51 protein-coding genes and 1 pseudogene (2 of these 52 cut by a window edge) are annotated in these 57671 nt (G+C 40.2%); 21 read left to right on the top strand and 31 right to left on the bottom strand.

What is annotated here, in order from left to right; genetic code table 11:
* From cyoB to alr, 9 genes are all read left to right on the top strand, one after another.
* A protein-coding gene (gene cyoB / locus FTV27_RS02640) for a cytochrome o ubiquinol oxidase subunit I (protein ID WP_078193968.1) crosses the window boundary here: on the top strand, positions 1-1187 show its 3' portion. 802 nt of this gene lie to the left of the window's left edge; the window shows 1187 of its 1989 coding nt (coding positions 803-1989); its start codon lies off the left edge, out of view; its stop codon occupies positions 1185-1187.
* 4 nt (positions 1188-1191) lie between these two features.
* Positions 1192-1812, top strand: coding sequence for a cytochrome o ubiquinol oxidase subunit III (cyoC, locus tag FTV27_RS02635; protein ID WP_078188581.1), 621 nt, complete (start codon positions 1192-1194; stop codon positions 1810-1812).
* Entirely contained in the window at positions 1812-2138 is a 327-nt protein-coding gene (locus FTV27_RS02630) for a cytochrome o ubiquinol oxidase subunit IV (RefSeq protein WP_078188582.1), read from the top strand. Before cyoC ends, FTV27_RS02630 begins: the two co-directional genes overlap by 1 nt.
* A gap of 10 nt (positions 2139-2148) precedes the next feature.
* Positions 2149-3027, top strand: coding sequence for a heme o synthase (gene cyoE / locus FTV27_RS02625; RefSeq protein WP_180023503.1), 879 nt, complete (start codon positions 2149-2151; stop codon positions 3025-3027).
* A gap of 519 nt (positions 3028-3546) precedes the next feature.
* The gene (rpsF, locus tag FTV27_RS02620; protein ID WP_004696436.1) at positions 3547-3933 is read left to right on the top strand and encodes a 30S ribosomal protein S6; all 387 of its coding nucleotides are present in this window, start codon (positions 3547-3549) and stop codon (positions 3931-3933) included.
* Positions 3934-3945: 12 nt separating this feature from the next.
* Complete coding sequence (gene rpsR, locus FTV27_RS02615; RefSeq protein ID WP_004278792.1) at positions 3946-4173, top strand: 30S ribosomal protein S18; 228 nt, start codon at positions 3946-3948, stop codon at positions 4171-4173.
* A gap of 9 nt (positions 4174-4182) precedes the next feature.
* Positions 4183-4629 carry a 50S ribosomal protein L9 gene (gene rplI / locus FTV27_RS02610; protein WP_078188585.1) on the top strand — a complete coding sequence of 149 codons (447 nt, stop codon included), beginning with the start codon at positions 4183-4185 and terminating at the stop codon, positions 4627-4629.
* 238 nt (positions 4630-4867) lie between these two features.
* Positions 4868-6307: a replicative DNA helicase gene (gene dnaB, locus FTV27_RS02605; protein WP_111884293.1), complete on the top strand. Its 1440-nt coding sequence runs from the start codon at positions 4868-4870 to the stop codon at positions 6305-6307.
* A 48-nt stretch (positions 6308-6355) separates the two neighbouring features.
* Complete coding sequence (gene alr / locus FTV27_RS02600) at positions 6356-7429, top strand: alanine racemase (protein WP_180076998.1); 1074 nt, start codon at positions 6356-6358, stop codon at positions 7427-7429.
* 94 nt (positions 7430-7523) lie between these two features.
* Here alr and FTV27_RS02595 read toward each other — a convergent pair whose 3' ends face one another.
* The 4 genes and pseudogenes from FTV27_RS02595 to FTV27_RS02580 form a co-directional block, all read right to left on the bottom strand.
* Positions 7524-8258 (bottom strand): proteasome-type protease, encoded by a 735-nt coding sequence (locus FTV27_RS02595; RefSeq protein ID WP_180076997.1) that lies wholly within the window; start codon positions 8256-8258, stop codon positions 7524-7526.
* Positions 8259-8275: 17 nt separating this feature from the next.
* Positions 8276-9055, bottom strand: a complete 780-nt coding sequence (locus FTV27_RS02590) for a transglutaminase family protein (RefSeq protein WP_180076996.1) — start codon at positions 9053-9055, stop codon at positions 8276-8278.
* Positions 9052-9654 carry an alpha-E domain-containing protein gene (locus tag FTV27_RS02585; protein ID WP_180076995.1) on the bottom strand — a complete coding sequence of 201 codons (603 nt, stop codon included), beginning with the start codon at positions 9652-9654 and terminating at the stop codon, positions 9052-9054. Before FTV27_RS02585 ends, FTV27_RS02590 begins: the two co-directional genes overlap by 4 nt.
* 24 nt (positions 9655-9678) lie before the next feature.
* Positions 9679-11112, bottom strand: a pseudogene (locus FTV27_RS02580) (circularly permuted type 2 ATP-grasp protein); the annotation flags it as partial.
* A 374-nt stretch (positions 11113-11486) separates the two neighbouring features.
* Between FTV27_RS02580 and FTV27_RS02575 the strand changes: the two are divergent.
* Together FTV27_RS02575 and FTV27_RS02570 are read left to right on the top strand one after the other, a co-directional pair.
* Positions 11487-12485, top strand: a complete 999-nt coding sequence (locus FTV27_RS02575; RefSeq protein WP_180076993.1) for a YafY family protein — start codon at positions 11487-11489, stop codon at positions 12483-12485.
* 577 nt (positions 12486-13062) lie between these two features.
* Positions 13063-14733, top strand: a complete 1671-nt coding sequence (locus tag FTV27_RS02570) for an FMN-binding glutamate synthase family protein (protein WP_180076992.1) — start codon at positions 13063-13065, stop codon at positions 14731-14733.
* Positions 14734-15185: 452 nt separating this feature from the next.
* Here the strand turns inward: FTV27_RS02570 and FTV27_RS02565 are convergent, their stop codons facing one another.
* The 4 genes from FTV27_RS02565 to FTV27_RS02550 are packed head-to-tail and all read right to left on the bottom strand — an operon-like array spanning position 15186 to position 18952.
* Positions 15186-16229 (bottom strand): alpha/beta hydrolase, encoded by a 1044-nt coding sequence (locus FTV27_RS02565; RefSeq protein WP_180007903.1) that lies wholly within the window; start codon positions 16227-16229, stop codon positions 15186-15188.
* Positions 16229-17368: a YdcF family protein gene (locus FTV27_RS02560; RefSeq protein WP_180076991.1), complete on the bottom strand. Its 1140-nt coding sequence runs from the start codon at positions 17366-17368 to the stop codon at positions 16229-16231. The genes FTV27_RS02565 and FTV27_RS02560 overlap by 1 nt, the downstream gene beginning before the upstream one ends.
* A 21-nt stretch (positions 17369-17389) precedes the next feature.
* On the bottom strand, positions 17390-18427 hold the full coding sequence (murB, locus tag FTV27_RS02555; RefSeq protein ID WP_180076990.1) for a UDP-N-acetylmuramate dehydrogenase: 1038 nt from the start codon (positions 18425-18427) through the stop codon (positions 17390-17392).
* 9 nt (positions 18428-18436) lie between these two features.
* A complete protein-coding gene (locus FTV27_RS02550) occupies positions 18437-18952 on the bottom strand; it encodes a low molecular weight protein-tyrosine-phosphatase (protein WP_180076989.1) in 516 nt (171 codons plus the stop codon).
* Between the two features lie 118 nt (positions 18953-19070).
* Between FTV27_RS02550 and FTV27_RS02545 the strand changes: the two genes are divergently transcribed.
* Positions 19071-20231, top strand: coding sequence for an iron-containing alcohol dehydrogenase (locus FTV27_RS02545; protein WP_180076988.1), 1161 nt, complete (start codon positions 19071-19073; stop codon positions 20229-20231).
* 36 nt (positions 20232-20267) lie between these two features.
* Complete coding sequence (locus tag FTV27_RS02540) at positions 20268-20699, top strand: thioesterase family protein (RefSeq protein ID WP_180076987.1); 432 nt, start codon at positions 20268-20270, stop codon at positions 20697-20699.
* 21 nt (positions 20700-20720) lie between these two features.
* On the opposite strand, the gene dnaX is transcribed toward FTV27_RS02540, so the two are convergent.
* From dnaX to FTV27_RS02515, 5 genes are all read right to left on the bottom strand, one after another.
* Positions 20721-22940, bottom strand: coding sequence for a DNA polymerase III subunit gamma/tau (gene dnaX / locus FTV27_RS02535; RefSeq protein ID WP_180076986.1), 2220 nt, complete (start codon positions 22938-22940; stop codon positions 20721-20723).
* 134 nt (positions 22941-23074) lie between these two features.
* Complete coding sequence (locus FTV27_RS02530) at positions 23075-23524, bottom strand: copper resistance protein NlpE N-terminal domain-containing protein (RefSeq protein WP_180076985.1); 450 nt, start codon at positions 23522-23524, stop codon at positions 23075-23077.
* Positions 23525-23608: 84 nt separating this feature from the next.
* A complete protein-coding gene (locus tag FTV27_RS02525; protein ID WP_180076984.1) occupies positions 23609-24895 on the bottom strand; it encodes a serine hydrolase in 1287 nt (428 codons plus the stop codon).
* Positions 24896-24970: 75 nt separating this feature from the next.
* Positions 24971-25825, bottom strand: coding sequence for a MaoC/PaaZ C-terminal domain-containing protein (locus tag FTV27_RS02520; RefSeq protein WP_180076983.1), 855 nt, complete (start codon positions 25823-25825; stop codon positions 24971-24973).
* Between the two features lie 168 nt (positions 25826-25993).
* A complete protein-coding gene (locus FTV27_RS02515) occupies positions 25994-27385 on the bottom strand; it encodes a 3-oxoacyl-ACP reductase (RefSeq protein WP_180007894.1) in 1392 nt (463 codons plus the stop codon).
* 241 nt (positions 27386-27626) lie between these two features.
* On the opposite strand from FTV27_RS02515, the gene FTV27_RS02510 reads away from it, so the two are divergent.
* Positions 27627-29147 (top strand): acetyl-CoA C-acetyltransferase, encoded by a 1521-nt coding sequence (locus FTV27_RS02510; protein ID WP_180076982.1) that lies wholly within the window; start codon positions 27627-27629, stop codon positions 29145-29147.
* A 55-nt stretch (positions 29148-29202) separates the two neighbouring features.
* Here the strand turns inward: FTV27_RS02510 and FTV27_RS02505 are convergent, their stop codons facing one another.
* Both FTV27_RS02505 and aceI read right to left on the bottom strand, forming a co-directional pair.
* Positions 29203-30348: an OmpW family protein gene (locus tag FTV27_RS02505; protein ID WP_180076981.1), complete on the bottom strand. Its 1146-nt coding sequence runs from the start codon at positions 30346-30348 to the stop codon at positions 29203-29205.
* Between the two features lie 204 nt (positions 30349-30552).
* Entirely contained in the window at positions 30553-30978 is a 426-nt protein-coding gene (aceI, locus tag FTV27_RS02500; protein WP_078191799.1) for a chlorhexidine efflux PACE transporter AceI, read from the bottom strand.
* A 117-nt stretch (positions 30979-31095) separates the two neighbouring features.
* On the opposite strand from aceI, the gene FTV27_RS02495 reads away from it, so the two are divergent.
* From FTV27_RS02495 to FTV27_RS02480, 4 genes are all read left to right on the top strand, one after another.
* Complete coding sequence (locus tag FTV27_RS02495) at positions 31096-31986, top strand: LysR family transcriptional regulator (RefSeq protein WP_180076980.1); 891 nt, start codon at positions 31096-31098, stop codon at positions 31984-31986.
* 89 nt (positions 31987-32075) lie between these two features.
* On the top strand, positions 32076-33065 hold the full coding sequence (gene tal, locus FTV27_RS02490) for a transaldolase (protein WP_180076979.1): 990 nt from the start codon (positions 32076-32078) through the stop codon (positions 33063-33065).
* A 72-nt stretch (positions 33066-33137) separates the two neighbouring features.
* Entirely contained in the window at positions 33138-33788 is a 651-nt protein-coding gene (leuE, locus tag FTV27_RS02485; protein ID WP_180076978.1) for a leucine efflux protein LeuE, read from the top strand.
* A gap of 254 nt (positions 33789-34042) precedes the next feature.
* A complete protein-coding gene (locus tag FTV27_RS02480; protein WP_180076977.1) occupies positions 34043-35212 on the top strand; it encodes a benzoate/H(+) symporter BenE family transporter in 1170 nt (389 codons plus the stop codon).
* 330 nt (positions 35213-35542) lie between these two features.
* On the opposite strand, the gene FTV27_RS02475 is transcribed toward FTV27_RS02480, so the two are convergent.
* The 3 genes from FTV27_RS02475 to FTV27_RS02465 all read right to left on the bottom strand — a co-directional run bounded on the left by FTV27_RS02475 (position 35543) and on the right by FTV27_RS02465 (position 37538).
* The gene (locus tag FTV27_RS02475; RefSeq protein WP_180007888.1) at positions 35543-36103 is read right to left on the bottom strand and encodes a TetR/AcrR family transcriptional regulator; all 561 of its coding nucleotides are present in this window, start codon (positions 36101-36103) and stop codon (positions 35543-35545) included.
* 1 nt (position 36104) lies between these two features.
* Positions 36105-36449 carry an SMR family transporter gene (locus FTV27_RS02470; protein ID WP_078188613.1) on the bottom strand — a complete coding sequence of 115 codons (345 nt, stop codon included), beginning with the start codon at positions 36447-36449 and terminating at the stop codon, positions 36105-36107.
* 81 nt (positions 36450-36530) lie between these two features.
* Entirely contained in the window at positions 36531-37538 is a 1008-nt protein-coding gene (locus FTV27_RS02465; RefSeq protein WP_180076976.1) for an alpha/beta hydrolase, read from the bottom strand.
* Positions 37539-37849: 311 nt separating this feature from the next.
* Between FTV27_RS02465 and FTV27_RS02460 the strand changes: the two genes are divergently transcribed.
* Both FTV27_RS02460 and FTV27_RS02455 read left to right on the top strand, forming a co-directional pair.
* Positions 37850-38293 carry a universal stress protein gene (locus FTV27_RS02460; RefSeq protein WP_078191806.1) on the top strand — a complete coding sequence of 148 codons (444 nt, stop codon included), beginning with the start codon at positions 37850-37852 and terminating at the stop codon, positions 38291-38293.
* Between the two features lie 141 nt (positions 38294-38434).
* Positions 38435-38881, top strand: coding sequence for a universal stress protein (locus tag FTV27_RS02455; protein WP_078188616.1), 447 nt, complete (start codon positions 38435-38437; stop codon positions 38879-38881).
* Positions 38882-38929: 48 nt separating this feature from the next.
* Here FTV27_RS02455 and FTV27_RS02450 read toward each other — a convergent pair whose 3' ends face one another.
* The 5 genes from FTV27_RS02450 to FTV27_RS02430 form a co-directional block, all read right to left on the bottom strand.
* Positions 38930-39958, bottom strand: a complete 1029-nt coding sequence (locus tag FTV27_RS02450) for a DUF1311 domain-containing protein (protein WP_180076975.1) — start codon at positions 39956-39958, stop codon at positions 38930-38932.
* A 121-nt stretch (positions 39959-40079) separates the two neighbouring features.
* Positions 40080-41555 carry an OmpA family protein gene (locus tag FTV27_RS02445; RefSeq protein ID WP_180076974.1) on the bottom strand — a complete coding sequence of 492 codons (1476 nt, stop codon included), beginning with the start codon at positions 41553-41555 and terminating at the stop codon, positions 40080-40082.
* Positions 41556-41776: 221 nt separating this feature from the next.
* On the bottom strand, positions 41777-43012 hold the full coding sequence (locus FTV27_RS02440; RefSeq protein WP_111884257.1) for a dihydroorotase: 1236 nt from the start codon (positions 43010-43012) through the stop codon (positions 41777-41779).
* A 9-nt stretch (positions 43013-43021) separates the two neighbouring features.
* A complete protein-coding gene (locus tag FTV27_RS02435; RefSeq protein ID WP_078188620.1) occupies positions 43022-44038 on the bottom strand; it encodes an aspartate carbamoyltransferase catalytic subunit in 1017 nt (338 codons plus the stop codon).
* A gap of 370 nt (positions 44039-44408) precedes the next feature.
* Positions 44409-44765, bottom strand: a complete 357-nt coding sequence (locus FTV27_RS02430) for a hypothetical protein (RefSeq protein ID WP_180076973.1) — start codon at positions 44763-44765, stop codon at positions 44409-44411.
* Between the two features lie 221 nt (positions 44766-44986).
* Between FTV27_RS02430 and rlmKL the strand changes: the two genes are divergently transcribed.
* Complete coding sequence (gene rlmKL / locus FTV27_RS02425; RefSeq protein WP_180076972.1) at positions 44987-47191, top strand: bifunctional 23S rRNA (guanine(2069)-N(7))-methyltransferase RlmK/23S rRNA (guanine(2445)-N(2))-methyltransferase RlmL; 2205 nt, start codon at positions 44987-44989, stop codon at positions 47189-47191.
* Between the two features lie 41 nt (positions 47192-47232).
* Here the strand turns inward: rlmKL and FTV27_RS02420 are convergent, their stop codons facing one another.
* The 8 genes from FTV27_RS02420 to crp form a co-directional block, all read right to left on the bottom strand.
* Positions 47233-47700 (bottom strand): hypothetical protein, encoded by a 468-nt coding sequence (locus tag FTV27_RS02420; protein ID WP_180076971.1) that lies wholly within the window; start codon positions 47698-47700, stop codon positions 47233-47235.
* A 189-nt stretch (positions 47701-47889) separates the two neighbouring features.
* The gene (locus FTV27_RS02415) at positions 47890-49191 is read right to left on the bottom strand and encodes a DUF945 family protein (RefSeq protein WP_180076970.1); all 1302 of its coding nucleotides are present in this window, start codon (positions 49189-49191) and stop codon (positions 47890-47892) included.
* Positions 49192-49319: 128 nt separating this feature from the next.
* Positions 49320-50486: a GNAT family N-acetyltransferase gene (locus FTV27_RS02410; protein WP_180076969.1), complete on the bottom strand. Its 1167-nt coding sequence runs from the start codon at positions 50484-50486 to the stop codon at positions 49320-49322.
* 1 nt (position 50487) lies between these two features.
* Positions 50488-52038, bottom strand: coding sequence for a GH3 auxin-responsive promoter family protein (locus FTV27_RS02405; RefSeq protein WP_180076968.1), 1551 nt, complete (start codon positions 52036-52038; stop codon positions 50488-50490).
* A complete protein-coding gene (locus tag FTV27_RS02400; RefSeq protein WP_306423179.1) occupies positions 52038-52874 on the bottom strand; it encodes a hypothetical protein in 837 nt (278 codons plus the stop codon). The genes FTV27_RS02405 and FTV27_RS02400 overlap by 1 nt, the downstream gene beginning before the upstream one ends.
* A gap of 225 nt (positions 52875-53099) precedes the next feature.
* Complete coding sequence (gene clpB / locus FTV27_RS02395) at positions 53100-55679, bottom strand: ATP-dependent chaperone ClpB (RefSeq protein WP_180076966.1); 2580 nt, start codon at positions 55677-55679, stop codon at positions 53100-53102.
* Between the two features lie 347 nt (positions 55680-56026).
* On the bottom strand, positions 56027-57076 hold the full coding sequence (locus FTV27_RS02390) for an NADP(H)-dependent aldo-keto reductase (RefSeq protein ID WP_111884249.1): 1050 nt from the start codon (positions 57074-57076) through the stop codon (positions 56027-56029).
* Between the two features lie 203 nt (positions 57077-57279).
* Positions 57280-57671, bottom strand: partial view of a cAMP-activated global transcriptional regulator CRP gene (crp, locus tag FTV27_RS02385; protein ID WP_078191819.1) — the 3' portion only. It continues 319 nt past the right edge of the window; the window shows 392 of its 711 coding nt (coding positions 320-711); its start codon lies beyond the right edge, outside the window; its stop codon occupies positions 57280-57282.

Raw genomic sequence — 57671 nt, 5'->3', positions numbered from 1 at the left:
ACATGGGTGGTAGCCCAATGTTATATGTAAACTTGATTTGGACTTGGGGTCACCCAGAAGTTTACATCTTGGTATTACCTGCTTTTGGTATTTACTCAGAAGTTACTGCTGTGTTCTCACGCAAAGCGTTGTTCGGCTACAAATCTATGGTGTACGCAACTGTAGCAATTGGTGTTCTTTCACTGGTTGTTTGGGTTCACCACTTCTTTACAATGGGTGCTGGTGCCAACGTTAACGCGTTCTTCGGTATCATGACCATGATCATTGCGATCCCAACTGGTGTGAAAATCTTCTCTTGGTTATTCACCATGTACAAGGGCCGCATCACCTATACAACTCCAATGCTTTGGACACTTGGCTTCCTTGTGACTTTCGGTATTGGTGGTTTAACAGGCGTATTAATGGCAGTTCCACCAGCGGACTTCTTAGTACACAACTCTTTATTCCTTATCGCTCACTTCCATAACGTAATTATTGGTGGTGTAGTGTTCGCGATGTTCGCGGGTATCATTTTCTACTGGCCAAAAATGTTTGGTTGGAAATTGAATGAAACTTGGGGTAAAGCAGCGTTCTGGTTCTGGTTCTTCGGTTTCTACTTTGCATTCATGCCACTTTATATCCTTGGTTTCATGGGTATGACTCGTCGTTTGAATACATATGACAACCCTGAATGGGATCCGTACTTAGCGATCGCTTTATTTGGTTCTGTATTGGTTGCTATCGGTATCTTCTGTTTTGTTATGCAAATCGTTGTTGGTTTCCTTCAACGCAAAGACAACATGGACGTTACTGGCGATATCTGGGATGGTCGTACTCTTGAGTGGGCTACTTCATCTCCTTCACCATTCTATAACTTTGCTTATCTTCCAAAGATCAATGGTATTGATACTTTCTGGACTGACAAAGAAAATGGTGTTGCTTACGCTAAGCCAACTACATACGAAGACATCCATATGCCTACAAACCGTGCGGCAGGTTTCGTAATTGCAATGTTTATTACAGTTATGGGCTTCGCATTAATCTGGCATATCTGGTGGTTAGTCGTTGTAACTTTCATTGCTTCAATTATCAGCTTCATCGTTTCTTCTTTCACTAAGAAAGTTGACTACTATGTTCCAGCTGCAGAAGTTGAACGTATTGAAAATGAACGCTACGCGCTTCTTGAAAAACATTTGAAGAAGGACTAAGACAATGGCTGAAGTACTTCATCACGACAACCACGGACATGACGAACATCATCATCACGATGATACTGACATCACTGTCTTTGGTTTCTGGACTTACTTGATGAGTGACTTGGTTCTTTTCGGGACACTCTTCATCGCGTTCGCTGTATTAAGTAGCCACGTTCCAGTGGGTACGCCAAGTGCACAAGAGCTGTTTGGTGAATCTTTAGGTTTCGTTTTAACTGAAACTTTCGCCCTTCTTATCTCTTCTGTAACTTTTGGTTTTGCTGTTCTTGCAGCATACAAGAAAAATGTTGGTCAAGTTTTAACTTGGTTAGCAGTTACTTGGGTATTTGGTGCAGCCTTCATTGGCATGGAACTTTATGAGTTCAATCATTTAGTTCATGCTGGTCATGGCCCAAGCACAAGTGCGTTTTTATCTGCGTTCTTTACTTTAGTTGGTACGCACGGTATTCACGTAACTTCTGGTTTGGTATGGATGCTTGTGTTGATGTTCCAAATCAAGAAATATGGTTTGACACTTCCAAACACTCGTCGTCTTGCTTGCCTAAGCTTGTTCTGGCACTTCCTTGACATCGTTTGGATCTGTGTATTCAGCGTTGTTTACTTGATGGGAGTTATCTAATGAGTCACGATCATAACTCTGCTGGTGCAGCTCACGGTAACGTTAAACAATATACAATCGGTTTTATCCTTTCTGTTCTACTTACCGTAATTCCATTCGGTATGGTAATGGCAGGTGGTTTTAGCCGTGGTCTATTGGTTGCCGTAATCGCGATTACTGCGGTTGCTCAGGTTCTTATTCAGTTAGTTTACTTCCTGCATATGAACTCTTCTTCAGAGCAACGCTGGAACGTGATTGCATTTGTTTATACAATCCTCACAATTGCTATCCTTTTAGTAGGTTCTGTGTGGATTATGAACTACCTTCACTTCAACATGATGATCTAAACTGGTCGTCATGCTGAAAAAGTATTTATTCCTGACTAAACCAGGAATTCTCTTTGGTAACTTTGTTACCGCTTTGGGTGGCTACTTTGTAGCTGCCCAAGGTTCTGTAGATTTCCTCCTTTTGCTTCTTACCCTCTTAGGCACCCTCTTTGTGGTCGCTTCTGGATGTGTTGTCAATAACGTTATTGACCAAGACATCGACTCAAAAATGCAACGCACACAAAATCGTGCGATGGTAAAAAAATCAATTTCGATTCCTGTTGCTTTAGTTTTTGCTTTAGTTTTAGGTGTAATTGGTTTTAGCATTTTATGGTTCTGGGTAAATGCTTACGCTTTTCTTTTTGCTGTTATTGGTTTTGTCGTATACGTTGGTTTTTATAGCTTATGGACAAAACGAACAACAATCCATCAAACCATTATCGGCAGTCTTTCTGGCGCAGCGCCACCTGTAATCGGGTATACGGCTGTTGCAAACCAGTTTGATTTAGGTGCATTACTGATTTTTATTGGTTATGCATTTTGGCAAATGCCTCATTCTTGGGGAATTGCAGTTTACCGATTTGATGACTACAAAAATGCAGGAATTCCAATTTTACCTGTAGCTCGTTCAATTCACCGTACCAAAGTTGAGTCTTTGGTTTATGTGTTTTTGTTCTGCATGACCATGAATGGTTTATTCTTTTTTGGTTATGCAAATTGGATTTATATGATTGTCCTGAATGCCTTAAGTCTTTATTGGATTTATCTGACCATTCAAGGATTCAAAGCTGAAGATGATCAAATTTGGGCAAAACAATATTTCATGTTTTCAGTCAAATTGATCACAGTGATTAGTTTAATTTTTAGTTTTACTTCCACTGCCCCTCTGAAGCCAATTGTATTTTTTTAAAGAAGATAGAGTTTTACTCTATCTTTTTTTATTTCTAGGCATCTTCAATGCAAAGCAAAAATTTAAGTCGAAATACTGCTATACATACTAAAACTGTTTTAACGCTGATTCTCCCTATATCCACCCATGTACAATAGATTTCAGACAAGTACAAAAATATTTCATATTCGTATTAGCATTCAAATCGATATCTACAATCAAATATGACAAAAGATCTTTAATTTAAATCAAATTTATATCATTACAACGTCTATATGATCGTAACTCATCAAATACAAGATAAGCTCCCCGCAATTAAAAACATATCTCCTATTTTACAATCTGCATCCGATTCTAGCTGTGTATTAAAGATAGTCATTAAACCACAAAATAATTAAGCCTTTTTAGGTGTATGCCTTGTATTTCAAACCTAAACGCTCTAAAATTCACGCTTCGCAAACTTTGCGACACAACTTTGGTTGTGACTCCTTGCTTCAATCAATTAATGATTGGGGCTGCCTAAACCGTAAGGAGCTGACAATGCGTCACTACGAAATCGTACTATTGGTACATCCAGACCAAAGCGATCAAGTTGTGGGTATGGTAGAACGTTACCTAACTCACATCAAAGAAGCTGAAGGTCAAATCCACCGTCTTGAAGACTGGGGCCGTCGTCAATTGGCTTACCCAATCAACAAGATCCACAAAGCTCACTACATTCTTATGAATGTTGAGTGTGGTCAAACTACTCTTGATGAGCTAGAAGAATTGTTCCGTTATAACGATGCAATCATTCGTAGCCTTATCATCCGTCGTGAAAACGCTATCACTGAAGAGTCACTATTGGCTAAGAGTGCTGAAGAAAAACGTGCGCGTAAAGCTCAACGTGAAGAAGCACAACAAGCTCAAGACTCTGCTGAAGCATAAGGAGAACATAACATGGCACGTTTTTACCGTCGTCGCAAGTTCTGCCGCTTTACAGCTGAGAACGTTACGTACATCGACTACAAAGATATCGACACTTTAAAACAGTACATCACTGAAAACGGCAAGATTGTTCCTAGCCGTATTACAGGTACTAAAGCTCGTTACCAACGTCAATTAGCGCTTGCTATCAAACAAGCTCGCTACTTGTCTTTGATCCCTTACACTGACAATCATAAGTGAGGTTGAGCTGTGGATATTATCTTATTACAACGCATTAAAAACCTTGGTAAATTAGGCGATAAAGTTTCAGTTAAAGCTGGTTACGGCCGTAACTTCCTTATCCCTCAAGGTAAAGCAGTTGCTGCTACTGAAGCTAACACTGCTGCATTTGAAGCTCGTCGTGCTGAACTTGAGAAACAAGAAGCTGAAGTATTAGCTGCTGCTCAAGCACGTGCTGACCAATTGAACGAAGTTAACATCGTGATCACTGCTAAAGCTGGTGACGAAGGTAAACTATTCGGTTCTATCGGTACTCGTGACATCGCTGACGCGTTAACTAATGCTGGTCTTGTTGTAGACCGCGCAGAAGTTCGTTTACCAAATGGTGCGCTTCGCAACACTGGTGAATTCAACATCGCAATCCAATTGCATCATGATGTTGTTGCAGAAGTTCTAGTTACTATCGTAGCTGAGTAATTTCTTGCAAAGAAAAGAGCATGCTTACGCATGCTCTTTTTTTATCTGTAAAAAATAGTGCTCCAACTTTTTTATATTTTTAACTCTTCATTCAATTCAATGTATGACGAATTAATCGGAAATACTTGTTCGCATTTCTGTAGAAAACGCCTATCATTTCAGTTCAATGAAGAGTTGAAAAAACTGTAATTAGCACCCATTTCCATCACATTAAATGGTTTCAGCATCAGGGATTTTTATGTCACAGGCGAATGCCATCAAGCCAAACTCTACGCCAACAGCAAAAACCACAGAACAAAGTTCGTTGAAAGAGTTTCGTACCCCACCCCATAACCTTGCGATTGAACAAGCCGTGCTTGCTGCACTGATGACCGTTGCAGAATCTTTTGAGCAAGTGGGTGATGTACTGACTGAAGCTGATTTTTATGCGACACGTCATAAATATATTTTCCGTGCCATCGACCAGCTATCAAAAGATAGCTCACCTTATGATGCTGTCTTGGTCAATGATTGGCTGATTAAACAAAACTTGCTCGATGCTGCTGGTGGCGAAGAATATCTGATGCAACTGATGTCAGATTCACCTTCAAGTTTCTATAACCTTGAAACTTATGCTGCAAAAATTAAAGAATTTTCCACTTTACGCAGCATGATTAAAGTCAGCTCAGAAATTTTACAAAATGCCTATGACACCAAAGGTCGTACGGTCAGTGAAATTTTAGATCTAGCAGAAACCAATATTTTCTCGATTGCCGAGCAACACAACAACAACGCCAAAGCACAAGGCCCTAAAGCTATTAACTCTGTCGTTGCTAGTGTTTTTGATAAGTTGAATGAACTTTCACAAACTGAAGGCAGTATCACGGGTTTAACCACTGGATTTGTAGAACTAGATAATAAAACCTCAGGTATGCAAGCAGGCGATTTGATTATTGTAGCGGCCCGTCCATCGATGGGTAAAACCACTTTTGCCATGAACTTGGTTGAAAGTGTGCTGTTTAATAACAACCTGCCCGCTCTGGTTTATTCCATGGAGATGCCTGCAGACTCAATTGCAATGCGTTTGATTTCATCGTTCGGTCGTGTACATCAAGGGCATTTGCGTGCAGGTAAAATGGATGCTGATGAATGGTCAAAAGTGACCAGTACTATTGTGCATCTACAAGAAAAGAATTTGTATATCGATGACTCATCTGCACTACCGCCAACGGAAGTACGTGCCCGTGCTCGACGAATTGCAAAAATGCATGGCGGTAAACTCGGGTGTATCATGGTCGATTACTTGCAGCTTATGAAAGTACCCGGTATGGGTGATAACCGTGTTGGCGAGATCTCGGAAATTTCCCGAAGCTTAAAAGCACTGGCTAAAGAAATGCACTGCCCAGTAATTGCACTGTCACAGTTGAACCGATCACTGGAAAACCGTCCTAATAAACGCCCAGTGATGTCCGACTTACGTGAATCGGGTGCGATCGAGCAGGATGCCGATTTGATCATGTTTATTTACCGCGACGAGGTTTATAACAAAGAGTCTAAAGAAGCAGGTACTGCAGAAATTATTATTGGTAAACAGCGTAACGGTCCAATTGGTACTGTGCGTCTTGCCTTCGAAGGTCAATACACCAAATTTAGTAACCTCTCCCCTGAGTTTTATGCTCAGTATGATGATGAAGAGTAAAGACTCTTTATCATCCATTAATTCATCGACCCTGTAGGAGTATTTAGGGTGCGCCAAGCTACAGTTTATATTGATCAACAAGCACTTCAATATAATTTAAACCGTGTCAAACAACTTGCCCCAACCGCTAAAATTGTAAGTATGGTGAAAGCTAATGCTTATGGACATGGAGTTAAAGACTGCTTAGCAGCCTTAAAAGACAGTGATGCCTTTGGTGTTGCCTGCCTAGAAGAAGCTTTAGAAATTCGCGAACTGGGTTATGAACAGCCAATTACACTCATTGAAGGGATTTTTTCAGATGATGAAATGCAAATTATCATCGATAAAAAAATTGAATGTGTGGTGCATCATCAGCAACAACTAGATTGGTTACGTGAGCATAAAGATGCCTATATCGCTCAAGGTCTGAAAGTTTGGGTTAAACTCAACAGCGGTATGAACCGTTTAGGTTTTAAAGTGCCTGAAATTATTGATGTCATTAATGCTTTAAAGGCGGAAGGTTTTACTTGCGTACTGACTATGCATTTTGCCAATGCTGACGCAGAAAATCATCCACTAAATGACCAACAACGTGAACAATTTTTACACGTAAAAGAAGCCTGTGCGCCAATCATGGGTTCGTGCTGTAACTCAGCTGCAATTTTCAAATGGCCAGAACTGAATTTTGATTTTGTTCGCCCAGGCATCATGCTTTATGGCGCGACACCTTTCGCAGATCGTTCTGTAGAAGCCTTAGATCTTAAACCGGTGATGACCTTTACCGCTGAAGTGATTGCTTTAAATACCATTCAAGCTGGTGAATCTGTGGGTTATGGATCGACTTTCGTTGCAGAACAAGAAATGGATCTTGCGATTGTGTCGATTGGTTATGGTGACGGTTATCCACGTGCCTTCCCTAAACAAAACTATGTATCGATCCACGGTCAGAGAGCGCGTGTAATTGGCCGTGTTGCTATGGATATGATTGCGATTGATATCACCGGTATACATGCACCAATAGGTACTGAAGTTGAGCTTTGGGGCAAAGACCGTCTAGTAGACGACGTTGCAGAAGCGAACGGAACTATTGGCTATGAATTATTATGCCGTATGAGCGCGCGCCCTGTACGTAAATTAGCTTAATTAGCCAAATTACAAAGCCCAGATCAAATCTGGGCTTTCTTTTATCTCGCTTTTTTATTCGCTTTTTAAATTGATCTATTCTTTGATCAAATCGTCATTGAAAATAGTCAGCTGTTGGTTTTGCCAATTCGATTAAGCCCTGACGCAATGCTTCTGACCAGCCTTTACTGATCATGGTGAAGTATGGGTCTTCTTCATAAATGCGTTTACCAGTAGGTATTTCTAAACTGTCTTTTTTATAAACCAAAGCATCTAATGGCATACCTACAGACACATTTGAGCGTATCGTTGAATCAAAAGAAATTAAACTGCAGCGCATTGCTTCATCGCGCGGCATATCGTAACGCAAAGTTCGGTCAAGTATCGGCTTACCATATTTACTTTCACCAATTTGAAAATATGGGGTATCCGGTGTTGCACATATAAAATTACCTTGCGGATAGATATTATATAGCTGCATATCAGCGCTACCAATTTGACCACCTACTAATAAACTACAGTAATAATTACTTTGTTCTAAAATATCTGAGGTGACATCAGAGATAACTTTTTTTAAGGTATGTCCGACCAGTTCTGCCACTTCAAACATCGTATTTACACTATATAGATTCGGCTCTTGTTTGACTTCTAGTCTGTTTTGTAAATGCCCGATGACCGCTTGTGTAGTAGCTAAATTCCCAGAGGTTTGGATGGTAATAAATCGCTCACCCGCAACACCAAAGGTATAAAGTTTACGAAAAACTGAAATATGGTCAACTCCTGCATTTGTACGTGTATCACTGATAAACACCATGCCATCTTTTAATCGTAATGCACAACAATAGGTCATTTTTATCCCTCAAATGATTAACAACTCAACACTTGTACAATTGAGCTCATTGACTCAGTACCACCTTTATCACGAACCCCTCGAACAGGAGCTACATCCCAGTAATCCCGCCCAATCGCGACATAAATATGTGATTGTGGTGTAAATAACTGATTACTGACATCAAAACAATACCATTTATTTTCGATATAGACTTCTACCCAAGCGTGACTGGAAAGGTGGCTACTATTCGGTACAAATAAATACCCAGAAATATATCGTGCAGGAATACCCAAATAACGACACATTGCGATCATGACATGACTATGATCCTGACATACCCCTTGCTTATAATGAAAAGCATCTATTGCAGAAGTACGTACAGATGTCTGATTAGAAACATAGGGAATATGCGCCAAGATCGCTTCAGCCAAACGAATCAGATTGGCACGATTGATACGAGGGACATAACAGTCGGCAAAACTTTTCATGTGAATATCGCACTGCGTACTCTGCGTTGGCTGTAAAAACAATTTCGGGTTTAACTCATCCGCATTTGAATCATTTGAACTCAAATTCATCTCTACGATGCCCTGCGCCATAATGGTCATTTGAAGATAAGGTTCGCGCTGCGTTGTGGTCAACCACACATTACCAAAAGTATCCAATTGCATATCACGTTGCCCCGGCACACTCACATCCCAATTTTGCACCTGTTGATGCACATTAGTGGATGGGGTCATTTTGATATATTGAATGCTTCTGCTAACCACATCAGTGTAAACATAATGGGTCTGATGGTTGATCATGAGCCTCATACAACCACCTCAAACATATTTTGGATATGATCACTGAAATGGTAAAAATTTTGGCTATTCGGTTGTTGCTTTAGTGCCTGCCATGCCTCTTGCACACTTTCCCAGCCAAACTGAACTAAAGCGATTACGATATGTTCAATCTTCGCAAGGGTGTGTTGAATGTCTTGCTGCATGCGTAACTGGCGATCAAGCTGCTCTATGGCTTGTCCTAAACTAAAAAATAAAAATACATCTTCAGATTCGGACTCTAAAACATCTTGGCAATCTGTTACCACGTCACAGATATAACCCGGGTTATCACTCGCATTGCGAATTAAACGGCTGAGTTCTGCATAACTTTTTGCTGAAAGCACACCCCTTAAATCTTGAATATTACTTTGCGCATATTGAAATTGGCTGGAAAATGACGCCGGCTGCTCCGCATTTAAAACTAACTCATTCATTGAGTCGGCATCAAATGCTGGCAAACAAAAAGCATGTGCATAGTTCAATGCCGTATCGATATCTTGAAATGGAAAAATACTGCATAAATATTGAGTACGTGCTAAATAACGTCCCAACCAAAAAATATGTTCTGCATTACTGTTTAATAAAATCATGTTTTGCTCCTTCTCACTGGAGTGCTATGAGCGTAAATCGTCTACTACCCACGTATCTTTAATACCGCCGCCTTGCGAAGAATTCACCACCAATGAACCTGCTTGCATTGCGACACGAGTTAAGCCGCCCGGTACAATTTCAGTTCGATATGGAGAACTCAGTACAAATGGACGCAAATCGATATGGCGTTCCGAAACACCGGCCTCACTTAGGGTTGGGCTGACAGATAATTTTAAAGTCGGCTGTGCAATATATAGATGTGGTGCTGCGGCCACTTTATCTTTAAAGCTATTTAATTCTTGTAAAGAGGCTTGTGGACCGATCAGCATACCGTATCCACCTGAACCCTGTGCTTCTTTTACTACCAATTTTTCGATATTCGACAGCACATAGTCTAAGTCGTTCTGCTCACGACATTGATAGGTCGGCACATTTTTCAGAATCGCTTGTTCGCCTAAGTAGAAATGAATCATTTTATCCACATAAGGATAAATCGATTTATCATCTGCTACGCCTGTTCCCGGTACATTTGCAATGACCACATTATGTTGCATATACGCTGACATGAGCCCTGCTACGCCCAAAGTACTGTCAGGTTTGAAACATAATGGATCGAGGAAAGCATCATCCACACGACGATAAATTACATCAACCTGTTGTCGACCTTTGATGGTTTTCACATAAACCTTATCGTTTTCTACATAAAGGTCACGCGATGTCACTAAGGCTACATCCATCTCCCTTGCCAAAAAGGCATGTTCATAATACGCACTGTTAAAACGCCCTGGGGTTAAAACCACGATAAACGGGTTATCGACGTAAGCATTTTCTGCAAGAATTTCACGTAAAAGCTGCGGATACTGCTCAATCCCCATAATGTTGCTTTGCTGGCAAAGTTCAGGCATCAGTTTTTGACTGATCTTACGGCTTTCCAGCATATATGACACACCCGACGGTGTTCTAAGATTATCCTCAAGGACGTAAAATTCGCCTGATTGATCACGTATGATATCAATGCCACTGATTTGGCTATAAATTTTACCTTTTAGCTCATGCATATACATTTGTGGCAAATAGGCTTCATGCGTTAAAACTTGCAGTTCAGGAATAATTCCTTCTTTTAAAATATCTTGTTGATGATAAACATCATGTAAAAACAGATTGAGAGCTTTCACGCGCTGTGCGCAGCCCAGTGATAAATTATTCCATTCCATTCGTGTAATCACACGAGGAATAAGATCATAAGGAATAGTGCGTTCAATGCCTTCATCTTCGCCATACACTGTAAAGGTAATACCCTCATAGAGAAAATGTTGTTTTGCTACCTGATTTAGTTGTTTTAATTCATCAAGTGTATGCTGTGATAACCACTGCTCTATCCGTTGGCATGATTCTTTAGCTACCGTTTTGCTGTCGCGCATTTCATTAAAAAAATCCGAATTGAATTGATTAAACAGCGCATGTCCTCGAGCAAGAGGTAAATTTTTTAATGTAGAGACAGAAGTATTGACCAACTTTGCCTCATAACCCTCAATTCCATTTGAAGTTGTATTACGATTTTCTTTCAGCATAGCAACTCCATATTTTTCTCATGTTTTGTAAATCAGATAAAGCAATATATATGCCATCAATACATATGCTGCTTCTCTTTGATTATTTATGCATCATTTTTGCAAAGTGGTACAGCATGTAACTGCTCAAGTTGTGTCAAATTGCGTTATTAAAATCATCTTAGTTTTTTCAGATGAAGACTTGCTTAACGCAGGAAGATTTCTTATTGTGTCCCACAACATCATTTTATTCATTTAAGTCCAAGTTCAAGCACTAGATTATGTCTTCACAAGAAAAAGAAACGTCGAACAGCCTCTATCGTCAGTGGCAAATTCTTTCACGACTGTCCACAGGTAAGTGGATGGGTACGCGTGAATTACAAGAAATACTGAACCGTGAAGGCATTGATATCAGCCTACGCACCATTCAGCGTGACTTAAATCAAATTTCTCTACGTTTCCCAATTGAGAGCAGTAAAACAACCCCTCAAGGCTGGCGTTGGCGTTCCGATGCACCAATTCAAAGCTTGCCTCATATGACTAGCTCACAAGCGGTCACCTTTATGATGGTTGAGGAGCACTTAAAACATTTGCTTCCACCGAGCTTAATTGAAGAAATGAATCCTTGGTTTGATCTCGCACGTCGAAGTTTGTCGTCGCAAAATAATGTCCGTCAGTGGATTAACCGCGTGCGAATCGTGCCAGCTACTCAGCCATTGATTCCTCCTGTGGTTGAAAAAGCAGCACAGCAATCGATTTATGAAGGCTTACTACAAGACAAACAACTCGAATGTCTTTATCAAGGTCGTGGACAACAAAGTGAAGAAAAGACCTATATTTTAAATCCACTGGCTTTGGTCCAAAAAGGTGCTATTATCTATTTGGTTTGTACACGTCATGACAAAACAGACATCCAAACCTTTGCTTTACATCGTTTTAAATCTGCTACGGTCTTAAATTCACGTGCATTACACCCTGTCGATTTTGATATCGATGTCTATATTGACTCTGGAGCGCTTGGCTTCCGTGTGGACTTCAATAAGCCGACTGAAATGATTCAGCTCAAATTAACAATGTCTGAAGCAGAGGCGGTTTATTTTGAAGAAAGTCAGCTAAGTAAAGATCAAGTGATTCAAAAAACCGAAGATGGCTGGGTGGAAGTTAGTGCAACAGTACCTTTTACCTCTCAGTTAACATGGTGGCTGCGTAGTTTTGGTAAAAAGATTCAGAAAATTGAACCTGAAGAAGTCGCTATGGTTGTACAACAACGCAATGACTAAACCGATCTCAGACTTTCTGCTACCTGAAATATTAAATTTGAGGTAGCAACTTTTATTTCATAATAAATATTTAGCACTTAATTTTTTGCTTAGATTTTCCATTAAAATACCAACACATAAAAAAGTCCCAACGCTGGGACTGGATAATTTCTTAGAATATTTTTGTAATTTTAGTCGTTTAGGTCAAAGGAACTACAGCATAAGTATCTGCTGAATACCTTATGCCATAGCGCTAATTTCTCATGGCTATAATCAATTACTGACATAGGCAGGCTAGGTCGGCATTATTATAACGAATAGATTTCATAGTCATATTCAGCACCTCGTGTTTAGAAAGTAAAATCACTTTAACCTCCATTTTGCGTACTGTGAAATAACAAGAACCGCGCTGCTTTTCACAAATTTTCTTAAAGAACATTCCTGCTTTTCTTATCTGATTTGGCTTTAAATGAAAAATTCATCCAACTTCAATGTTGTTTTTTATAAATGCTACACTGAATCAACAAATTAAAGCTTGAGCATTGTGCATAAACTCGGCAAATTATGAGCAAATGAGCTGAATAAGATTTTTCAAAATATGGCCAGTCCAGCGCAAACTATTCGCCACAAGCTACTAAATACTTTTTTTTCTCGGCATTCCATTTGGTTTGCTTGTATTTTTATCTTCCTACTCATTTCGAGTTTTCATTTAGGTTATTCCCCGCGTTATATTCAATATTTCATTCCACAAACCTTATTGAATAGTATCTGGGTCATTACTGGGCTTTTGAGTTTATTGGGTTTGTATGACGTCATACAAAACAAACATTCGATCTTAAAAAATTACCCCATCATGGGGCACTTTCGTTTTCTATTTGAAGAATTTCGACCTGAAATTCGCCAATATTTTATTGAATCTGATCAAGATGCACTGCCCTTTTCTCGTATGCAACGTAGCTTGGTCTATCAACGTGCAAAAAACCAAAATGCAGATAAACCATTTGGTTCAATTGTTGATGTTTACCAAAATGATTACCGCTTTATTAATCACTCTTTGTCACCTTGTATTCCTGCCATTCCTGAAACTTTCCGTATTAATATCGGCAATGAGCAATGTAAGCAGCCGTATAGCGCATCGATATTAAACATTTCTGCGATGAGCTTTGGTAGCTTAAGTGCCAATGCCATTCGTGCCTTAAACTTAGGCGCAAAAATGGGCAAGTTCTACCATGACACCGGTGAAGGCAGTATTAGTCCGTATCATTTGGAAAATGGTGGCGATATTGTTTGGGAACTCGGTAGTGGTTATTTCGGTTGTCGTACGATTGATGGTCAATTCGACCCTGTACGTTTTGCTGAACAAGCCAAGCACCCTCAAGTCAAAATGATTGAGATCAAATTATCTCAAGGTGCAAAACCAGGCCATGGCGGCATTTTGCCTAAAGACAAAATTTCCGAAGAGATTGCTCAAATCCGTGGTGTCAGCCGTGAACATGACTGTATCTCTCCATCTAGCCATCCTGCCTTTAGCACCCCTATTGAAATGATGCAATTTATTCAGCAATTGCGCGAACTGTCAGAAGGCAAACCTGTGGGTTTTAAACTGTGTATCGGGCAACCATGGCAATTTATGAGTATCGTAAAAGCCATGTTACATACAGGGATTACACCTGATTTTATCGTAGTGGATGGTTCTGAAGGTGGGACTGGCGCAGCGCCGATTGAATTAATCGATAATATGGGTACGCCACTGCGTGAAGGCCTACTCTTTGTCAATAACACCCTGATCGGTGCAGGCTTACGTTCAAAAATTAAAGTCGGTGCCAGTGGTAAAATTATTAGTGCTTTTGATATTGCCAGTACCATGGCAATTGGCGCAGATTGGGTGAACTCAGCTCGTGGCTTTATGTTTGCAGTTGGGTGTATTCAAGCTCAAAGCTGTCATACCAACCAATGTCCAGTTGGCGTTGCGACACAAGACAAAGACCGTCAAAAAGCCATTCATGTTCCGACCAAAGCAGAACGTGTTTTTAATTTCCACAAAAACACCATGCATGGTTTATCTGAACTTATTGCCTCAGCAGGTTTACAACATCCATCTGATATCCGTGCGCACCATCTAGCGCAGCGGATTAATAACCGTGAAATTAAAAACTATGCACAGCTACATTTTTGGTTAAAAGATGGGGAGTTACTCAGCTGTGAAAATAAAGATGAGGAAAACTTCTATTTCCGTATGTGGAATATGGCTCATCTAGAAAAGTTCTGATTCCTCCACCCAAAAAAAAGAGGCGACTACGCCTCTTTTTTTTCGTCTAGATCCATCACACTGATTAAGGTAAGCTGTGCTCAATCGTCAATTAGTAACTGATGTTACGCGCGTAAAAGTAAATACGCTTTTTTAAAATAATTTTTAAGCCTATTCGACGGAGTCTTACATCTAGGGCTTAAATAAAGGGATTAGCCTTCGGCTGGAGGTACTCTTACGAAACGTTGTTTCTCATTTGGTAAAATGAGAAGCAAAGCTTCGCAAGGAAACCATCTTGCGGTGCAATGCACCTCACCGACAAAACTCGTTCACTAGCGTCAAATTATTCAAAGTATAGCAAAAACATTTTTGATTAGGAGTAGTCCAGTCTCAAACACTTGCGGATGACCTTCCCGCGTATCGTACTTTTATTTAAATCAAATTACGCTCCTGATGTTTGTGCGTAACATCAGTTAGTAATAAGACTTACTGTTGGATTGAGCATGCAAGAATGCCGGGATCAAACCTGTTAATGCAGCACGAATATCGGCACGTTCATTAATCAGCTGATGCGAACCTTCTTCAAGCATGAGAAGCGTCTGTAAACGAAATTTACGACGTATAAACTCAATGTTATAACGCCAATCTACAGTTTGATCTTGTGCGCCTTGCGCTAACCACACTGGAATACGGCACGCTGGGCGTTCCTCCATCTCCTGCATCCATTTTGACATGGCCAAAATCCAATCCATCCCCATCATTCGTGGTTGTAGAGGATCTTTTAAACGGACAAAACGTAAAAACTCAGGGTTATGATTATTCCGTCTAAAATGACGTGGCACTTCACGTTTAATACGACGAATAATGCCTAATCCAACCGAGTTATGCCACCATGCCGTTTTTGCAGGGCGAATCAGCGGAGATAATAATAAAACCCGTTCGACATAAGGGTTTTTGCGATGTTCAGCAAAATCTAACAGATGATGCAGCCAAATCGCTCCACCCGTGCTCTGCCCAATCCCTAACCAGGGGGTTGGTAGTTGAGCCGCATGTTTCACATAACGATATACTGCTTCCAAAACTTGTTGGTAATGATCAAAGTTTTGAATACTGGCTGGCGATCCATTACTTAGACCATGCCCCGGTAAATCATAGGTTAAAACACTAAAACCTTGATCTAAGAGTTCACGAATAATCGGCTGATATATTCCACTATGCTCTAAATAACCATGCAATAAAAATACAGTGCCTTTAATGACATCCGTTTCAGTTTTCAGTTTCGGTTGAAATACTTGTACATGTAATTTGAACAAAGGCATTTCTACATAGCCTTGCCAATGTTCACAGTTCAAGGCATCTAAACCATAAAGTCGTCGATATGACTGTATTTCAACACTAGGCTCAAAAGGTCGATTTAAATTTAGAGGTTCTAATACTTGTGGGGTTAATTCTCGACTTGGAATAGGAAGATCTAATTGTTTAAGAATCGAAGGATTAAGAAATGGGATATCTGACATTATGGGACCTCCCGACAGTCACTTGAGCCAAACCAAACGTCACGTAAGGTGGCTAATAATTCATAATTAGCACGACGACTATGGTCATAATTTTTTTCACTTGGTCGCCATGTAGTTAATGTTGTTGGCATGGGTGCAACAACAGGAATGGTTTCGATACCATTTAATGCAAATAAACGACGTGTTCGAGGCATATGATATTGGTCAGTGATTAAAATAACCGTCGGTGCCCCACCTTTTTTCTGTAAAAGCAACGAACTAAAACGCGAATTTTCGCAAGTATTCATACTGCGGTCTTCAAGCAATTTCGCATCGACATCATATTGCTTCAACCATGCTTGCATATACGGTGCTTCTACACCACTGAGCACAATCGGTAACTTATTGGCACGTTCGACATCGAGTGTTTTTTCCAGTCGAAGTCGAGTGTAGTCATTCACTACGATATCTTTATCATTTTTATCTAAGGTTAAACCACCACCTAACACCACAATCGCATACGGCTCTGCGGTTGGCTGCTTTAATGTTTTATCTTTCATTTTGGCAAGATCAAGATATGTTTCATCATCGATCGGTTCCGCTTCTGAAGCCGCTTGCTCAATTTCATGGGTTTTTAAGAACTCTGTATATTGAGTCATCAGTCCTTTATTTTCCGCACTATTGAGCTCAAGCAGCTCTTTCATTTTTTGAGCAGGATTTTCCGCCAATGCTTCAGAAGATGCCGCCTCGGACGCAGAAGGATTCAGCAGAGGTACTTTCGGTGTGTCCGTTTGACTATCATTCTTTTCTTTTTCATGTTCTTCTTCAATGAGCTGCTGTAACGCCTTATAACGTGCTTGTATAAGGGTTAAATCTTGAGGCTCATCAGACTGTATGGCTTGCTCCATGAGTTTTAAATATGCTTGGCGTGCTATCCATAAGTCAGAACCCGGCTCATAGTTATCATCATCACTCAAGGCGCCGAGTTTTTGACTTTGCGCTGCGAGCTGATTGACTTCTACAGGAACGAAATAATTTAAACTTTTAACGATCAATTTAGAATAAAACGGCGTATAGATAAAAATCATTAGACAGCCCAAAAGTACAAATAGCACTGCGGCAATTTGTACTAAGCGAACCATCCAATGTGTTTTATGCATAAATCTAAAACCTATGTGTTTTTATTGATCTGCGTGAGATCGAATCAAGCCATTTGTATCAAATAATACAGGCTCAGGATGTAGTTCAATATTAAATTTTTCAAAAACATCATGTTGTACAGCTTTGTAAGTTGTACGTACATCTTGCAGCGTGGCGTCCTGATAATTGACCAACACCAAAGCTTGCTTATGGAACATACCCACTGAACCCACAGATTTCCCTTTCCAACCTGCTTGGTCAATCAACCAGCCCGCTGCCAGTTTTACCGCATTATTCGGTTGTGGGTAATGGGGTAAATTGGGAAATTGCAGCGCAATTTGGTCAAAGGCTTGCTGGCTAATCACAGGATTTTTAAAGAAACTTCCGACATTTGGAAATTCTTTCGGATCTGGGAGTTTGGTTTGACGAATATGAATGACTTGTTGTTGTAGGTTTTCTGCACTTAAGTCTTCACCTACCGCCTGCTTTAAATCACCATAATTTAATTTTAAATCTGCATGTTTTAAAAGTTTAAACGTGACATGCGTAATAATAAAACGCTCTGGCTCATCTTTAAAAATACTATGGCGATATGAAAAATGACAATCGGCAGCGCTAATGCTACTTTGCTGTTCTGTTACTCGGTCATAGACCTGTACAGATTCAATAAACTCACCCGCTTCAACACCATAAGCTCCAATATTTTGCACAGGTGAAGCACCGACTAAACCGGGTATCAATGCTAAATTTTGTAAGCCATAAAACTGGTGTGCCGTCGTCCATAGCACAAAGTCATGCCACACTTGCCCTGCACCCACTTTTAAAGTCTGTGTATCGGCATCGTCTTGTACATATTCAATACCTTGAATATCCATGTGCATCACTAAAGCATGTATTTGCTCAGGCAACAGCATATTACTGCCCCCTGAAAGCACCAATATATTTAATTGCTCAGCTTTGGCAAAGTCGAGCGCTGCTTGGATATCTTCTACCGATTGAACGCGTACATAATGAGATGCTACAGCATCGAGGCTTAATGTATTAAATGGCTTAAGCTGAACCTGTGTTTGAATTTGCATTCTTAAACCTTATTTTTTTTGCTGTGCTTGTAACTGAGTTTTTAAATAATTGACCCAAGCCTGACTGCTAGATTCGCATTGATCTATTACATGTTCAAACCCTGCATCACCACCATAGTACGGATCTGGTACTTCTTGTTGCGGATATTGGTGATCATGTTGACTCATCAAAGACACTTGGGCACGTAGTTGACCCAATTGTTGCTGCGCCTTTTGCATGAGGTTTTGAATATTGTCTAAATTTTCGTAGTCCATGGCCAAAATCAAATCAAATTCAATAAAATCATGAACCGTTAACTGACGTGCGCGTAATGCAGATAAGTTATAGCCTCGTAATTTTGCATGCTGTTGGCTACGAAAATCAGGCGCTTTGCCCGGATGATAATTGCTCGTACCCGCAGAGTCGACGTGAATATTGAGTTGCGCTTCATCACAAAAATGTCTGAGAACCACTTCAGCCGTAGGTGAACGGCAAATATTTCCTAAACAAACACACAACACCTTATATGGCGTGCTGGATGACATAACAACCTCAAGACTACTTTTATTTCAAGCGTCTTATGTTAAGTTATTTACAGGATGAATCCTATATCAACACTCAAGAATAATGTTTATTTGGATATAAAAAATTAGGGATAAGCCAATGAGTCAATTTCAGTTTCAAACCGTCAGCAATATTATTTCAGGCTTAGGCTCTATTTCCCAACTGAGAGAGGTCCTAGGCGACTTTCAAGCCAAACGTGTCATGCTTGTGACCGACCCCGGTATGTTGCAACAACAATTACATTTACCCATTTTGGATATTTTAGAAAGTATCCATCAAGATTATGTAATTTATTCTAGTATCCAAGCCGACCCTGCAGAACATATAGTTTTAGATGCAGTTCAATTTGCCAAAAATGAAAAAGTAGATTTGATTATTGGTTTTGGCGGTGGAAGTTCAATGGATGTGGCTAAAATTATTGCGATTTTGGCTCATCCTAAGCAAACACAGCAGATCAGTGATTTATATGGTGTAGCTAATGCAATACGACCACGCTTACCGCTCATTTTGATTCCGACAACGGCAGGGACCGGCTCTGAAGTCACACCAATCTCTATCGTCACTACAGGTGAAACCACCAAAACAGGTATCGTCTCCCCTGTACTGTATGCCGATGTCTGTATCCTCGATGCGAACTTTACATTAAATCTTCCCGCACACATTACCGCAGCAACCGGTATCGATGCCATGGTGCATGCCATTGAAGCCTATACATCAAAAATTAAAAAAAATCCGTATGCGGATATGCTCGCCAAACAAGCTTTGCGTTTATTAAATAAAAACTTAGCACTGGTTTTACACGACGGACATAACCTCGAAGCGCGTCAGCACATGCTGGTCGGTTCAATGCTTGCAGGTCAGGCCTTTGCTAATGCACCTGTTGCAGCGGTCCATGCACTCGCCTATCCACTCGGTGGACACTTTCATCTATCGCATGGTCATACCAATGCACTGGTTCTCGCTGAAGTGTTAAAGTTTAATGCACCTCAGGCCAAGCAGCATTATGCAGAACTCATGAGTTGGCTAGACCCATACAGTACGGGCTGTACCGATGGTTTATGTGATTTATTTATTGATCATATGCAAAATCATTTAGATCAGAGCGGTTTGGTGCTTAAACTCAACCAACTCAATGTGCCTGAAAATATGCTCGATCGTTTAGCAGAAGACGCATTATTACAAACGCGACTATTACAAAATAATCCGCGAGAACTGCAGTTTGAAGACGCTCGCCAGATTTACCAATCAATTTATGCCTAAAGTTCACTCATATTTGAAATAAAGAAAATACCAACGATGAAACCTGAAACTAAACGCCGCCAAAACTATCGATTTTTATTTCCAATCCAAACGCGTTGGGCAGACAACGATATGTATGGCCACGTCAATAATGTCACCTATTACAGCTATTTTGATACCGCTGCAAATGCACTCTTGATTCAACATGCCGGTTTTGATTTGCAAAATACCCCGATCATCGGTTTAGTGGTCGATTCAGCCTGCAGCTTTTTACAAGAACTGTCCTATCCAGAAATCATTGAAGTTGGAGTTGCGATTGAAAAAATTGGTAATTCTTCACTGCGCTATGACTTGGCTATTTTTAAACAAGGACAAAATGAGGCTGCAGCCCAAGGACATTTCGTGCATGTGTTTGTTGATCGCCAAACACGAAAAAGCACCTCGATACCCGAAGATATGCGAGATGCTTTAACTCAGTTTTTACTTTAATTTTTATATCCAGCTTAAAACTTATTTGAGCTGGATATTTTGCAACTCACCATCAAAGCTTTTGAGCAAATCTTTCACTACAGGCTCTGCATGTAATAACTCATTTGCACGTGCAAAGGCTTTTTCTTTGCGGACATGTTGTAAAGCATACGGTGTGGTTTCTTCGACATCTTCAAAGCTGATATGGAAACGACATTTTGACCATTGTGCATGAATGGCTTGTTCCAATACATGCTGTAATTGAGTCACTAAAGCTTCGTATCGCTTTGGAATATGGAAAGTCGATTCACCGTCAATCGTACCGCGCATAATGCCATGCTGCGCCAACTCTTGTACCGCAGGTGAAAGTTGACTATTTCGGAACCAATACTCCCACTTTTCGACCGTCCACTCACCTTCAAGGGTTTGAGGCTGTAAAGTCAAAATATCTTGTGGCATCAAGGTAGAAGATGAACCCGTTTGAACAGCATCCGAAGAAACGGAACTTTGCGTAACTTGTGGTGATGCTAGATCAAAACCATTGTCGCCTTGAGCACCCGAAACTGATTCATTCACCACATGTTGTGGTTCAATGGCATTTATCAAATGTGGATGAGCTGTTTCAGGCTCTACACTTTTTGACTCTAAAGCTGTTGGTTCTAAAGGTGCAATATCTTCAAAATTTATAGCGCTCACATCAACTTCTTCAGTTTCAGTACTCGGCATCGGATCTAAATCAAATAATGTATCTTCTGCCACGGCATCCATAACAAGCGTGTCATTTTGCTGTGTCGATACAGACTCAACCGGTGCAACCTCTTGCGTATCTAGAGTGCCATTTGATGTAGATGCTGTAGAAATTTGGCTTATTGCGTCTTCTTCAGGATCATCTAAAAAATCATCAGATGAAGGTTCATCGACTACAGGTGCAGAAACATAGCCATCATCGTCATCATAATGTGAATCATCAAAATCATCGAAAGCTGGCGATGTGTCTACAGCGGGTACAGCTTCAGGCTGCTCAACAGTGGCAACCTGTGCAGCAGACTCAACAACGGTATTGGGTTGCTGCAAAGACTGTGTTTGAGTCGGCTGAACTGTATTAACTTGATTTTGAGCAAGCGGTGGCTGTGCGGCTGATTCTTGCTGTACAGCAGAAACCAATATTTCGTTCGGCTGCAAAGGACGGAATGCTAATAGACGTAGCACACACATCTCAAAACCTTGCTCTTGCGTGACTGCCAACTGCAAGTCTGCCCGACCTTTGCATGCGACTTGATAATACAACTGCAAATCTTGAGCTGAAATTAACTGCGACAATTGCATAATTTTTTGATTGATCTCAGCGCTATATTTCAACGCTAAGTCTGGCAAGTATTGTAATAATGCCAGTTCATGTAACGTTGAAATCAACTGATCTAATACCAGCGAAACATCCAGCGCTTGTTGACGGAATTGCATGAGTAAAGCACTCACGCGTTCACGCTGATTTTGATGAATGGCTAAAATCAAATCATAAATGATCGTACGGTCAATTAGGCCCAACATGTCTTTAACATCTTGGTGCTGAATTGAACCTTGACCATAGGCAATCGCTTGATCAGTTAGTGACAATGCATCACGCAGTGAACCTTGAGCCGATTCAGCAATTTGCCAAATCGCATCTTGCTCCGCTTGAATTTGTTCTTTTTGTAAAATATCGGTCAGATGCGATGTGATTTCATCCACCGCTAAAGGACGCAAAGTAAATTGCAAGCAACGTGAAATTACAGTAATCGGTAATTTTTGTGGATCTGTGGTTGCAAATAAGAACTTCACATGCTCTGGCGGCTCTTCCAACGTCTTTAATAACGCATTAAATGAATGCGTAGAGAGCATATGCACTTCATCGATTAGATAAACTTTGAAGCGACCTTGGGTTGGAGCATAAGGAACGTTGTCGAGAAGCTCTCGGGTATCTTCAACTTTGGTCCGTGATGCCGCATCGATTTCAATTAAATCAATAAAACGGCCTTCATTTACTGCTTTACACGTTGGGCAGACTTCACACGGCGTTGATGTTACACCCGTTTCACAGTTCAGACATTTTGCCAAAATACGGGCAATGGTGGTTTTACCCACGCCACGAGTACCTGTAAATAAATACGCATGATGTAACCGACCACGTTCTAAGGCACTGGTAAGTGCGCGTGACACATGGTTTTGCCCCACGAGTTCAATGAAATTTCGTGGACGGTATTTTCGTGCAAGTACTTGATACATGTATGCTCCTTTTTACAGGTGTAAGCATACTGTTTTTTTGTCTAATAGTGAAATAAATGGCAGAGTTTGGACAATAAAAATCCGATCTTGAGCTATCACAATGATCATGCAAATTTAATATAAATTACGAATGCTTAAACTGCTTTATTTAAAAGGAAATCACTCTGCATTTGATAGCGTTTCGCCGTCTGGTCTTCACGAATTTCTAGCAATTGCTGATCCAAATCTACATACAAAAGATTGCGCGTTTGCACATTCATGAGTTCTAGCTGCTGCTTTGATTCATCTTTAAAACGAATTACACCTTTTAGCACTTCTACTTCGTTATGACCACTTAGACTTTCACGAGTAAGTGTATAGGTTTGGTCTTCACGTAGCTCAAGAGCCACAGCCATACCGGGACAATCTTCACAACGAGAAAGACAGCCCATACAAGGTGTTGTACCTTTAAAATTACCGACCCATGCAGCTTGCTGTTTTTCAGCAGTAATTGCTTCTATCTCCTTTGATTTCGTTTGAGTTGAATCCTGACAACCCAACATTGCCGACGTTGCGACTAAGGGAATCAAAACAACTTTTTTCATAGGGATATCACAGCAGTCTAAAACTGCGAGGGAAAATAGCATATTTTTCACATTTCCCCAATTTCTGTTCTATTCCGAAGTATCTTAAATCCAGCCTTTACGACCTTTTAATACTTTATCTGCACAGCGTAAGGTTTCTTGAGTTAGGCCCCATAAACGATAATCGCCGGTGATTGAACCCGTCGCAAAGTTATGTGTATAAGCAAAACTTAAATCACGCTGCGGATCACACCAGGCCCCAGAACCATTAAAACCAATATGTCCAAAACCTTCAGTAGATTTACCTAAAGTTAAAATTCGATGATATCCCAAACGCCAATTCATCGGTAAAGGCATAATACGATCACGTTTTTTATATTGAATTTTACTTAAAGATTCAAAAACTTGTGGTGTGATTAAGGTCTGTCCTCGCCACTGGCCATGATTGGCTAGCATTGCATAGATTTTCGCTAAACTATTAGCACTAAATACGCCTGTTGCCGCAGGAATAATGGCTTGCAAACCCTCATCACTAAAAAATGAAAACTTGCGCATTCCTTTTGGAATCATACCATCTTGAAAGTCTTGCAAATTTTGTCCTGAAATTTGCAGGAGCTGATCAAAGATTGACGGTTTTCGTGTCTCGGTCTTTTTTTTCGTTGTCTGCGCTTGGGTATTTTCTTGAACAGAAGCATCTATAGTGCGTTCTTCTTTTTTCTTTTTCGGAATCAAGCGTGCAACCTTACCAAGTTGATGCTCTGGTACACCAAAAAAAGCATGATCCAACTCTAAAGGTTCAACCAAATACTGTTGCATCAATTCTGTAAGCGGTCGACCTGTGGCCTTTTCAAGTACACCACCGACTTGCCAACCGAAGGTTAACGGTTGATATGCTGCATCAGTTGATGGCTCAAAACGTGGCTTAGCTTGTTCGATGACTTTAAGCATATGTGACCAATCAGCCATTTCAGATGCTGTTTGAATGATATTACGAATATCGTATAAACCACTCTGATGACTCAGCATGTGCCTTAATGTGATATCCGACTTACCATTTTGAGCAAACTCCGGCCAATATACGGCAACGGGAGTATCGTAATCTAGAAAGCCTTCGCTCACTAAGATATGTGCAAGCGTTGCAAGTACACCTTTACCCGTGGAATAACAGACCGAGGGCGTATTGGACTGCCAAGCTTCTTCGGCTGACTTTTTACCGGTCCAAATATCCACGACTTTTTGACCTTTAAAATACACCACTAAGGCGGCTCCGCCTAAGTGGGTTCGAGCATCCTGCATACGGCTAAATTGCGCCGCCAAATCTTGAAACGCCTCGTCAACCGTACCTTGATAATTATTCTTCTGTGCAAATAGATATTCTTTGAGCGCCTGCATCATCATTCCTTTGAATATGAATCGCTTGAGATTAAAACAAAAAAGCCTAAACCGATATCGATTTAGGCTTAAATCTTACAGTGCTTTCACACTTCCCGCGACATGCGGTTTTTTGTTTTTGCTATTTCGAATTGCAAACTCGGTATCTTGTCCAGTTTGAGCCGTTAAAAACTCAACTTGTGATGGGAGATACATCGGCAGTTTAAACCAGACATCTGCTTCATAGGCATCTGGCAAAGTTAAGCTCGACAAGGCTTTGGCTTTACTCCACATACCATGTGCAATGGCTTGTTTAAAACCAAACGCTTTAGCTGTCACAGCATGAATATGAATCAAGTTAAAGTCACCAGAAGTCAACGCATAACGGCGACCGGTATTTTCAGAAACATTCCATTCAGCTTGAACTTGCAACTCAGCTGACTTTGTTTCGGTAGATTTTGCCGCAGCTTTGTTCTCGGTTTTTTGACGTGCTAAATACGTGGTTAATGATTCTACAACCACTTCATCGCCCACTTTTGCAGTGGTAATAAAGTCAAATTGCACGCCTTTATCATGTGGCTGTAATTCACCAAATTTGCATGACAATGACAGTGTTTCATTTACACCAACTTTGCGATATTGCTTCACTTGGTTACGAATATGTACCAAACCTAAGATCGCAAATGGAAAAGCTTCCGTAGTCATCATATGCATTTGCAAACTTTGAGAAAGCACAGCCAAATACATCGCTGGGATATAACCATTGTTTTTAAAGCCACAGACTTCGTTATAAGCTTTTAAATGTTTTTGATCGACCTTAAATGAATCCACCACATATTCAACTTGCGGCAGCACTTTTTCAGCTTTAGGCTTTTTAAAAATCAAGCCTTGAATCACTTTTGGATAGGCTAAATAAGGTTTTGGAAGTTGACTAAAATGGCGAGTATTCATACTAAACCTTTGGAAGTTTTTATTTCAATGTTTTAAAAGCATCTTCTCTTGCGCCATATATAGCTCAAGGAGAAGGCTAGAATGAGGGTTAGACCCATTCATTTATAGCAAATTTTTACCTCTCCCTAGCCCTCTCCTAAAAGGAGAGGGAATTTTAAGAGGAATGTATTAAGCCCCTAACAAGCTTTGACCACACACACGTACCACATTACCGTTCAAGCCTGTCGATGCAGTTGAAGCAAACATCGCAATCGTTTCTGCAACGTCTACAGGTAAACCACCTTGACTCATCGAGTTCATACGACGACCTGCTTCACGGATTGCAAATGGAATCGCAGCAGTCATTTGCGTTTCAATAAAGCCTGGAGCAACAGCATTAATGGTTACGCCATTTTTCAATAATGGAGCAGTAAATTTAACCACACCAATCACACCAGCTTTAGAAGCAGCATAGTTGGTTTGACCTAAGTTACCTGCAATACCTGAAATAGAAGATACGCAAACAATACGACCATTTGCATTAAAACCATCATTTTCAAGAAGGTAATCATTTACACGCTCAATCGCAGACAAGTTAATGTTAATCACCAAGTCCCAAAGCTCAGGCTTCATATTGGCCAAAGTTTTGTCACGGGTAATTCCGGCATTGTGCACGATGATATCCAAACCACCTTGGGCAGCTGCCGCAGCTTTGATTTTTTCACCTGCATCGCTTGCAGTAATATCAATCGCTAGCGTAGAACCGCCAATTTCACCTGCAACACGGTCAAGGTCTGCTTGCTGCTGTGGAACGTCTAAACAAATGACATGCGCGCCATCACGTGACAAGACATGTGCAATTGCTTCACCAATACCACGGCTTGCACCTGTTACAACAGCTGTTTTGCCTGCAAGCGGCTTATTCCAATCAACATCCACAACATCTGCTTTCGAAACACGAATTACTTGACCAGATACATAAGCTGAACGTGGTGAAATAACAAAACGCAGCGCAGACTCTAAGTTTGCTTCAGCACCTTCGTCCACATAAACTAATTGTGCTGCAATCCCTTTCTTAAACTCTTTACCCACTGATTTTACAAAACCTTCTAATGCACGTTGTGCAATGGCTTGTTTCACAGTTTTCGCAGTCTCTGGTGTTGTACCAACAACGACAACGCGACCAGACGCCTGAATTTGACGTGCGATTGGGTTAAAAAATGCATATAAGGCATGCAGTTGTTCTGAGTTTTGAATACCTGAAGCATCAAATACCACAACTTTAAACTTAGACTCTTTATCGCCTTCATTAAATGCACTTAGGTTTAAACCAGACTTGGCAGCAGCTTGTTGTAATTCAGCATTATTGCCTGCATAGCTATTGGCATGAATATTTGCCAAGACTTGTGCAATAGCACCAGATAATGTTGAAGCAGGCGCTGCACCGAATAAAACCGCACCTTTAACGACAGGTGTTGCAGACTCAAAACGCTCTAAAAAAGTCGGTGATGGTAAACCTAAATTTTTGATGACAAATTTACCAATAGGAGATTTTGCAAATGTTTGGTATTGATCAGTCATGTTTATTATCTCTCATACAGATTAATTTTTGATGGATCTGAAGATATCCCTTTAACTTCAAGATGATGTCAGATACTTATATTTCAATAGTTCCATCAGTTTCCATGGAATCATACTTGAGTTAAACCGCAGATGGCTTGACCTGAATGCTTTAGCGAATGTCATTTTAGTCAATTTACCCCTTTGGTGAATATGCTAATGTAGCCGTCAAGAAGATCATCAACATGCTTGGAAAAGCCTTATGAGCAAAACAACTCAAGAAAATCCAGCAGTCGAAAGTCCGACTACGGAAACTGTGTCAAATACATCAAAGAGTACGCCGCGTACCGCTAAAAGTACGGGCACAGCAACCAAGTCTACAAGTGATGCCGCTAAAATAAGCCGTCCTCGTCGTGTATCTACACGTACTAAGACACCCGCTTCAAACCCTAAAACAGCTTCAAAATCAACAACTCAAACGTCTGTTCAACAGGATAATACCATGAGTCAAAACACAGTTCGCCGCGTTGCTATTATCGGTGGTAATCGTATTCCTTTCGCTCGTTCTAACGGCGCTTACTTCACTGCATCGAACAGCGATATGTTCACAGCTGCATTAAATGGTCTTGTTGAACGTTTCAACCTTCAAGGTCAACGCCTTGGTGAAGTTGTTGCTGGTGCCGTGTTAAAACATAGTCGTGACTTTAACATGACCCGTGAGTGTGTACTCAATACCGAACTTGCTCCTGAAACACCTGCTTACGATATTCAACAAGCATGTGGTACAGGTTTACAAGCAGCTTTCTTGGTTGCTAATAAAATCGCATTGGGTCAAATCGAAGTGGGTGTTGCTGGTGGTGTAGACACAACCTCTGATGCACCGATCGCTTTTGGTGATGGTTTACGTAAAGCACTACTTGAACTGAACATCGCAAAAACAGGTAAAGATCGCCTTAAAGCATTAACTAAAATTAATGTTAAAGATTTGATGGATGCACCGAAGAACGGTGAACCACGTACAGGTCTTTCTATGGGTGACCATCAAGCAATTACAACGCTTGAATGGGGTATCTCTCGTGAAGCGCAAGATGAACTTGCTGCATCTTCGCATCAAAAAATGGCAGCTGCTTATGAAGAAGGTTTCTTCGATGACCTTATTACGCCATTCCTTGGTTTAGAGCGTGACAACAACTTACGTGCAGACTCATCAGTAGAAAAACTTGCGAAGTTAAAACCAGCGTTTGGGAAAGGCGATGCACGTACGATGACTGCGGGTAACTCGACTCCACTGACTGATGGTGCGTCATGTGTCCTTCTTGCATCAGAAGAATGGGCAAAAGCAAACGGTCACGAAGTTCTTGCTTATTTAACTTTCCAAGAAACAGCGGCGGTTGACTTTGTAGAGAAAAAAGAAGGCTTATTGATGGCGCCAGCGTATGCAGTACCTCGTATGCTAGAACGTGCAGGTATTACGCTACAAGATTTCGATTACTATGAAATTCATGAAGCGTTTGCATCTCAAGTATTGTCTACACTGAAAGCATGGGAAGATCCTAAATTCTGTAAAGAACGTTTAGGCTTAGATGCACCATTGGGTTCAATTGATCGTTCTAAATTGAACGTGAAAGGTTCATCTCTTGCTGCAGGTCACCCATTTGCTGCAACTGGCGGTCGTATTATCGCAACTGCTGCAAAACTATTGAACCAAAAAGGTTCAGGCCGTGTACTTGTATCGATCTGTGCTGCGGGTGGTCAAGGCGTAACAGCGATTATTGAAAAATAATTAATCTGCACTATAAAAAAACCGCTCATATGAGCGGTTTTTTTATACCTATACATTAGAAGCGGTAACCCACACCCAAATAAGTAATTAATGGATCAATATCCACTTTTGTAGATGAATGAATCATCTGTTGCCCAGTCGTTTCATTCAAAACTTTAATCGTTGCCTGATTATTAAGTTTTGCATATGACACTGATGCAACACCATACCAGCTAGGAGTAATGTCATAGGTAAAACCAGCGGTTACAATTGGTGCGATAGCCGTATCGGTATCTACATCAACTTTCATGCGATAGGCATCACCATTCGCATCAGTACTCACTTTACGATCTAGAGCTGCGCCACCTTTTCCATCTAACATATTTTGGATCATATGACCCGCCACTTGTAGATCTGCCTCAATGCCTTTATCTAATTTAATTTCGTTAAAGTAAGCATACATAATGCCCGCCCCTACATATGGACGGAACTTATTCACACCTGATTTTCCGAATTGATACTGAACTTCAAGCGCCGGTGTCCAAGCACGCGCTGTAGAAGCTTTTTTACGTGCCCCAAGATTGGTAATTTCAATAGCTTGTGCTAATTCAAACTCAGATATACCCGCTATCTGTAATATAGAAGTTGGTGGCAATATTGCAGTTCCAGATAATGGTGCATTAATAATACCCACACCTTTAATATCGACTTTAGGTGGAATCCCGCCAATCATCTGTAATGAAACATTATCATTAATATAATAATTAAATGTTAAACCTAAAGTATCTACATCATCTGCTTCTAAGCCTGTACCCTGATTAGTCCATTGATCAAGCCCTCTAATTTCAGCATCTCCTGATTCTGTAGCAACTAGATTACCATCCTCATCCAAAAAACCCAGTGCATACCAATCATCAGGCTGGTCTAGCATTTCCTCAAATACTGGAAATAATATGTCTTTGCCTGTCATACCCTCTGGTAAACCTGGAACTTGTGCATCCCCATCTATTGATCCGAGTAATGAACCTAGAGAAATAGTACCAACAGGAATTGTAGTCACTGGAGATACAGCAGTACGAATATTAAAAGGATTCGCCTTGCCTTGCGGCATCACATGCATCCAACCCGCAGATACAGAAAAACGTTTAAAGTTACCATCTGCAAATGTAAATTGTGTAAGCCCAAGTAAAACAACAGGTGTGACAATTTTTATCAATTTCATATGCTAACTCCTTGTCTTGCATATTTTTTTAATTAAATCCTAAAAACATTCTTTGTTCTTATATTTAAAAGTTATGTAATTATTATAATTTTTTATAGTTATATTATGTTTTTATATATTGTTATTTGTAAATTTTTGCACTATTTTAATGCAAAAAAGGCCTGTACTTATCAATACAGGCCAATGTGATTTTCTTATTGAAATTTAACGATATTGTGGTTGGTAACCTAGGTACGCTTCGATCTGGTCATAGCACCATTGGAAAATAAATGTGTAGACTAAAATACACATGGTCATACTAAAATCGAGCAAAATCGCCTGCCATAAGGTCATATGCATGGCATAAGCCACCATTGGGATGGTTGCAAGCATTAAGCCGCCCTCAAATCCAATCGCATGCAAAACACGTACACCAAAGGTTCTTTTTAACTTTCTTTTTGCTTCAAATTTTTCAAAATAATGATTAAAAATCATGTTCCAAATCACAGAAGTGACCGCCATCGCAATACCTAGCGTACCTGTCACCTCCATCGGAACTTTAAAAATAAAACTTAAAGCAATAGCAATGATCACCAATAGGATGATCTCATAGCTTAGCGCATGAATAATCCTTCTCTTGGAAATCGTCATTTTGAAACACTCTATTATTTGTAAAAAACTTATTTTATTTTTATATTATTGATTAATCGAGTTAGGTTCTTTCAATATTATTGAAAGGTTGTATTCCTTTATTTTTTCTGTATGCACATGAATATTAATCAAGAACAACTGATGATTTTTAAAATAGTCATGGAAACAGGATCATTTTCCGCAGCTGCCAGACAACTCGGCAAAGTACCTTCGGCTGTCAGCATGTCCATTGCGAATTTCGAAATTGATCTCAACCTTAAACTGTTTGAGCGCGTTGGTCGTGAGCCTGTGCCCACCGCTCAAGCGCTTAACCTGTATGAAAAAACTGAACAATTATTGATAGAAATCAATCAGTGGAAACAGCATGCGATTGCGCTGAGTCATGGTTTAGAGTCTTCACTGAATATCGTGGTGGTATCAGAACTGCTTCATACGCAGTGGACCGACTATATCTCTTTGCTAGAAACTCATTTTCCATCTTTGCAAATCAATATTTTTTCTGCGCCTCAAGAAGATGCCCAAAAGATGCTATTACAAGGTCAAGCGCAGCTTGCTCTAATGTTTGAACGTGAACAGCTTGAGAGCTATGAACAATTTGTCGAATTGAAGCGTGAAGCATTGGCTCCTGTTGCTGCGACAAAACATGCCCTGTCGAAATTTAAGCAAGTCAGTTTTGAGCAAATTTTGCAAAGCCGGCAAATCGTGGTTGCAAGTCGTGATAAAAGCATCAAACCAGAGTTGTTATTTTCCAAACACAGTTGGCGTACAGATAACCACCACTCAGCTTGTTCGATGATTATTCAAGGTTTGGGCTGGGGTGTGCTTCCATTAGAGATGTTTAATGAAAATCCGACGCTCAAAGATCAACTCAAAATTTTAAGCTTTCAAGATTTCACACCCAAATTTGAATATTTCGTCGACTTGGTCTGGAACCGTGAAAAACCACTCGGCTCGGCTGCTCATTTTTTGATTAATCACATCCGAAATTCACGAAAAACTACGATTTAGAGCACCTAATTAGGCGGTTTTTGGTTGGGTTCTAAACAGATTGTGTTATAAAAGTATGTACACCAAGAACATTAAGAACTAGATTTCAAATGACTCAAAATGCGTTAAACCAATTAAAAAGCCTAACAACGATTGTTGCTGACAGCAGTGATTTAGCTGCGATTAATACATTCCGTCCATTGGATGCGACCACAAATCCATCTTTAATTACAGCAGCGGCAAATCAACCTGAAAATAAAGAACTGATTGAAAGTGCTTTTGAACAAGCGCGTAAAGAAGGTTATCAAAACGATGAGCTGGTTGAGCGCACTATCGATATCCTTACGGTCAAATTTGGTGTAGAAATTTTAAAATTGATCGAAGGACGTGTCTCTACAGAAGTCGATGCAGCCTTGTCCTATGATACTAATGCCACCATTGCAAAAGCTAAAGAGTTATTGGCTTTATATGCACAGTATGGTATCGATCAAAACCGTATCTTAATTAAAATTGCCTCAACGTGGGAAGGCATTCAAGCCGCTAAAGCCCTTGAAGCTGAAGGCATTCACTGTAATCTGACTCTGTTGTTTGGTTTGCATCAAGCTCAAGCCTGTGCAGATGCTCAAGTCACGCTGATTTCGCCATTTGTCGGCCGTATTTTAGATTGGTACAAAAAAGCTGAAAATGTGGATAGCTACCCGATTGAGAAAGATCCAGGCGTGTTATCAGTTAAGCAGATTTACCACTACTATAAACAACATGACATCAAAACTGAAATTATGGGTGCTAGCTTCCGTAGTATTGATCAAGTGCTCGGCTTAGCAGGATGTGATTTATTGACAGTTTCACCAAATTTATTGGCAGAACTGGAAAAAGATCAGCGTACCGTTGAAGTGCAACTGTCTAATCATCATGCACATGCACACTGTCAACACGACATACAAGTGCTCGACAAGCAAACTTTCAAAGCTGAAATTGAAAAAGACTTAATGTCTTTCCAACTATTACAAGGCGGTATTGATGGTTTTATTAAAGCACGTGAGCAATTAAGTAGCTTACTGCGTCAAACTTTTGGCTTAGATGCTGAAATAAAAGCATAAATTAGAAATTTTCAGTTTCATCTAGAACCGAAGTTGTATACTACAGCCTCGGTTTTTATTAGAGTGTCTTCAGTGTTTGGAATCACAGACTTAACGACCTTTATTATTGGTACGATATTAATTGTGATTTTACCCGGGCCAAATTCACTTTATGTCATGTCTGTTGCTTCTCGCTATGGCATTAAGGTCGGCTATTTAGGCGCTTTTGGCGTTTATACTGGCGATTTGATCTTAATCTTACTCACTGCTCTCGGCGCTGCATCCTTACTTCATGCCTTCCCTTGGTTATTCTTATTATTAAAAATTGTGGGTGCGCTGTATTTAAGTTATTTAGGTATCAAACTTTTCAAGGCTGCCTACCAAACTTGGAATGCCGTTCAAACGCCAGAACAACTCGACACCAAACAACTGAGTTTGAGCGAACTGAAACCGTTTAAGACTGCATTAACCATCAGTATTTTAAACCCTAAAGCCATTCTTTTTTACTTATCGTTCTTTGTACAATTCGTCGATCCTGCATATCCATATCCTGCGATTACATTCACCACACTCGCGATCGTGCTGCAAATTATCAGTATGAGCTATTTAACGATTTTGATCTTTTCGGGTGCAAAACTGGCCACCTATTTTAGCCATCGTTATAAATTTACGGCATGCTGCGTGGCAGCGGTTGGTCTTCTATTTTGTGGATTTGGTCTAAAGCTTGCGACATCTACCATGTAACCGACATGGGCAAAGTATTTCTGTTTTTTTACTTAAAAATCTATATGCCTTTAAACTTTTGAATGGTTTAAACATCCACAATGTGGGTTGTCGATTCGTTCTATTAAAGTGCTGTTTGTTAAAGTGTCGTTTGTGAATAAATAAAGTATTTCCATAATATCTCGATGAGCACTTTTACTGTACAGGACTTGAGCGTATCATCCTGAAAAATGTCATCTTAAATCTGCGCCAACAATAGTCATAGCTCGATCAGTATGCAAAAACTACTCCAAGACTTTTCCATTCCAGCTGCTTTTGCAGGTTTTATTACGTTCTTAGTCGGGATCAGTGTCTCGGCTGTTTTGGTGATCCAATCTGCACAACTGCTCGGTGCCAACACTGCAGAAATCACCTCTTGGTTTTGGGCTCTAGGTTTGGGTATCGGCTTAAGCGGGCTGATTCTGTCTTGGAAATTTAAATATCCCGTTGCGACTTCATGGTCCACTGCAGGACTGGCACTGATTTTAGCGACTGCAAATGGTTACAGCATGAACGCCGCCCTAGGTGCTTTCTTGGTCTGTGGCCTATTGACAGCAGTACTCGGATTTTTAGGCATTTTTGAAAAAATACTGCGCTATATCCCGCAAAGTCTCACCAGTGCAATGTTGGCGGGCGTACTTCTAAAATTCGGTATTGAATTATTTGTCAGTTTACAAAATGAATGGGCATTCGTTCTGGGTTTACTCGCGGCTTATGTCATCAGTAAACGACTGTTACCACGTTATAGCATTGTCATTACGGTGATCATTGGCATCATGCTTTGCCCATTATTACTTGGTTTTCAATTACCGGCGCTTAATTTAGAACTCGCACAGCCTGTTTGGGTTACACCTGAATTTTCGATCTCAGCAATACTGGGTTTAGCGCTACCACTCTTTGTAATCAATATGGCCTCTCAGTATTTACCGGGTTTAGCCATGATTAAAAGTTATGGTTATCAACCCCACGTCAATCAACTGATCGGTTGGACTGGGACAGCCCAAACGCTACTCGCGCCATTTGGATGTTTTAGTGTCAATATTGCTGCGATTAGTGCTGCCATCAGTCTAGATGACCAAGCCCACCCCGATGAGAAAAAGCGCTATATCGCAGGTATGACCTGTGGCTTCTTTTATATTTTGATGGGCTTGTTTGCAGCCACTTTAGTGAGTTTCTTAACCGCTTTCCCATTGGTATTTATTACCGCTTTAGCAGGCATTGCCCTACTAGGCACCATTGGACACAACATCGTCATTGCTTTCCAAGAAGCGAGTGAACGTGACGCTGCTCTACTCACCTTCTTGTTTAGTGCATCGGGCGTACAATTTTTTGGTATTGGTTCCGCGTTTTGGGGGTTGGTCTTTGGTTTAGTCGTACATGCTATTTTCAAATATAAGAGAAATTAAGCCCTCAGTTAAATAATTTGCTTCAAATAAAAGAATGATACGCGGTAACGTCATCCGCAAGTGTTTGATATAGGACTATTTCTAATCAAAAATATTTTTGCGGTACTTTGAATAATTAAACACTAGTGAACAAGTTTTGCGGTGAGGAGCAATGCTCCGCAAGATGGTTTCCTTACGAAGCACGCTTCTCATTTTACCTAAACAAAAGCATCTCCAGCCGAAGGCTAATCCCTTTATTCAATCCCTAGATGTAAGACTCTGTCGAATAGACTTAAAAATCATTTTAAAAATGCGTAATTACTTTTACGTATTTAAAATCAGTTATTTAATCTATTTCGCTCGATACGTTCGGGCGATTAATTCTTGTTTTAATAATTGGGTTTCGATTTCGTCTTCCACTTCTGTAAAAGCGGTGAGCCAAATACCATCGGCTGCATAACGAACAATTTTCAGCTCTATATCCGAATCTGTCTGATGATGACGCTCTAAACGTGAGTTCATCCATTCGATCCAATATTCATTAAAAGTTTTATCTGTCAGCATGGTCATCGAAATCGCGGACCAAGACTGTTGCAAACCCATGATTTGTTTCTCTAAGGTAATTTCAATATAGGCTCGGGTAAAACGACCGTATGGCTCAGGGTCTTCGTCAATTAATCGATCTACGACTTCGTCTAATTGAGCCAAAAGCATGACGATCATGGACTCTAAGAGCTTTTGTTTGTTTGAAAAATGATGAAATACACCGCCTTTTGTGACCCCAACTAAATCCGCAACGGCTTGAATCGACACCCCGTTGACACCTTTATCTGCAGCAAGACGGATTGCATGCTGCAAAATACTCTGGCGTATCAGTTGAGGTTCTTTCTTGCGCTGATGCGGATTATCCATACTAGTGTCCAGCAGAAGTTGAAAACAGGTTAATTACGACCACACCTGAAACAATCAGGCCTATCCCTAACATGGCTGGGAGGTCTAAACTTTGACGAAAGATAAAGTAGCCAATTAGTGCAGTTAAAACAATACCAACACCCGCCCAAATGGCATAAGCAATACCAAGTGGTATGACTTTAATCACCTGAGACAATAAATAAAATGCCAAACAGAATAAAACTGCGACAGCCAATGAAGGCGCAAGTTTGGTAAAGCCTTCTGACTTCACCAAAAATGTCGAACCAATTACTTCTGAGATAATCGCCAATGACAGTAAGCCATAAGCTAAAGTGACCGAATTCATTAATCATTCCAAAATAAACATACCAACTGGTAGGTATGTTATTAAGTTAGAGATTATTCTGCAAGCATTTTAAGCCTATTTTTAATTTTTAACGGACTGTACGTGTTGTTGCAAAAATTCTAAAGTGCGATCAAAGGTCTGCTGGCTGGCCTTTTTACTCATCATAAATTGATATTCATGTACCAAATATTCTTTCGAATCTGGATAAAATACCGCCGTCACAGGTACATTATTTGCCTGCAATTTTTCTACAAAAGGCTCAGATTGCGTTTTGGTTAAAAAATCTTTATTGCCACCGCTGATAAATACTGGCGGATAATTTGCATTAATATTTGAGGCCGTTGAAATACGCGTTAAAAACTCGGCATCATCTTTTTTGTCTCCGGTATACGCCTGAACCAAGTTATAGACGCCCCACTCGATCAGTCCAATCTCGTCGGGTGCAGTATTTACAAAGCTGTTTAAATCATAAATACCACAATGTAAAATCAGTCCTTTAAGCTGTGAAGGCTTTAATACAGGTTGAATCTTTGACGCTTGCGCAAAATCTGGATTTGTAACCAAAGTTGCATAATGACTAGCCATATTTGCACCTGCAGAATCCCCTGCCAAATACATATTTTGCGAATCAATGCCATATTGTGCCGCATGTAGATTCAAAAACGTCAGTGCTGCATCTATTTGGTTGAGCTGTGCAGGATAAATGGCTTCAGGTGCAAACTGATATTGAACAGAAACCACGTTATAGCCTTGGGCTGCGAGCCGTTTAAAATATCCACCTGCATGCTCTTTTGAACCTGAGACCCAACCGCCCCCGTGGATCCAAACAATCGTTGGTCTTGGTGCAATCGCCATACTAGTTTCAGGTTGATAGATATCCAAGTTTAAATTTGGATTTTGTAGATATTGAATATTTGACTGCACAATAACATTGTCAGGTGCATGTAAGTTGATAAAGGTCTTTTGAACTTGTGTCGATAAGTTAAATGCGCCTGCAATCACTTTAGTACTGCTTTGCGTGTTTTGACAACCAGACAAATGCAACACTGAACACATGCTGAGTACAACCAACCCTACTTTATATGACATATCTAACTATCCAATCGCATCAATTCTGTTATAAATCTTAGATTTAAAACTGTATATAGTTTAGGCTTATTTTTATAAAGTTCAAATTGATCTTTTAGGCTAAAAACCCGAGAAAATTAGTCGATTTTATTTTAATAATTTTTGAGCAAAGTCCGAGTTTTCCACTCAGATTTATTTGACGACTTATCGACATTAATTTATGTAATTTTATGAATTTACAATATTTTTTAGATTAATAAATTGAACCATGCACGACAATGTGTTATCAATAATCTATAGGGTTTAAAAGCAAAATTACAGGAGATTGTTCCATGTCATATCAAAACATTTTAGTACCTGTCGATGGTTCAGAAATCTCGTTTTCTGCAGTTAAAAAAGCTGCAATTATTGCCAAGGCATTTAACAGCCAACTCACTTTAATCAGCCTTGTTGCTGAAGACCCATTTACCGATGCAGACTTCTATTATTCTTCATCAATCATGAAAGAATATTTCGTACAAGCTTATGCAAATGCAGAATCTGCTTTGAAAGAAGCTGTGCAAATTACAACTGAAGTGGGTGTAGAAGCACAAAGTAAGATTATTAAAGGCCAAGTTTCTGCTGAAGGTGTAGTAGAAGCAGCCAATGAAGTCAAAGCTGATTTGATCGTGATGGGTTCGCATGGTCGCAAAGGCTTTAAGAAAATGCTGCTCGGCAGCTTCGCACAAGATGTACTCAGTAATACTGAATTACCTGTGTTGGTTGTAAAAGCTTAAGATGACTAAGCCCACATCATGTGGGCTTTTTTCTATTCAGCACACCCTTCACCCATAGGCTTACCCTTTTGTCTAATTCATACAATATCGTGAATAGAGCAAGATTAGATTGATAACATTTAAAATATTAAGGAAGCAGATATGAGTCAATATCAACAAATTTTAGTCCCTGTGGATGAATCTCCAATTTCATATTCTGCTGTTGAACATGCGCTCAGCTTGGCTAAAAGTCAAAATGCACAAGTGACCATTGTTAGTGTTGTTGCTGTGGATCCATTCGTTGGTGTCGATTTCTACGCTGTTGCACCTGCAATCACTGAATATTTTATGCAAGCTGAAAAAAGTGCTCAGCTGCGTTTAGAAGATATCAAACAAACCTTTGTACGTGATGGTATCGAAGTTAAAACTCGTTTGATTCATGGTGTATCGCCAACTGAAGGGATTTTACAAGTGGCTGATGAAATCTCTGCGGATTTAATCATCATGGGTTCACATGGACGCACAGGTTTGAAAAAAGCCATGCTAGGCAGCGTGGCACAAAATATTTTAACGCAGTGCCCAATTCCTGTTTTGATCATCAAGCAATAAACTAAGATTCAAAAAAAGCCCTTCATTGAGGGCTTTTCTTCTTTTAGATCAATTAAACACGTTATTTAAATACACAATTCGTTCTGTAGTTTTCTGATTAAAACATTTGGTATATTGCAACTCTTGATTTTGCGTATTCATCGCATCATCCCAGTATTGCGAATGCTTTTGATAAGTCTCTTTTTCACTTTCATTTAATGAATAAACACTTTTTTGTGCAAGCACTTTACAGTCGATATCACGCTTTTCAAACCAGTCTGCTTGATCTTGCTGTAACTGCGCCTTTTGTTCATCACTAAAACGATCCCAAGTCTGATTGAGACGATCCACCACTTTGGCATTATCCTGATCTAGCTCTTTCTTACGAATATCCATCGCCTTTTGTGCAAGGCTCATTTGTTGAGATTGACTCTCCATCCCTTGCTGATAGGATTCTTCGTCTCGCTTATTTTGAGCACTATATGCCGCATATAGCACCGCATGACGTGTCACTGTTACAACGCTATCAATTACGTCATTTTGACTTGGGACACTTAAACTTAAACCATCTTTGTCCGTTTTAGTGATGCTATAGCTAAAGTTCCCTTTAAGCTGATCATTGTCCATGCTTAAGCCTGACTCACCATCTTCGAGTGAATCATTCAAAGTATAATTACCACGTTCTTCACAGCCTTCGTCACATGGTCGTTCAGCATAGGCGTTTTCAGCACGCTTTTGTAATCCTTTCGGGAAAACCACCAACAATTGACTGCTACATTCCAATGTTTTGGCTTTATTAGGGTCTTCAGTTAAAGTCGTGACATTTTGAATGTTAAATTTTAGATTTTTTACAATCAGATCCATGAGTTGCTGATCGGCTTCATAATCGGACTGACGTATTTCTTTGTTTAATTCTTTGAGATATTCGTTTTTTAAATGATCTTGCAATTGGTCAATATTGGCTTGTGCAGTACAACTCCAATCTTCCAAAGCAGGCGCTTCCGTTTTGGCTTCAGTATCTTTTTTATTTTTAAAATTATCACAGCCGGATATCAATGCCGCAGACAACATGAGGCTCGTGATGACTATTTTTTTCATTGTATAAGTACCATTATGATTTTATTCTTCGCGCGTATTTTACTCAAAATTACAGCGCTTTGACGAGAAAAATCCCCGCATGTGCAGGGATTTTTTACATCTCATTTAATTTGGTGTGGTTTTAGTTGGTCTTTTCAGTCACGCCTTCACTGGTTACATCTCGTACTTTGCCATTCTCAGTATTTAAAACTTCAAACTCAATACGACGATTTTTGAATTGACCTTCTTTGGTGCTGTTTTCTGCTACCGGTTTTTCTTGACCATAACCCACCGCTTGAAGCTGTGCAGGATCAACGCCTTTCGACACCAAGTAATCCACCACAGCTTGTGCACGCTCTTGCGATAAAGCTTTATTCGCTTCCGCATTACCCACAGCATCGGTATGACCTTGTACAGTCAGATGTACTTCTGTAGCGCGCTGCAGCAATGCTGCCGCCTGATCCAAAATCGATTTATTTACGTCAGGAATATCAGATGAACCTGTCGCAAAATTAATAATTTGTAAGTTCAGCGCAGTCGCAACATCTAGCGCACGAACTTGTTCAGGGTTAATGCTCGCTAATGCTTTTTGTGCATCAGTAATACTGTTATCTACTGCTGTTTGTTCGCTCACGCCTTCTTGAACCAATACCGTCATATTTTTTGCTAAAGGCTTAATTTGATTGGCAAGGCTTTGAGCATCCGCAGGATTTTGCGACAAAATCGATAACTGATTTTCTGTCCAGGTTAAAGTGGTATTTGGCACACCTTTAAGTTTTTGCAGAACCGTTGGAATGGTATCTTGATCAATAAATTGAGTATGGTAACTGGCATCAGATGAAGCACCACAGCCCGTATTAAAGTTAAAGATCTGTTTGACTTGTTGCTGCAAAATTTCAAGATAATTTGAATCACCAGTTTGAATTTGACAGTTGGTTAACTGCCCATCTGTACCGGTGCTAAATTGCAAATGTGCTGGCTGAGATGCCGCAGGCTGTGCAACCGTTGTTGCAGAGGTGGTTGGTTCTTCTTTATTAGTACAGGACTTAAACCAAAATGCGATCAGACCTAATAATATAAGCAGCGCAATAATCGGCAATAACCAATTCGAGCGTTTTTCTTCAACAATAACAGGTGTTGGTTCAACAACAGGCGCTTGGTGTAATGTACGGCCAGCTGCAGTGTTTACCCCTAAACCTGCGAGTAAAGGCACTGCCCATTGTGGTAGTGCCGCCAAAATGCTATCTGCATGATTATTAAGTAAATGCGTGATTGCGACGGGATCAGATGAACCCGCTTCATTTTCAAGTGCCCCTAAAGTTGGAGCTATAGAGTGGTTTAAGGTTTGCTCTATTTCTGACGTTGTGGCCGTACCGCCACCGAGATGTTGCAAAAATTGATCTTTTAATGTGGGATTTGCTGAAAATATATCACTAATACGAGGGTTTAACTGTTTTTGAAAGGCATCAATAAATTCAGGTTTGGATCGAAAAATATTTAACAGGAATGGAATAAACTGGCTAATGGCTGAATTTTTTTCATTTAAGTGTTGTGTATCACCGTCCAGCACAATCGAGGAGACGTGCTGCTTAATCAGCGCTAATAAGTCTATATTCATATTTTTACTCCATGCAGTTGTCATTATTTTCATGTGTACTTTAGTTTATATGCTTATTTTTTGATCAAATGTAATAATTTGTTCGGACTTGTCAGCGCGTTAATTTCTTTTCTATTTTCAATCTATTAATTTCAATCCTCATAAAAAAAGCCAGCCGAAGCTGACTTTTAGATATCAAATTAAAATGCTAGGACTCAACATTTTCCATGTTGAGCTTCAGCTTAAACGGCATAAAAAGCTTGAAGCACTTTACCTTTAACGGTGTGCTGAATTAATGGTGTGTTCTTACCATTTGACACAATCGTGTCTTTATTGATGGTCCATTCAAGCTCTGGATCAACAAGTACCCAACCCGCTTCATCTGCCCAACGTTGTTGCATATTGGCTACTTTAGCAGGTGCGAGTGTGACTTTCTCAACCCATTCCAGTGGGCTTAATAGGCCTTCTTGAATCAATTGAATACCAAAAGGTACATAGGTATCAAATGCAGTAAAACCGGGCTGTGTTTCAGCAAATGGCGCCATTTTCGCAGAGCTGCTTAATGGCTCATGATGCGTACAAATTGCATCAATCACACCGTCTTTCACTGCTTGGCGGAGCAAGTCTTTATCTTGCTCAGAACGCAGCGGCGGACGCACATGCGCAAGTGAATTAAAGCCGTCGATCAACTGATCAGTTAAATGCAATTGGTGCATGGCTACATCGCAAGTCACCGGTAAGCCTTTTGCTTTGGCATGTTTAATCAATTCAACAGATGCGCCTGATGACAACAGACCAAAATGCGCACGCACTTTAGTGGCTTCAATCATCAGTAAATATTTTGCAATGGCTACGGTTTCCGCTAATGCAGGGATCATCGGTAAACCTTGACGAGATGCAACAAAGCCTTCATGCACACAGCCATCTTTGGCAATCTGAGGTTCTTCGGCATAGAACACAACGGTCATGTTCAGACCCGCAGCATATTCCAAAGTACGAATCACCACATCATCGTCCATAAATGGCGCATTAGCATTCGATACCGCAGTACAGCCACCTTTTTTCAAACCCGCCATATTCGCAGGCTGCTTGCCTAACAAGCCTTGAGTTTGCGCGCCAATCACCTGCAGATAAATACCGCCATCCAGCATGGCTTTTTCCACTAGGCCATGAATCAATGCACCATTGTCTTGCACAATCGGTTTAGAGTCAGGCGGGGTAAACACATGCAAAATACCATTCGCACGTGCAGCCTTACCTTCTGACTTTAAAGTGCCATGCTGTTGCTGACCCGGCTCTCGTAAACGCGCGCAAAGGTCAACCATACTTGGCATCAGCCATTTGCCTTGACCATCAATGGTTTCAGCGGCATTACTTTCGGCAACCAATCGGCCATTTTCAATATAAACTGTCTGTACGCTGTCAGTTTGATTGATTGGATCTAAGACACGTACATTTTCAACTTTAACAATACTCATGACTATCCCTTAAACCGCAATCGCTTCAATTAAACCTTTTTCTTGCAACTGACCTTGCATTGCCAAAGCCAGTACCGCCATACGTACCGCAATACCATTGGTCACCTGATGTAAAATCACCGACTGAGCACCATCGGCAATACTCGAGTCAATTTCAACACCGCGGTTCATTGGTCCCGGATGCATCACGATGCAGTCAGGTTTTGCCAAAGCCAAGCGCTCTTTATTCAAACCGTACATTTTGTAGAATTCGGCTTGAGATGACAGCGCAGGAGAATCAATACGTTCATTTTGAATACGTAAAGTAATAATCACGTCGCAGTCTTGAATGCCGGCTTCCATGTTGTTGAACAGACGAATGCCTTCGCCATAATCATCAAAACCGTAAGGCAGCAAAGTATTAGGCGCAATGACACGAATATCTTTACAGCCCAATGTTTGTAATGCAGCGACATCTGAACGGGCAACACGCGAATGCTTAATATCGCCAATGATGGCAATGGAAATGTCTTCAAAATTCTTTTTGGTTTCACGGCGAATCGTCAACATATCCAACATGGCTTGCGTAGGATGCGCATGACGGCCATCGCCTGCATTGATGATTGCCACATGTGGACAAACATCTTTGGCAATAAAGTGCGGCGCGCCTGACGATGAATGACGAACCACAAAAATGTCGGTCGCCATCGCTTCTAAATTCCACAAGGTATCACGCAGTGTCTCGCCTTTTGATGTACTTGAACGTGCAATATCAATGTTCAATACGTTTGCAGACAGACGTTTTGCTGCCGCTTCAAAAGTGGTACGGGTACGTGTTGAATTTTCAAAAAACAGGTTCATCACTGTACGACCTTCTAAAAGGTTATTCGTAATTAGCTGATTTTGGTCATTAAAAAAGGACTGTGCAGTGTCCAATATTTTTGTGAGAGTTTCTTTAGAAAGGCCTTCGATGGTGAGGAAATGTTTTAAGTTACCATCTTGGTTGAGTTGAATCTGGCTCGGTGTATGCAATGCCGCCAAGTGCATGAGAGATTCCTTATCGTTAAGTTAACGCATTATACAGAGAATCTTGGCAAATGGCAGTTGAAGTTTTCAACGTTCAATGCAAACGCATGATGTTATTCAAAATGAATTTTCAAATTCCTATCTATCATTTCAATTAGATAAATTAAACGTTTTAAATTAAACTTCACCTTTCCCCTTTTAAAAAGCCTTCAAATAGGGCTTTCATCTACCCTTATTTTTGATTGAATTGAATACTTTCAAACAGATAAAGTTCAGCTATAAACAGCCGCCTTCTGCGCAGTTAAACAACTATTGAAACATAGAAAGATGGTTGATACATCAGGCTGTGCGCAGCAAGAAAAATATACCTACTGCTCACAGCAGGATTGAATTAACGCAAGGCGCCGATATAACGATGTGCAACCTGTGCTTTATAGATATCTTCCGCAGTCGGTTCGCTCATTAAAATTTCTGCTGTTTCATGCGATACTGAGTTAACCATTGATTCTTCTGGTACTGAAACTGCAACTTCATGCAAATTCAACTCACTATATAAACGTGCAACTAAACGAGATAATTCAGGATCAGCCGTTTCCAAAGCCAAGTTAGAAACAAAGCGTGCGTATTCTGCGTTCTCTACCACATATAACGCGTCAATAACCCGACCTGACACACGACGTAAACGTGCATAGATTAAAGTGGCGATTGAAAATGCGTTTGATTGACTATTGATTGCCAGCCCTGTCATAAATACCCCTAATGATATCAATATTATAAAGATCGAATTTTGATCAGGGTTATAGCAATTTTTGTACCATTAAGTGATATTTCTCACAATGTACGCAGAATAAATTTGGTAAAGTCATTCAAATCTACCGATATTTCTCCCGTTTCAGCGCAATATCGTCCGCCCAAATCCACGAAAATACGTTAAAATATGCGATTGCTTTTTTGCCTTTGGAAATTTACATGAATTCGAAACCGCGTCTTTCTACATATTGGGTTACCTGTGCAGATGGACTGGAAACCTTACTCCGCGAGGAAATTGGAGGTTTAGGTGTTCAAAATATTGAACAGTTCCCGGGTCGTCTTGTATTCAAAGGCACACTTGAAGATGCATACCGTATTTGCATGTGGTCACGTTTGGCTTCACGTGTACTCACCCCGATTCATACACATGAATTAGAGTTCACGCATGATGCACGCGATGTAGCGGAAGAGCTCTATGAAGGTGCAATAAACTTTGACTGGTCACTTATTTTTGCACCACAAAGTACATTTGCCGTTCGTTTACATATTGAACGTGACATCAAAGTCAATTCTCAGTTCGCAACTTTACGTGTCAAAGATGGTGTGGTCGATTCCTTTATGGAAGCTGTGGGCAAACGTCCTAGCATTGACATTAAGCAACCTGAAATTACGTTGTATGTTTTAGCTGGCAAAACTGAACATACTTATTGCTTAGATTTATCAGGTGATTCTCTACATAAACGCGGCTACCGTCGCTATATGACAGATGCACCGATTAAAGAAAACCTAGCGGCTGCCATCTTACAGAAAGCAAAACTTAAACAGCATCAACCCGATATTATTTTGGACCCAATGTGTGGTTCAGGGACATTTATCATTGAATCATTAATGATTTTGACTGACCGCGCGCCAGGCCTTGTTCGTCGTTTTGGTTTTAATGGTTGGAATGGTCATGACCATGAACTTTGGATGTCGATCAAAGGCGAAGCTGCTGAACGTCATAAAGCCGCACTTGAAAACCCACTCCCACAATTCTATGCATTTGATGCAGACTGGGAAGCGGTAAAAGCGACCAAACAAAATATTATTGCTGCAGGTTTCGAATCTGTACTTGATCAAATTAAAATTGAAGAACGTACACTTGCAGACTGGCCAGATTTCCAAGCAACAGGTAAGAAAAGCTTTGTTGTCACTAACCCACCATACGGCGAGCGTTTAGGTGATAAAGCCTCTAACCGTGCACTGTATTTAGGTCTATCGGCATTATTACAAAAGAACTTCCCAAATCAGCCTGCTGCGATTATTGCAGCACAAGTTGAACAGGCCGATGTCCTTGCCTTTAATGATCCACAAATTTTGCGTTTGATGAATGGTAAGCTCCCAATTTACGTCCGTTTTGGTACAGTCAAACCTGCGGCAGTTCAAAAGCCTTTCCTAGAGCATTGGGAACCGCAACAATTTGAAAAAATTGAAGGTGCAGAAGACTTTACTAACCGTCTGCAAAAAAACATGCAGAATCTTAAAAAATGGGCAGTCAAAGAAAATATTTTCTGCCTACGTTTATATGATGCCGATTTGCCAGACTTTAATGTCGCGGTCGATTTGTATGGTGATCGTTTACACGTACAAGAATATGCACCACCGAAAAAAATTGACCCTGAAAAAGCCAAAAAACGCTTTAACCTAGCACTGCAAGCGATTCGTGCAGTGACAGGCTTAGGTCGTGATGCGATTTTCATTAAAACACGTGCTCGCCAAGAAGGTAAAAATCAGTACACCAAACAAAGTACTGCGTCTAAACGTTTTATCGTTCAAGAAGGCAAAGCTAAGATTTTGGTGAACTTAACAGACTACCTCGATACAGGTCTGTTCCTCGACCATCGTCAAATGCGTCTACGTATTGCCAAAGAAGCCAAAGGTAAACACTTCCTCAACTTATATAGTTACACCTCTACAGCGAGCTTACATGCAGCGCTTGGCGGTGCAGCAAGTACGACTAGTGTCGATTTGTCAAATACCTACCTAAACTGGTCTAAAGAGAACTTTGTACTGAATGGTTTGACTGTAGATCATGCAGATGAACAACATCAGTTCTTCTCTAGTGACTGTTTTGAATGGTTAAAAGAAGGTCACGAGCAATATGACCTGATCTTTATTGACCCACCAACCTTCTCAAACTCTAAAAAGTTCTATGGTACGTTTGATGTCCAACGCGACCATATGTCTTTACTTAAACGTGCCATGAACCGTTTAACCACTGACGGTACGCTTTACTTCTCAAACAACTACCGTGGTTTTGAGATGGACGATGTGATCATGGCAATGTTTGATGTTGAAGAAATCAGCAATGAAACCATTGGTCTAGACTTTAAACGTAACAGCAAAATTCATCGTGCATGGAAAATCACTCATCCACAAATCTAAGGTTTGACTTTAGAAATTCCTGATCTATGAAATGAAGCACGTCAGTGCTTCATTTCAACCACAACGCCATCTGGATACGTTACTCGAATATTTTCGTGGCGCTCTTGCAGCACAATACGGTTAATCGGTGCCACTTCTGGAGATTGTATTAACCCGACCTGATCCGCTGCCCTTTTCTTTTGAAGCAAATAATCACTCATGGTTGAGCCTTCAAGCTGGGTTTCTTGAATGATCTTATTATTACGATTAGATTTATGATTTGAATTTTTCTGCTGCTCTTCTTTGGGTTTAGCTGCTTCACTCTCAATAATATCTAAGGTTTCTTCACTAAACTGTTTTTTACCTTGCGTTTCATTCGACAAACGTTGATCGGAAATTGAAGTACCCGCAAAAGCTATAGACTGAACAGCAATTAAAAAAATGCTACTAACAAGACTTTGTTTTACCCAAGAACATTTAGGCATGGATGAATGAACAAGTTTCCGTCTAAAAAAATAATCGTGTGACATGGTGTCTTTCCTATTGTTGTTTTGATTGGCTAGTTGCACATTGACGCTAGCAACTTTTCAACTGTTCAACAATGGCTAGGCCGCTGTGTTCCGATAAACTGAAAATCATAATTCTGTAGCCAAAAATACAAAACCGCCAATCTATGACGGTTTTATATTTTTTAAACTTAACTACTCACTACTGGTTGCTTATTTCTTTTGTATAGCTTGACCAAAAAGCTTTTGACCGAACTTATATTGCATACTCATGACCATATTATTGCCATCGCGCTTGCCTTGCCCTGATGTTTCAAAACCTGCAAACATGGCTTCGGCTTCCTGTCCTGACAAACTTTTGCCTTGTAATTGCAAAAAGTTATTCATGATTGCAGTCATCATATTTTTATCAAAACTTAAGTCTGCTTGAAAATCTAGTAAGCTCGGCACCATTTTAATAAAAGACTCCATTGAGGCATGGTGACCCGGCATGACTTTCCCCACGACATTTGCAGAGGCTTTACCTCCACCAATACTGATCGAGTTATCTTTAGATTCAAAATCAAAACCTTGGCTTGCGATTGCTAAGAATGCTTGAGTCATTTCTTCACTTGATTCACCCACTGCATCGCATGAATTTTCCACCTGATGCAAAAGTTCACTAAATGCACGAACTTTATCTAGATTAACTTTATGCAATGCCAAATTCAGTGCGAAATCTTTAGTGACCGGTGAACCTGGGAAATCCATCTCATCAGCTTTTAAGTAGCCTTCAAAGTCCACATCATGTTTATTTAGTTCGGTCTCCCAACGCAATTGCATACCACGCATACCGCCTGAGAACTTTTGATCTAAACGTTTGATAGAACCCGCTTGAATTTCAACAAAACCATTTTCAAGATTTTTCTGATTTAAACCTTGATTGGTCTTCATCGAAAAATTTTGCACCATGGTTTGCATTGGACCTTCACTCAACAGAACCACAGGTAAATGGATTGAAAGCTCAGATACCTTAGTGGCTTGCCCCGGTAGACTACTGATCCGAATTTGCAATTGGCTGGCATCAGCTTGTACCGTTGCACCTTGTGCAGTCGTTTTAAATGCAGGAATCTGTAGATCTGTTTTACTTTGACCAATCCAATTGACCAACGTTTTTGCCGTTAAGACCGTACCAAAAAGCTTGGCATATTCAGACGTACTTTGTTGTTGAACAATCTTAAAGTTCGAGTTGATGTTATAACCTTTCAACCCACGTTGAATCTGATCGGTACCCTTCAATACGATCACTTCTTTGGGTTTACACGGGTCTGTTTTCAGCGTTAATACCCAATCGACCGTTCCGCCCATCAAGCCCATTTGATAATTGCTGTACTTCACATCAACATCTTGTACAGCTGCTGACCAATTATTCTGTGTATAAAATTGGGCAAGAGATTTATCTGCATATAAATTTCCTCCCACCACAGCTGCTGAAAGCACCGCTAAACTGCCAATTCCCCACATCAATTTTGACATGTCTTTCTCATTCTGATTATTCTTTGCGCAGTATACTGAAGAACTCAGTTACATAAGTACACAATTAGAATGATATTAAATGATTGATTTGGCAGTTTTAATTGATTTTTTGATGGCTATCACTTCAACTATATACGCCCAGCTTCAAAATAACTTATACGTTTACGATCAAAAGCTGCATATGGATTGCCTTTAAAACTATGAAAATAGTGCTTGGCTTTTAACACGTGAGAGGTGGTATTTTTCATCCATCCTATACGTGGGTCCTTCTCTGCCAGAGTGATGCAATAGGTTTCTTTGCCACGTCGCTTGGTCTGTTGCTTGGCATGAAAAACTAAACTTGCAAATACATCTAGATGTTCAGGATGACATAGTGGACTATGCAGCATTAAATAATCGAAAGTTCCCTGAATTTTTGGCAGTGATAATACACCACGCACACTGGCGTAGGCATTATAAAAAGGCTTCATCAACTTTAATGAACGCGAATAGTCGATTACGCGGGTTTGTTTAAAACTCTTTTGATTCCATAATCCATAGAGTCCAACCAACTGATTGTGCTGATCATAAATCAAATAAAAATCATCCAGATTTAAGCCTGCCCAAAATGGATTTTGACCATCAACCAAGGCATTAAAATCATAGCTAGGTAAAAAATTATAATGGTCTTTCATTTTTAAAATGAAATCATTTGCTTCATCTACACTTTCAGCAGTCAGCGTTTTAAATTGATATTGATTGAAAGTTTTTGGTTTCACTGCCTGTGAAACAGTATAGGTTCGGATTTCGTCATAAAAATATGGCAATGGAAAACCTGATCTTTCATGATGTAAAATACTAGCAGCGACAGTATTGGCGTTTAAAACTACACTTTCAAAAATCGTATCTTGCGGAATTTCATCGTGGACATAGTCCATTAATAAGCGCATGACTTTAGCACCACGATAAGCTGGATTCATTCTTAAATCGGCAACATAACGCATTAGGTCAGGCTGACCATTGATATAACAATAACGCCATCCCAAATTCATCATCGCAATCACGATAGATGGATCATCCACAGGGACAACCACTTTTAAATCTGGTCGATTATACTGCGCGTGGCTAGCAGCTAAATAACTCGGGTGACGCTCATAAGATAATGTAATACCATTACTTGGCACAGTCTCAGCACTAATTTTCATTAGTTGCTCATCATCTTCGACAGTCGCATTTCGAACCGCAAACTTAGTCTCATTCTTTGAATGATATAGCGCCGTTTCATCGAACGGTGCATCTAACACATCGATATCCATCTCAATACTCAATTATTTTTGTTTTCATTTTCTTAAGCGGCTCAAGCTTAATATTCCCTTCAATCATGCCATTGTTCATGGCTAATGTTTTGTAGTAGTCCCAAGCATCTTGTACATGTACCACTTCAGGTTCATCCAACTGCCCTAGATCGCGTGCCAATTCATAATGAAAATTATGTTTAAGCAAACGGTCTAGTGCTTGAGCGGAGGGTTGTTTGTCTGTATTACCTTCACTGAGTAAAATATAGTGTGGCTTTTTAACCGAACATTGTTCAATACCCAAGATACTAATCGGCAAATAATCCGCTTGTTTAAACTCTGCAAGCACTTTAACTGCAGCATTGTGGTCGAGCTTTTCTCCGACCAAATCTACCGTCATTTTGCGACCTAAAAATTTGAAGCATGGCACTTGCTGATAAAAGTCTGTGACTTCTAATTCATCATCAATCACATAACGAATTAATCCTGAACCTGTCGTGATCACAGGACTAACGATATCGCCTATTTTCAGTTGCCAAGATGGCACCACTTTTTGGCTGTCCTGCAAAATAAATTCATAAAAATGTGACTGATAACTTAAGGTAAAACGCTCTGCAAATGGAATCGTTACTACGCCTTCAGTTGCCCATAAACCTTTACCTTCAAATGCTACACCTGCAATTCGTTGCTGGAGTTGTACTGCCCACTGCTCTGCGCTCGCTGTATCCCAACTCGAAACCAGACTGAGTTTAGGCCACAGTTTTTTCCACGCCGATGCTTGGGTCAAATCCAAGTCTTGTAAGCGATAGCATTGTTGACAAGATTTAGGAACTTGCAGAAAACTCAATCCCTCACGTTGCCATTGTCCAGTTTTCAAGACCTGCACAATTTCAGCTTGATGTTCTTGAATAATATCCAACAATTGCAAAGCAAATGTAGGACTCCATACCGAAATCATGCCTAAATGCTTATCTGCAACGAGATACACCGCAGTTGCAAACATGGCATCTTCGGCTGAATTCGCCATCGCAATTTCAGTCGGTACCGACTGGGTAATTTTACTCAACACTCGCTTCGACAGATTAAGCAGCGCACTGTCATCATTCAAATTACTATTTTCTAAAAGCTTTCTCTGGCTTTCAGGCAACCATGAAACCGACCAATAATGCGTTGAGTTTTTCAGTTGTGGATGAGTTCGGTATAAATTGGTGAGCCATAACCCAATAGCTTCATCCAATTCATCTAAAAAAGCCTGAGTATAGGGAATGAATTTAATTGCTTCACTCGACCCACTGGTCGGTTGAAAACGGACAATTTTTTCAGGCCCCAAACAATTTTTGCCACTTTGTCTGGATTGTTCAATTTGGCTTTTCCAATTACTATAACGCGAAAGCGGATATTTTTTGGAAAATTGCTCATAGCTTAGATTTTGCGAAATGTGCTGCTTTAAAAAATGGCTTAATTTTTTACGTTGCACATTTTCCAGCTGATTTGCCTGCTGTGTATAGCGTTGAAATGCTTTACGGCAGGCAATATTCAAAACTTGATGTGCAGTGGTGAGAAGCAATCCCATTAGGCCACCTTCGAGTCTGAACCTGTCGCAATATGCAATGTACGCGACTTATAACGTAACTTGCTTTCATGTTTACTCACACTGGTGGTCTTGGTTAAGAATCGATTTACATAACGGTATAAATCGCTCCAACGTAATTCACCAATGCACGGTAGTTCAGTTCCATCGACCCACGTTGGGTTCTTATCTTCAAAAAAAGCAATCTTGGTATTGTTTTCGCGCATCTCATGGGTGATTGGCGCAACATCTGCTTTGAGTGGCTGGTAGTCTTCGCCAAAATTCAGAAGACCTGTTTCATGGTTATAGTATTCTGAGAAATATTCTTTACAGTACGATTCGACAAAGTCTTTGAGATGGGCATTTTTCTCACCATAATGTGGATAGTAGCTGTAGTAGTTATTGGCTAAGAGCAGATAAGTTTTAAAGCCTTTAGAGATTAAAATCCAATATACAGGGGTTCTTGGATGACGAAATTTAAAACTAATAATATAACGGAACATTGCTCGAGTTAATGCACGATTCCCCCAATACTCTTTCTCAATAATGGTATCACCACTGAAAAAAGCATGTCGGGCTTTACCATCAACAATAAAGTCACGCTCCATAACCGTCGAGAATCCGACAATTTGATTATTTTTCGGTTCAATAATGAAAAAAACACCGGTTTTTTCTAAGAAGTCGCGTTCAAAAATTTCATAACGGGTATTGGCATAATATTTTTGGTAAATACCATACATGCGTTTGAGTTCTTGAACAGTGATATCATCTGTACGTTTATATAAACTATAAGGTTCTTTTTTGATCTGCCTAAGCAGTTTAAATTCCATCATAATCATAATTTCCTGTTGCCATTCATTCATAATGAACGAGCGATATTGTTTTTGTTTTACAGAACACAGTCATCTCGTTGGATGTGTGCGGACGTCATCTTAGTGGGTGAAAATGATGAAATGCAATGAACTTTACGTATTTAAACGAAAATTACGACAAGCGTAAAATTAAAAAACCCGGCCTAAACCGGGTTTCTGTTTTTACAACTGGATGTAGCAGATTTGTGCTTTTTAGTTGAGTTTTAACTTTTCAAAAGTTAGGTGATCTCCTTCCGCTTGAACGACAATCGTATCGCCCGGTTGGAAAGCACCTGATAAGATTTTCTGTGCCAATGTATTTTCAACTTGTTGTTGGATAGCACGTTTCAGAGGACGTGCGCCATACACAGGGTCAAAACCAGCATCGATAAGCAATTCAAAGGCACTATCTTCAACCGCCAAACTCATGTCTTTGTCAGCCAAACGTGAACGTAAGCGATCCAACTGAATATCCGCAATGCCACGAATTTGCGCTTTTTGTAAAGAGTGGAAAACTACCAACTCATCAATACGGTTCACAAATTCAGGTCGGAAATGTTCAGATACCGCAGCCATAACCACAGCGCGAACTTCGTCTTTCGACGGGTTTTCACCTAATTCACGAACATCGGTTGAACCTAAGTTCGAGGTCATCACGATCACGGTGTTTTTGAAATCAATCACACGGCCTTGTGAGTCTGTTAATCGACCATCATCCAACACTTGAAGTAAGATGTTAAAGACATCTGGATGTGCTTTTTCAACCTCATCAAACAACACTACACTATAAGGTTTACGACGAACAGCCTCGGTTAACACACCACCTTCTTCATAACCCACATAGCCCGGAGGCGCACCTACTAAACGGCTCACAGAATGCTTTTCCATAAACTCTGACATGTCGATACGAATAATCGCATCATCACTGTCAAATAAGAAATTACCTAAAGCTTTGGTTAACTCAGTTTTACCTACACCTGTAGGCCCAAGGAATAAGAATGAACCACTTGGGCGGTTTGGATCGGATAATCCTGCACGAGAACGACGCACCGCATTCGACACTGCTACGACAGCTTCATCTTGACCAACTACACGGTTATGTAAGAACTCCTCCATGTGTAAGAGTTTTTCACGTTCACCTTGCAGCATTTTCGCAACAGGAATACCTGTAGCCGCACTTACCACTTCAGCGATTTCATTTTCAGTGACTTTGGTACGAATCAGTTTCGGTTCTTCATTCACCTCGGCAACTTCTTCTTCATTCAAGCGTTTTTGCAACTCAGGAATAACACCATATTGCAAACGGCTTGCTTCTGCTAAATCACCTTCACGTTGTGCTTTTTCAAAGGCAGTACGTGCTTTATCTAGCTCGATTTGAGCCTGATTCGTGCCGTCAACCAAACGTTTTTCCGCAATCCACACTTCCTCCAAATCACTATATTCTTTTTGAACTTCAGCAATTTGTTTTTCTAGGTGCTCAACTTCAGCTTTTGAGACTGAATCTGCATCTTTTTTCACCGCTTCTAACTGCATTTTCAATTGAATTAGGCGACGATCTAAACGGTCTAATGGCTCAGGTTTTGAGTCAATTTCCATTTTAATTCGTGATGCTGCTTCATCAATCAAATCAATGGCTTTGTCTGGCAACTGACGGTCTGTGATGTAACGGTGTGACATTTTTGCCGCAGCAATAATCGCTGAGTCTAAAATTTGCACACCATGATGGGTTGCATATTTGTCTTTTAGACCACGTAAAATCGCAATGGTATCTTCCACACTCGGTTCATCAACGATCACTTTTTGGAAACGACGCTCTAATGCTGCATCTTTCTCGATATATTGGCGGTACTCATCTAAGGTGGTTGCACCTACACAGCGTAGCTCACCACGCGCCAATGCAGGTTTAAGCATGTTACCAGCATCCATTGCACCATCGCCTTTACCTGCGCCAACAAGCGTATGTAATTCGTCAATGAAAAGAATAATCTCGCCATCATATTTGGCTAAATCTTTTAGAACTGCTTTAAGACGTTCTTCAAATTCACCGCGGTATTTTGCACCTGCAAGCAATGAACCAAGGTCGAGTGAAAGTACACGTTTACCTTTCAGACTTTCAGGAACTTCGCCATTAACAATACGCTGTGCCAAACCTTCTACAATCGCAGTTTTACCCACACCCGGCTCACCAATCAGTACGGGGTTGTTTTTACTACGACGCGATAAAACTTGAATGGTACGACGAATCTCTTCGTCACGACCAATAACTGGATCTAACTTACCTTCTAATGCACGTACATTGAGGTCTAAGGTATATTTGTTGAGTGAATCACGTTGATCTTCGTGGTTATTACTCATGACTTGTTCACCGCCTCGTATTTGTTCAATTGCACTACGTAATTTATCTGTCGTTACGCCTACACTATTTAATAAGGTTTTGGTTTTACCCGTTTCAGCTAAGCCAAGAATCACCCAATCTGTAGAAAGAAACTCATCTCCAGCTTTTTGAGCAAAACTGTCAGCTAAATTCAGCGCCTTGACTGCTTCAGGATTTAGGTTGATGTCCCCTGTCGGCGTAGCAATGGTGGCGGTATCCTGTAGGGCTTGCTGAAGCTTGGTTTTTAACTCAGGAAGATTAGCACCTGCCTGTTGTAACAAGTTTTGGTTCGACGGCTCTTCAAGCAATGTCGAAAGAATATGGATTCCTTCAATGGCTGTATGGTCTTTCCCCATTGCTAAAGATTGGGCATCGGATAATGCTTGCTGCAAACGGTTTGTGAATTTTTCGAATCGCATTCTTGTTATTCCTCACAACAAATTCTGTACTTGAAGCATATATGGGAGTCATATTTAAAATTTCAAATACATTTTTTAAATATTTTTCAATGAGTTAATTTTAAGATAAAGATAAATCTCAATTATAATATTGGTATAAATAGAATACTTTTCAAGTCATTTATTGAAGAATTTAGTACTTTATTATATTGTTTAAATACATATGTATTTTTAGGCAATTTTCTTGTCAACTCAACTGACTTTCTGACAATAAAATTCAATGATTTTCCATTTGCTTAAATAATACAAATGTCAAAAAAGCCCACATTTACATGCAGGCTTTTGCTTAATCCACTAAAAAGTTCAGCTTAAGGTGCAGGATTTGGCTGTTGGCGATGAATATCTTCAATCCCTTTTAAAATGTCTTCTGATAAATTCACATCAAACGCATCAATATTTTCTTTCAACTGATCTAGATTTGTCGCACCAATGATTGTACTGGTGACAAAAAATTGCTGCTTAATAAATGCAAGTGCTAACTGTGTCAACGTTAAACCATGCTGTTCAGCCAATTGTGCATATTGTTCTGTTGCCCATTCACTCTCCGCATTTGAATAGCGGCTAAAGCGTGAAAATAGTGTCACTCGAGCATTGGCAGGACGTGCACCATGACGGAATTTACCTGTTAGATAACCAAATGCTAAAGGTGAATATGCCAATAAGCCCACGCCTTCGTAATGTGCAATTTCAGATAAACCGATTTCATAAGTACGATTCAACAAACTATATGGATTTTGCACACTGACAATTTTTTCTAAACCATGCTTTTCTGCAAGTTGTAGGAATTTCAACGTTCCCCATGGCGTTTCATTAGATAGTCCAATTGAGCGAATTCGACCTTTTTTCACCTCATGACTTAAAGCAACTAATGTTTCTTCTAAATTGGTAATAGTTTGCGTACTGTTTGCTTCGGCATTGCCATAACCCAATTTACCGAAAAAGTTGGTTGGACGTTGCGGCCAATGCAACTGGTATAAGTCAAGATAATCTGTTTGTAAGCGCAGAAGAGAATGATCCAGTGCAGACTCAATTTCCGAAGCAATAAATTTAGTTTGCCCGTCACGAATATGACTACCGCCTTGTGACGGTCCTGCAATTTTTGAAGCTAAGATTATTTTATCGCGGCCACCGCGAGCTGCAATCCAGTTACCTATAATAGTTTCAGTCGAACCTTGGGTTTCAGGTTTCGGCGGGACAGGATACATTTCTGCAGTATCCCAAAAGTTAAGACCACGCTCTAAAGCATAATCCAGTTGCTCGAAAGCTTCTGCTTGGGTGTTTTGTTCACCAAACGTCATGGTGCCTAAACAAATTTCTGGAACTAATATGCCTGTATGTGCCAATGGTTTAAATTGCATGCCGCAAATTCCCTCTTTATTTTAAATATCAATATATAAGTCACGAAGTAGCTTACATAAGATATCGGCTTTGTTTAAATCATAATTTTCTGTTTATTTGTCAAAAAATGTGAGAAAGGTTGCTTCCGCTATAATAGTGAGAAATGAATGGACATAAAAAAAGCAAACCCCTGAGTTTGCTTTTTTTAGATTCGGAAGACTGATTATTCTTCGTCGTCGAAATCGTCAGAAGCCAATTGGCTTTTCTCTTCAAGCGATGCATCAAAAATTAGAATCGCTTTACCATCAGTTTCAATCATGCCTTGCTCTTCAAGTGTTTTTAGAACACGACCAACCATTTCACGGGAACAACCCACGATACGACCAATCTCTTGACGAGTAATACGAATCTGACGACCATTCGGCAAAATCATTGCCTCTGGTTGTGAAGATAAATCAATTAAGCAACGTGCAATTCGACCTGATACGTCAATAAACGCAAGGTCAGTTACTTTACGCGTCGTATTTTTAAGACGGCGTACAAGCTGTGCAAATACCGCATAACTTAAGTCTGGGTATTGTTTACTTAATTCATGAAAGTTTTCATAGGTAATCT

Source organism: Acinetobacter sp. YH12251, from assembly GCF_013417465.1.
In the GTDB taxonomy this organism is placed as follows: Bacteria; Pseudomonadota; Gammaproteobacteria; order Pseudomonadales; family Moraxellaceae; genus Acinetobacter; species Acinetobacter amyesii.
The sequence above is the reverse complement of the archived record's forward strand: the minus strand, read 5'-3'. Positions and strand labels throughout refer to the sequence as shown.

Excerpts from the sequence above, each read along its gene's own strand:
- cyoC (WP_078188581.1), top strand. The coding sequence starts at position 1,192 with ATGGCTGAAGTACTTCATCACGACAACCACGGACATGACGAACATCAT.
- FTV27_RS02630 (WP_078188582.1), top strand. The coding sequence starts at position 1,812 with ATGAGTCACGATCATAACTCTGCTGGTGCAGCTCACGGTAACGTTAAA.
- cyoE (WP_180023503.1), top strand. The coding sequence starts at position 2,149 with ATGCTGAAAAAGTATTTATTCCTGACTAAACCAGGAATTCTCTTTGGT.
- rpsF (WP_004696436.1), top strand. The coding sequence starts at position 3,547 with ATGCGTCACTACGAAATCGTACTATTGGTACATCCAGACCAAAGCGAT.
- rpsR (WP_004278792.1), top strand. The coding sequence starts at position 3,946 with ATGGCACGTTTTTACCGTCGTCGCAAGTTCTGCCGCTTTACAGCTGAG.
- dnaB (WP_111884293.1), top strand. The coding sequence starts at position 4,868 with ATGTCACAGGCGAATGCCATCAAGCCAAACTCTACGCCAACAGCAAAA.
- FTV27_RS02595 (WP_180076997.1), bottom strand. The coding sequence starts at position 8,258 with ATGACCTATTGTTGTGCATTACGATTAAAAGATGGCATGGTGTTTATC.
- FTV27_RS02590 (WP_180076996.1), bottom strand. The coding sequence starts at position 9,055 with ATGAGGCTCATGATCAACCATCAGACCCATTATGTTTACACTGATGTG.
- FTV27_RS02585 (WP_180076995.1), bottom strand. The coding sequence starts at position 9,654 with ATGATTTTATTAAACAGTAATGCAGAACATATTTTTTGGTTGGGACGT.
- FTV27_RS02575 (WP_180076993.1), top strand. The coding sequence starts at position 11,487 with ATGTCTTCACAAGAAAAAGAAACGTCGAACAGCCTCTATCGTCAGTGG.
- FTV27_RS02570 (WP_180076992.1), top strand. The coding sequence starts at position 13,063 with ATGGCCAGTCCAGCGCAAACTATTCGCCACAAGCTACTAAATACTTTT.
- FTV27_RS02565 (WP_180007903.1), bottom strand. The coding sequence starts at position 16,229 with ATGTCAGATATCCCATTTCTTAATCCTTCGATTCTTAAACAATTAGAT.
- FTV27_RS02560 (WP_180076991.1), bottom strand. The coding sequence starts at position 17,368 with ATGCATAAAACACATTGGATGGTTCGCTTAGTACAAATTGCCGCAGTG.
- murB (WP_180076990.1), bottom strand. The coding sequence starts at position 18,427 with ATGCAAATTCAAACACAGGTTCAGCTTAAGCCATTTAATACATTAAGC.
- FTV27_RS02550 (WP_180076989.1), bottom strand. The coding sequence starts at position 18,952 with ATGTCATCCAGCACGCCATATAAGGTGTTGTGTGTTTGTTTAGGAAAT.
- FTV27_RS02545 (WP_180076988.1), top strand. The coding sequence starts at position 19,071 with ATGAGTCAATTTCAGTTTCAAACCGTCAGCAATATTATTTCAGGCTTA.
- FTV27_RS02540 (WP_180076987.1), top strand. The coding sequence starts at position 20,268 with ATGAAACCTGAAACTAAACGCCGCCAAAACTATCGATTTTTATTTCCA.
- dnaX (WP_180076986.1), bottom strand. The coding sequence starts at position 22,940 with ATGTATCAAGTACTTGCACGAAAATACCGTCCACGAAATTTCATTGAA.
- FTV27_RS02530 (WP_180076985.1), bottom strand. The coding sequence starts at position 23,524 with ATGAAAAAAGTTGTTTTGATTCCCTTAGTCGCAACGTCGGCAATGTTG.
- FTV27_RS02525 (WP_180076984.1), bottom strand. The coding sequence starts at position 24,895 with ATGCAGGCGCTCAAAGAATATCTATTTGCACAGAAGAATAATTATCAA.
- FTV27_RS02520 (WP_180076983.1), bottom strand. The coding sequence starts at position 25,825 with ATGAATACTCGCCATTTTAGTCAACTTCCAAAACCTTATTTAGCCTAT.
- FTV27_RS02515 (WP_180007894.1), bottom strand. The coding sequence starts at position 27,385 with ATGACTGATCAATACCAAACATTTGCAAAATCTCCTATTGGTAAATTT.
- FTV27_RS02510 (WP_180076982.1), top strand. The coding sequence starts at position 27,627 with ATGAGCAAAACAACTCAAGAAAATCCAGCAGTCGAAAGTCCGACTACG.
- FTV27_RS02505 (WP_180076981.1), bottom strand. The coding sequence starts at position 30,348 with ATGAAATTGATAAAAATTGTCACACCTGTTGTTTTACTTGGGCTTACA.
- aceI (WP_078191799.1), bottom strand. The coding sequence starts at position 30,978 with ATGACGATTTCCAAGAGAAGGATTATTCATGCGCTAAGCTATGAGATC.
- FTV27_RS02495 (WP_180076980.1), top strand. The coding sequence starts at position 31,096 with ATGAATATTAATCAAGAACAACTGATGATTTTTAAAATAGTCATGGAA.
- tal (WP_180076979.1), top strand. The coding sequence starts at position 32,076 with ATGACTCAAAATGCGTTAAACCAATTAAAAAGCCTAACAACGATTGTT.
- FTV27_RS02480 (WP_180076977.1), top strand. The coding sequence starts at position 34,043 with ATGCAAAAACTACTCCAAGACTTTTCCATTCCAGCTGCTTTTGCAGGT.
- FTV27_RS02475 (WP_180007888.1), bottom strand. The coding sequence starts at position 36,103 with ATGGATAATCCGCATCAGCGCAAGAAAGAACCTCAACTGATACGCCAG.
- FTV27_RS02470 (WP_078188613.1), bottom strand. The coding sequence starts at position 36,449 with ATGAATTCGGTCACTTTAGCTTATGGCTTACTGTCATTGGCGATTATC.
- FTV27_RS02465 (WP_180076976.1), bottom strand. The coding sequence starts at position 37,538 with ATGTCATATAAAGTAGGGTTGGTTGTACTCAGCATGTGTTCAGTGTTG.
- FTV27_RS02460 (WP_078191806.1), top strand. The coding sequence starts at position 37,850 with ATGTCATATCAAAACATTTTAGTACCTGTCGATGGTTCAGAAATCTCG.
- FTV27_RS02455 (WP_078188616.1), top strand. The coding sequence starts at position 38,435 with ATGAGTCAATATCAACAAATTTTAGTCCCTGTGGATGAATCTCCAATT.
- FTV27_RS02450 (WP_180076975.1), bottom strand. The coding sequence starts at position 39,958 with ATGAAAAAAATAGTCATCACGAGCCTCATGTTGTCTGCGGCATTGATA.
- FTV27_RS02445 (WP_180076974.1), bottom strand. The coding sequence starts at position 41,555 with ATGAATATAGACTTATTAGCGCTGATTAAGCAGCACGTCTCCTCGATT.
- FTV27_RS02440 (WP_111884257.1), bottom strand. The coding sequence starts at position 43,012 with ATGAGTATTGTTAAAGTTGAAAATGTACGTGTCTTAGATCCAATCAAT.
- FTV27_RS02435 (WP_078188620.1), bottom strand. The coding sequence starts at position 44,038 with ATGCACTTGGCGGCATTGCATACACCGAGCCAGATTCAACTCAACCAA.
- FTV27_RS02430 (WP_180076973.1), bottom strand. The coding sequence starts at position 44,765 with ATGACAGGGCTGGCAATCAATAGTCAATCAAACGCATTTTCAATCGCC.
- rlmKL (WP_180076972.1), top strand. The coding sequence starts at position 44,987 with ATGAATTCGAAACCGCGTCTTTCTACATATTGGGTTACCTGTGCAGAT.
- FTV27_RS02420 (WP_180076971.1), bottom strand. The coding sequence starts at position 47,700 with ATGTCACACGATTATTTTTTTAGACGGAAACTTGTTCATTCATCCATG.
- FTV27_RS02415 (WP_180076970.1), bottom strand. The coding sequence starts at position 49,191 with ATGTCAAAATTGATGTGGGGAATTGGCAGTTTAGCGGTGCTTTCAGCA.
- FTV27_RS02410 (WP_180076969.1), bottom strand. The coding sequence starts at position 50,486 with ATGGATATCGATGTGTTAGATGCACCGTTCGATGAAACGGCGCTATAT.
- FTV27_RS02405 (WP_180076968.1), bottom strand. The coding sequence starts at position 52,038 with ATGGGATTGCTTCTCACCACTGCACATCAAGTTTTGAATATTGCCTGC.
- FTV27_RS02400 (WP_306423179.1), bottom strand. The coding sequence starts at position 52,874 with ATGATTATGATGGAATTTAAACTGCTTAGGCAGATCAAAAAAGAACCT.
- clpB (WP_180076966.1), bottom strand. The coding sequence starts at position 55,679 with ATGCGATTCGAAAAATTCACAAACCGTTTGCAGCAAGCATTATCCGAT.
- FTV27_RS02390 (WP_111884249.1), bottom strand. The coding sequence starts at position 57,076 with ATGCAATTTAAACCATTGGCACATACAGGCATATTAGTTCCAGAAATT.